Consider the following 45179-nt stretch of genomic DNA (forward strand, 5'->3'; position numbering starts at 1 on the left):
CACCGGCCTTGTCCGGGCCGGCCCCCGCGCGGCCGGCCCGGCTGGAGGCCGCCGGGCTGGACGTGGCGCCCGGCACCGGGGCGGGCCGCCCCGGCCCGCACGCCCGGCTCCCGTCGGGCGACGGCCCGCACCACCGGTTCCTGCGCGCCTGCGCCACCCGCCTCGCCTCCACCGGCCTGGCCGCCCTCGTCGCCGTCCTCGGCCCCGGACTGGTCGTCCTGTGCGGCACCTCCCTCACCGCCGGCGGTGAGACCCTGCGCGGTGCGGGCCGGGGTGGCGGAGCCGGCGGCGGCCCGGCCCCGGCCCGTCCTCGGCGAGGTGCGCGCACACCCCGTCCCGCGCGGCGCGCGGGAGAGCGCCCCCGCCGCCCCGCGCGACGAGGTCGTCGACGCCGCACGCTGAAAAGCCCGCGCGCCCCTCGCTCCGGGAAGCCGCACCGCGCCCGGAAGATCCCGCTTCGCCCCCTCGCCTCACGCCTCGCACCACCCCCTCGCCCCTCCCCCTCGTTTCTCCCACCGGAACGACGGCACGAAGGGTTGACTGGACGGATGAAACTCACCGTGGTCGGCGGCGGTTCGACCTACACCCCCGAACTCGTGGACGGACTCGCCCGGCTGCGGGAGGCCCTGCCCGTCGAGGAACTGGTGCTCGTCGACCCGGCGGCCGACCGCCTGGAGCTGGTGGGCGGCCTGGCCCGGCGGATCCTCGCCCGCCAGGGGCACGGCGGCCGGGTGGTGACCACCTCCGACCTGGCCGCAGGCGCCGAGGGCGCCGACGCGGTCCTGCTCCAGCTGCGCGTCGGCGGGCAGGCGGCCCGGCAGCGGGACGAGACCTGGCCTTTGGAGTGCGGCTGCGTGGGCCAGGAGACGACCGGCGCGGGCGGTCTGGCGAAGGCGCTGCGCACCGTGCCGGTGGTGCTCGACATCGCCGACCGGGTCCGGCGGGTCAGCCCGGACGCCTGGATCATCGACTTCACCAACCCGGTCGGCATCGTCACCCGCGCCCTGCTGCGGGCCGGGTACAAGGCGGTCGGGCTGTGCAACGTGGCGATCGGCCTCCAGCGGAAGGTCGCCGCGCTGCTCGGGGTCGCCCCGGCCGGCGTCCACCTCGACCACGTGGGCCTGAACCACCTCACCTGGGAGACCGGCGTGCGCCTGGGCGGCCCCCGGGGCGAGGACGTCCTGCCCGGACTGCTCGCGGAGCACGGCGACGCCATCGCCGCGGACCTGCGCCTGCCGCCCGACCTGCTGGGCCGCCTGGGCGTGCTGCCGTCGTACTACCTGCGCTACTACTACGCCCACGACGAGGTCGTCCGCGAGTTGCGCACCACACCGTCGCGGGCGGCGGAAGTGGCCGCCATGGAGCGGGAGCTGCTGCGGATGTACGGCGACCCGGCGCTCGACGAGAAGCCGGAGCTGCTGGCCGGGCGGGGCGGCGCCTACTACTCGGAGGCGGCCGTGGACCTGGCGGCGGCGCTGCTGAGCGGCGCGGGCAGCCCGTACCAGGTGGTGAACACCTGCAACCGGGGCACGCTGCCCTTCCTGCCGGACGACGCGGTGATCGAGGTGCAGGCGGCGGTGGGCGCGGGGGGCGGCCCGGTGCCGCTGCCGGTCCCGGCGGTGGATCCGCTGTACGCGGGCCTGATGGCGAGCGTGACGGCGTACGAGGAGCTGGCCCTGGACGCGGCCCTGCGCGGCGGCCGGGAGCGGGTCTTCCGGGCGCTCCTGGCGCACCCTCTCATCGGGCAGCACGCGTACGCCGGCCCCCTCGCCGACCGGCTGATCGCCCACAACCGGGACTACCTCCCATGGGCCTGACCCCCAGTGTGCTCGCCGTCGACGCGGGCAACAGCAAGACCGACGTCGCGGTGGTGGCGGCCGACGGGCGGGTGCTCGCCACCGCGCGGGGCGGCGGGTTCCGGCCGCCGGCCGTGGGGGTGGGGGCGGCGACGGACGTGCTCGCCGAGGCGGCGGAACGGGCCCTCGCCGCGGCCGGCGTCACCTCCGTCACCCATGTCTCGGCCTGCCTCGCCAACGCCGACTTCCCCGAGGAGGAACGGCAGCTGGCCGACGCGCTGCACGCGCGCGCGTGGGGGGCGACCGTCGAGGTCCGCAACGACACCTTCGCGATCCTGCGCGCCGGGGTGGGCGAGCCGCGCGGTGTCGCGGTGGTGTGCGGGGCGGGCATCAACTGCGTCGGCATGCGGCCCGACGGGCGCACCGCGCGGTTCCCGGCGGTCGGGCGGATCTCCGGGGACTGGGGCGGTGGCTGGGGACTGGCCGAGGAGGCGCTGTTCCACGCGGCCCGCGCGGAGGACGGGCGCGGCGATCCGACCGAGCTGGCGCGGACCCTGCCCGCGCGCTTCGGGCTGGGCTCCATGCACGCGCTGATCGAGGCGCTGCACCTGGAGCGGGTGCCGCCGCGCCGGCGGCACGAGCTGACGCCGGTCCTCTTCGCCACGGCCGCCGGCGGCGACCCGGTGGCGGGCGCCCTCGTGGACCGGCTCGCCGAGGAGGTCGTGGCCATGGCGGCGGTCGCCCTGTCCCGGCTGGACCTGCTGGACGAGGCGACGCCGGTGCTGCTGGGGGGCGGTGTGCTGGCGGCGCGCCATCCCCGGCTCGACGACGGCGTCCGCGACCTGCTGGCGGCGCGCGCCCCCAAGGCGGTCCCCCGGGTGGTGACGGCGCCTCCGGTGCTGGGGGCGGCCCTGCTGGGGCTGGACCGGGTGGGGGTGGTGGCCGCGGGGGCGCGCGAGCGGGTGCGCGGCCACTTCGCGCCCTGACCTGACCGCCACGGAACCGAACCGATTCCCCGGGCGTATCCATGGGCAGGGGGTGCTGCGAGAATCGCGAACGACCAAGATCGCGGCAAGGCCGGTGCGGATACCGGTCCCGGCGGTGATACTTGCGGCGACGGATGACCACGGGGGAGGTCAGCAGTGACACAACCGCCGAAGAGCAGCGCGGCACCACCGGCACCGGGCGTGCCCACGCGGCCGGCCGTGCCGCCCCAGCGGGGACCCGTCGCACCCCCCGCGTCGTCCGGACCGGCCGCCGCCGTCCCGCCCCGCCGGACGGCGTTCGCCGAGGGCGTGGACCGGCTGCGCGCCGCCGCGACCACCGAACCGGGCCGGCTGCGCACCATCGGCGCGGTGCTCGCCCTGCTGGTCGTCGCCTTCGGCGCCGTGACCGCCTGGCAGACCACCGCCCGCGCGGCCGCCGCCGACGACGTGCTGCACAACAGCCAGCCGCTCAGCTCCGCCGCGGCCGACGTCTACCGCTCCCTGGCCGACGCCAACACGGCCGCCTCCAGCGGCTTCCTGGCCGGCGGCCAGGAGACGCAGACCTCCCGCGAGCGGTACGAGAAGGACATCCGCACGGCGGCCGAGAAGCTCGTCCTGGCCGCCGGCAGCTCCGAGCCGGACTCCCGTTCCGGCAGGACGATCGCCAGACTCAACCGGCTCCTGCCCGAGTACAAGGGCCTCATCGAGCGCGCCCGCGCCAATAACCGCCAGGGCTACCCGCTGGGCGGCGCCTACCTGCGCTACGCCAACGACACCATGCAGAAGGAGATGCTCCCGGCGGCGGAGGACCTCTACACGTCGGAGAACGAACGGCTGCGCGGCGACTACGCGGACGCCACGCCGTACCCCTGGGCGGCGATCGCCCTCGGCGTCCTCGCCCTGGCCGCCCTGGCCCGGGCGCAGCACCGCACCTACCTGCGCACGAACCGGGTACTGAACCACGGCCTGGTCGCCGCCACGGCCGCCACGACGGTGGCGCTGCTCTGGCTGGTCGTCGGCCACGGCGTGGCCCGCGCCGGGCTCAACGACTCCTACGACCACGGCGTCCGCTCCCTGAACGTCCTGCACGACGCCCGCATCGCCTCCCTGAAGGCACGCGGCAACGAGAACCTCACGCTGGTCAGCCGGGGCGCGGAGACGGTCGAGGTGGGCGGCGAGTTCAAGGACAGGTTCGACGTGGCCTACCAGGCGTCGATGAAGGACCTGGCCGCCGGTCTCGCCGCGGCCCGGGACCTCGCCGACGACCAGGCGGGCGAGCGCCCGGTGCGGGCCGCCGCCGGCAGCATGGACGTGTGGCAGCAGCGGCACCGGCAGGCCCGCGCCGCCGACGACGCGGGTGACTACCAGGCGGCGCTCAGCAAGGTCATCGGGACCGGGGCGGACGCGCCGACCGGTGAGTGCTTCGACCGCGTCGACCGCAGCCTGGAGACCGCGCTGGCGCACGAGAGGCGGGAGTTCGAGCAGGCCGCGGGCGGCGGCCGGGACGCGATGACCGGTCTGCCGGCCGGCGCGGCGGTGCTGGCGGTGCTGGGCGCGCTGGGCGCCGTGCTGGGGATCGGCCGCAGGCTGTCGGAGTACCGGTGAAAGGGGGCGTGACGATGCACGCACGACGTGTGCGGGCCAGTCTGAGGGGCTGGGGCGGCGTGGGCGCGATGGCGGTCGTCTGCGCCCTCGCCGTCGTCTTCGTCCTGCTGCTGCCGCACACCCAGCCGCACGGTGACGGCAGCACCGGCCTCGGCGGCCCGGGCGCGGCGGACGGCCGCCGGACCAGGGCCGAGGCGTGCGACGACCCCCAGGACCAGAGCCTGCCCCCGTCGGACGCCGAGGGCGCCACGATCGCCACCATCAGGCAGCGCGGCTACGTCTCCGTCGGCGTCGACCAGAACAGCTTCCGCTGGGGCTACCGCGACCCCAACAGCACCGAGCGCGAGGTCGAGCTGGAGGGCTTCGACATCGACCTGGCCCGCCGGATCGCCCAGGAACTGCTCGGCGACCGGGACCGGATCCGGTTCAAGGCCATCCCCACCAACCAGCGGGTCCCGGCGATCCGGAGCGGCCAGGTCGACATGGTGGTGCGCACCATGACGATCACCTGCGCCCGGCTGGAGGACGTCGCCTTCTCCGCGCCGTACTTCCTGACCGGCCAGCAGGTCCTCGCGCCCAACTCCTCCACGGTCACCGGCTACGACGGCAGCCTCGCGGGCAAGCGCATCTGCTCGGCGGCGGGTTCGACGGCGTACGACAACCTCGTGGCGGACCGCAGGTCCGGCAGGCTGCCCGCCTCCGCCGACATCTCCACCACCGTCCCCAACCAGCTCGACTGCCTGGTGCGGCTCCAACTCGGCGAGGTGGACGCGGTGGTGACGGACGGCGCGCTCGCCGCCAGCCAGGCCGCGCAGGACCCGGCGGTGGAACTGAAGGGCGACCGCTTCACCACCGAGTACTACGGCGTGGCGATGAAGAAGGACGCCGACGATCTGGTACGCCGGGTCAACCGCATCCTCGCGGACTACCGCGCGGACGGCGGATGGAAGGACTCCTACGACACGTGGCTGTCACCGACGCTGGGTAGGGACTCGGAGTCGGCGACCCCGCCGACGCCGCGCTACCGGTGACGGGGCCGGCAGTGGACCGACAGCACGGACCAGCAGACGAGAGGTGATCGATGGGCGTCACGGGAGCCCCCGGTCCGGTGATGGACCGGGACGAGGTGGACCGTGCGCTGGCGCGGCTCGGCGCGGAGCACGAGGCGATCGAGACCTCCCTCCTCGCCTTGCAGGACCACGCGGGCCGCCGACTCCTCGAGGGCGCCGAACTCACCGGCACGACCGAGGAGCGCTGGGCGGCCACCGAGGCGGCGGTCTCCCTGCTGTGGGCGTACTTCGACGCGTACACCGGCGCGCTGCGCACCGCCCGCGGCATCCGCGCCCGGCGCCGCTGGTCCAGCCGCGAGGACCTGGTGGAGCTGACCGAGCTGCTGCGCGGCGAGTCGGTGACGGTCGCCGGCGCCGCCGCGACGGCGCACGGCACGGGCAGGCTCAGCGAGCGGTTCACCCTGGCCGCGCTGGTGGACCGGATGAACGAGCTGTACGCCAGGTCGCTGGACATGGTCGTGGCCGCCGACGCGGTCTGGTCGGCGCTGCCCGCCCGGATAGATTTACTGGCCGCCGAGCTCCAGCGCACCCGCAGGCTCGCGCACTCCGTCGGCGTCCGCCCCGGCGAGCACCCGGCCGGGGACGACCTGGAGCGCATCACGCGCACCCTGACCCGGCTGCGCGAGCAGGTGGTGTCCGACCCGCTGGCGTTCTGGCACCGCGCCGAGGGCAGCTCGGCGCCGGGCGGCGGCAAGCCGGACACCACGGTCTACGACCGGGAGGCGCGCGCCCTGGAGGAGGTGCGCCGGGAGATCGACGCCGTGCTCGCCGTGCGCAAGGACGCCGAACAGCGGCTGGTGAAACTGCGGGACGTGCTCTCCCGCGCGGACCGCACCCTCGCCGAGGCGCGCACCGCACGCGGGGAGGTCCTCGCCAAGATCGCCGCCACGGAGGTGCCGGTGGTCAGCGGCCCGCCGACCGCGCTGCAGGAGCAACTGGCGACGGCCGCCGCGTACCGCAGGCAGGCCCAGTGGCACCGCCTGTCGCCGCTGCTGGAGTCCCTGGAGCAGAAGGCGGAGGACGAACTGCTGCGCGCCCGTGAGTCGCTGACCGCGGTCACCGCCCCGCTGGCGGTCCGCGCCGAGCTGCGCGGCCGGCTCGACGCGTACCGGGCGAAGGTCGCCCGGCACGGCCTGGCCGAGGACCCGCTGCTGGTGGAGCGGTACGACGCGGCCCGCCGCATGCTGTGGAGCGCGCCCTGCGACCTGCGGGTCGCCGAGCAGGCCGTGCTGCGCTACCAGCGGGCGGCGGCCGACCTGCTGGGCACCGCGTCACGGGTGCCGCCGCAGGGCGGCCCGCCCGAGGTGCAGGACCGTCGGGGGGAGTCGCCGTCATGAGCCAGGCACAGCGGTCCTGTCAACGGCCCGGTTGCGAGGGCGCGTACGAGGACGTCGGGGGCGGCGAGCTCTACTGCGACACCTGCGGCCTGGCGCCGGTGGTGTCCGCGACCGGCATGGTCGTCTCCCCGCCCACCGGGGTCACCGGCGGCCGGGGCTCGGCGGGCAGCGGCAGTTCCCGCTCCGGCTCCCGCGGCAGTTCCGGTACGTCGTCGCAGTCGTCGAAGTCCCGGCGCTCGGTGTCGGGACGGCTCTCCCGCTCGCTGTCGGGCCGCTCCGCCAACCGCTCGGTGTCGGTGCGCAGCTCCGGCTCCGCGGCCGGCTCCTCGGCCCGGGGGCGGCTGGGGGCGGGCCTGGTGCACGTGCCGCAGGTGCCGCGGCCCGACCCGCGCGCGATGGTGCTGGACAACCCCCAGGTGCCGGAGCGGAAGCGGTTCTGCTCGCGTTCGGACTGCGGCGCGCCGGTGGGCCGCGCCCGAAGCGACCGCCCCGGGCGCACGGAGGGCTTCTGCACGAAGTGCGGGCACCCCTACTCGTTCGTGCCGAAGCTGGGGGCCGGCGACATCGTGCACGGCCAGTACGAGGTGGTGGGCTGCCTCGCGCACGGCGGGCTGGGCTGGATCTACCTCGCCGTCGACCGTGCCGTCTCCGACCGGTGGGTGGTGCTCAAGGGCCTGCTGGACACCGGCGACCAGGACGCGATGGCCGCCGCGATCTCCGAGCGGCGGTTCCTGGCGGAGATCGAGCACGCGAACATCGTGCGGATCTACAACTTCGTCGAACACCTCGACCAGCGCACGGGCTCCCTCGACGGGTACATCGTCATGGAGTACGTCGGCGGCAAGTCCCTCAAGGAGATCGCCAACGCGCGCCGCACCCCCGAGGGACGGCGCGACCCGCTGCCGGTGGAACAGGCGTGCGCGTACGGCATCGAGGCGCTGGAGGCCCTCGGCCATCTGCACAGCCGCAACCTCCTCTACTGCGACTTCAAGGTCGACAACGCCCTCCAGACCGAGGACCAGCTCAAGCTGATCGACATGGGCGCGGTGCGCCGGATGGACGACGACGAGTCGGCGATCTACGGCACGGTGGGCTACCAGGCGCCGGAGGTCGCCGAGGCCGGCCCGTCGGTGGCGTCGGACCTCTACACGGTGGGCCGCACGCTCGCCGTGCTGACCTTCGACTTCCAGGGCTGCACCAACGTCTACGCCGACTCCCTGCCCGACCCGGACACCGTCGAGGTCTTCCGGCAGTACGAGTCCTTCTACCGGCTGCTGGTGCGGGCCACCGACCCCGACCCGGCCCGGCGGTTCGCCTCCGCGCAGGAGATGGCGGAGCAGCTGACGGGCGTGCTGCGGGAGGTGGTCTCCCTGCAGACGGGGCGGGCGCGGCCCGCGCTGTCGACCCTGTTCGGGCCGGAGCTGCGGGTGACGGACACGGAGCTGTTCGCCCGACTGGAGGGCGAGGTGTCGCGGCTGGGGGCGCGGGGGGCGCCCGCACGCCGCGGTGCGCCCGCCACCGGCACCGCACGGCTCCCGGACGGTGCCGCCCCGCACGCCCTCACCGGCGCAACCGGCCTGGTCAGACCCGTCAGCACCGGTGCCGCCGCCCTCGCCCTGCCCGTGCCCCGGGTCGACCCCGGCGATCCGAACGCCGGTTTCCTGGCCGGGCTCATGGCGACCGCCCCGGCCGAACTGCTCGGCGCGCTCGCCGCCGCGCCCGCGCCCTCGGTGGAGAGCCGGCTGCGGCAGGTCCGGGCCCTGCTGGAGCACGGCGACCGGACGGCCGCCCTGGACGCCCTGCGCGCGCTTGAGGGCGAGCAGCCCGACGACTGGCGGATCGTCTGGTACCGCGGGGTGGCCGCGCTGGTCACCGGCGACCACGAGGGCGCCGCCCTCGCCTTCGACGCGGTCTACGACGCCTTCCCCGGCGAAACGGCACCCAAGGTGGCCCTCGGCCTGTGCGCGGAGGTGCTGGGCCAGCTGGACAACGCCGCCGAGTACTACGGCCTGGTGTGGGCGACCGACCCCGGCCACGTCAGTGCCGCCTTCGCGCTGGCCCGCGTCCAGCTCGCCACCGGCGACCGGCGCGGCGCCGTACGCACCCTGGAGTCGGTGCCGGAGTCGTCCATCCACTACACGGCCGCCCGCGTGGCCGCCGTGCGGGCCCGGCTGAGGCACCGCACGGCCACCGCCGGCGACGTACCCTTCCTGGAGGATCTGACCGCCGCCGCCGGGCAGGTCGAGGCGCTGGACGCGTACGGTCTGGACCCGACCCGGCGGGAGCAGTTGGCGACGGAAGTACTCGGCAGCGCCCTGGACTGGATACTCTCCGGTGGTCAGGGTTCCGTCCCTGCCCCGCTCCCGGCCTCGTCCGGGCGGGGGGACCCCCCTGCCGCCGGGGGACGGACGCTGCTCGGCAGCGGCCTGGACGAACGGGGCCTGCGCTTCGGCCTGGAGCGTTCGTACCGCACGCTGGCCCGCCTGGCGCGGGGCGGCGAGGAGAGGATCGACCTGGTGGAACGAGCCAACCGTTACCGCCCCCGGACATGGGTGTAGTTGATGTCGCAGATGCCCCAGCTGTCCGCCTGCCCGAGCTGCGAGGAACCGCTCGAGTCGGGTGACCGTTATTGCGGTGCGTGCGGATACGACCTGTCCGCCGTACCGCCACGGCCGGACGACAGCCCGGCCCGGACCGTGCCGCAGCCCGCCCCGGCCGCCGACGTGCGCTTCGACCGGCGGCCGGAGCCGGAGGAGTACCCCTTGCAGGCCCCGGACCCGCGCGTCGCCGCCGACCTCGCCGCGTCCGCCGGCCTCGCCGCGTCCGCCGGCCCGGCCACGGTGTGCGTGGCCTGCCGCGCGGGCCGCGTCGACCGCGACGGCTACTGCGAGAACTGCGGCCACGCCCAGCCGCGCGAGCGCGACCACATGGAACAGGAGTGCGGCCCGCTGGCCGTCGTCAGCGACCGGGGCCTGCGCCACCACCGCAACGAGGACGCCTTCGGCGTCGGCCGCACCGCCCTGCCGGACGGCTCCGAGGCCCTGGTCGCGATCGTCTGCGACGGGGTGTCCTCGGCGACCCGGCCCGACGACGCCTCGCTGGCCGCCTCCCGCGCGGCCAGCGAGGCGCTGCTGGCGGCCCTGCCGCTCGGCACGCACCCGCAGCAGGCGATGCACGACGCGATCGTCGCCGCCTCGCACGCGGTGAACGCCCTGGTGGAGGAGCCCGCCACCGCCCGGGAGCACCAGCCGCACCAGAACGCCCCCGCCTGCACCCTGGTCGGCGCCGTGGTCACCGCGGGCCTGCTGGTGGTCGGCTGGGTCGGCGACAGCCGCGCCTACTGGGTCCCGGTGGACCGCGGCGCGCCCGCCGCCCGGCTCACCGAGGACGACTCCTGGGCCGCGCAGATGGTCGCCGCGGGACTGATGAGCGAGGCCGAGGCGTACGCCGACGAGCGCGCCCACGCGATCACCGGCTGGCTCGGCGCGGACGCCTACGAACTGGAGCCGCACACGGCCGCCTTCAAGCCGGACCGGCCGGGCGTGGTCGTGGTGTGCACGGACGGTCTGTGGAACTACGCGGAGGCGGCCGGGGAGATGGCCGGCGTCCTCCCGCCGGACGCCGCGGTGCGTCCGCTGCACGCCGCCCGCGTCCTGGTCGGTCACGCTCTGGACGGCGGTGGCCACGACAACGTAACAGTGGCCGTCCTGCCGTTCCCGGCCCCGCCGCGGGGGGCAGGATCGGCCTGAGGCCCGCGCACGGGGAGGCCTGGGAAGGCCGGCGGACCGGAGGGGACCGGTCCGTATTCCGTCATCGCCCCACGCCCCGTGGGGCGTCCGAGGGGGATTTGAGAGCGTATGGCCAATTTCTCGAAGTCGAACGTGCCGCAGTTCTCGGTGGACGTGTACCAGAACGAGTACCTCCCGGAGGGCGGCAGGGAGGTCAACGCGATCGTCACGGTGACCGCGACCGGCGGCGGCACGGTCGGGAGCGCGGTCGCGGCGCCCCACCTCTACTCGCCGGGGCAGGGCCCGTCCGCCGCCGTGGCGATCATGGTCGACTGCTCGGGTTCGATGGACTACCCGCCGGCCAAGATGCGCAACGCCCGGGACGCCACGGCCGCCGCCGTCGACACCCTGCGCGACGGCGTGCACTTCGCGGTGATCGGCGGCACGCACGTCGCCAAGGAGGTCTACCCGGGCGGCGGCCGGCTCGCCGTCGCCGACGCGACCACCCGCGACCAGGCCAAGCACGCGCTGCGCAAGCTCAGCGCCGGCGGCGGTACGGCGATCGGGACCTGGCTGCGGCTCGCCGACCGCCTGCTGTCCTCGGCGGACGTCGTCATCCGGCACGGCATCCTGCTCACCGACGGCCGCAACGAGCACGAGTCACCGCAGGACCTCAGGGCCTCGCTGGACGCCTGCGCGGGACGTTTCACCTGTGACGCCCGAGGCGTGGGCACCGACTGGGAAGTGAAAGAAGTCACAGGCATCGCCTCCGCCCTGCTCGGCACCGCCGACATCGTCGCCGACCCGGCGGGCCTGGCCGCCGACTTCACGGGGATGATGGAGACGGCGATGGGCAAGGAGGTCGCGGACGTCGCCCTGCGGCTGTGGACCCCGGTCGGCACGGCCATCCGGTTCGTCAAGCAAGTCGCCCCCACCGTGGAGGACTTGACCGGCCGCCGCACCGAGGCGGGCCCCCGCGCCGGGGACTACCCCACCGGGTCGTGGGGGGACGAGTCCCGTGACTACCACCTCTGCGTCGAGGTGCCCGCCGCGCACCTCGGCCAGGAGATGCTCGCCGCCCGCGTCTCCCTGGTGATCCCGCAGCCCGGGGGCACCGCCCAGAACCTCGGCGCCCAGGGCCTGGTACGGGCCGTGTGGACCGACGACATGGTCGCCTCGACGTCGATCAACCCCCAGGTGGCCCACTACACCGGCCAGGCCGAACTGGCACAGGTCATCCAGCAGGGGCTGGATCTGCGCAAATCGGGAGACATCGACGGAGCAACGGCCAAACTGGGCCGGGCGGTTCAGCTCGCCGGCGCCTCCGGGAACGCGGATACTGCGAAACTGCTTGCGAAGGTGGTGGACGTGGTCGATGCCGCGACAGGTACTGTGCGACTGAAGGCGAAGGTCGCGGAGGCCGACGAGATGACACTCGAAACCCGGTCGACAAAGACTGTTCGTGTAAAGAAGTGACCTGAGACGAAGCGAGCCCGACCCCCCGGGGTTGGAGAAATCCGGCCGGAACGGCCGGAAAAGGAGAGGGGGAAGCGCCGACATGCCGACCTGCCCGAACGGACACCAGTCGGGTTCCGACGACTGGTGCGAGGTCTGCGGTCACCGCATGGCGGGTGCCGTACCTCCGCCCCCTCCGCCGCCGCCCACCGGTGGCGGTTACGGCTTCCCGCCACCGCCCGGCGGCCCCGGCACGTCCGGCGGTCCGAACGCCGGCCAGCCCGGTGCACACCCCCACGTGTCCGGCGCCCCGGACGCGGCCCCCGAGCTGTGCCCGCAGTGCCGCACGCCCCGGGAGGGCGGTGCGCCCTTCTGCGAGGAGTGCCGGTGGAACTTCCTGACCAACACCGCGACCTCGTACACACCGGCGGCGCCGCGCCCGTCGGCCCCGCAGTTCCAGCGGCCGTCCGGCCCGCCGCCCTCCTTCGGGGGCGGTGACTCGTACGAGTACCAGGGCTCTCGGCCGTCGCAGATGAACCGGCCGGCCGAGCCGATCCCGCCGGGGCCGTCCGGGCCGTCGTTCGGCGGCGAGCCCGGCGGAGGTTTCGGCGGCGAGCGGCCGGGGGCGGGCGGGCCTCCCGGGGCTCCCGCGTTCGGCGGTGAGCGGCCCGGGCCCGGCGGCCCCGGGGGATTCGGAGAGCGGCCGGGCGCTCCCGGTCCCTTCGGCGAGCGGCCCGGTCCGTCCGGGCCTCCCGGATTCGGTGAGCGGTCCGGCCCCTCCGGCGCTCCCGGTCCCTTCGGCGAGCAGCCCCAGGCTCCCGGGTCCGCCGGCCCGGCCGCCCTTCGGCGAGCGGCCCGGTCCGTCCGGTCCGCCTCCCTTCGGCGGTGAGCGCTCCCAGGCTCCTGGCCCGTCCGGCCCGCCGGCGTTCGGTGAGCGCCCGGGTCCGTCCGGTCCTCCCCCCTTCGGCGGCGACCCGTCGCGACCGGTGCCGCCGCCGCCCGGTCCGACGCCCAACGCCGGTCCGGGTGGTCCTGGCGGGCACGGTGGGCCGGGCGGCCCCGGTGGGTACGGTGGTCCGGGCGGGCACGGCATGCCCGGCGGCCCTGGCGCCGCCGGCGGCCCTCCCGGCCCTGGCGGCGGCCCCGGCGGCCCCGGTACGCACCCGGGAGCAGCGCAGGCCTTCCATCAGTCCGGTCCGCCCGCCCCGCCCGCGTTCCCGCAGGAGACGGGCCGGCCGCAGCCGGGGGGCCCGTCCTTCGGCGGCGGTGACGACGACTGGGTGCTCTCCCCGCCGTCGTCCCCCGGCCCGGGCGGTCCCCACGGTCCGGGGGTCCCGGGGCAGCCCGGTGGTCCCGGTGGCTACGGCTATCCGCACCCCGGTGGCCAGTCCGCGCCCCCGCCCGGTCCCGCCGCCCCGCAGCGGCCGGCGACCTGGACGGCGACCATCGGTCCGGACCGCGAGTACTTCATGGCGATGATGCACCGCTCCGGCCCCGAGGCGGCGGGCCTCAACCTGCCCGCGTACTCCCCGGAGCAGCAGCGCGCGCTCACCGGCAACCAGGTCTCGATCGGCCGCCGCCGGCACTCCACCGGCGACACCCCCGACATCGACCTGTCGGTGCCGCCGGAGGACCCGGGCGTCTCCCACCAGCACGCGGTGCTGGTGCAGCAGCCGGACGGCAGCTGGGCGATCGTCGACCAGAACTCGACGAACGGCACCACCGTCAACGGCTCGGAGGACCCCATCCAGCCCTTCGTGCCGGTGCAGCTCCAGGACGGCGACCGGGTGCACGTGGGCGCCTGGACGACGATCACGATCCGCCGCGGCTGAACCGCACGCGACCGCGGCCGACACACTGGGGCGGAACCGGGCGAATCAGGTCGGATCCGGGGCGTCAGACGGGGAGGGGCCAGGCGTAGGGCCCTTCCGGATCGTCCAGCCACGCCCACTGACGTCCGCCGCCGACGGTGATCCCGTACCGCTCCCGCCCGGGCCGCCCCTCGCACTCCCACAGCGCGTACGCCTCCTCCGGGTCCAGGCTGCCGCGGGTGAGGGTGTACAGGAACCGGAACAGGTCGTGCTCGCGGCCCCGGCGCGGCACCCCGCCCAGTCCCGCCGGCTCCGGCTCGGGCCGCCCGGCGCCGCGCAACCGTACGAAGTACGCGGGCGTGTGCAGGAAGTGCCCCTCCGCGTGTCCGGCGTCCCGCACGGTCAGGGCGACCAGCCCGGTGGCGAGCGGCGTCAGGACGCGGCCGCCGGGACGGCACTGGGCGATCCAGGCGGGCGGGACCGCCGCCAGGGTGCAGGTCGCGATGATCCGGTCGAACGGGGCGCGCTCCGGCACCCCGCGCGCCCCGTCACCGGTGACCACGACCGGGTGGTACCCGGCGGCGTCCAGATGCCGGCGCGCCGACTCGGTGATCTCCGGCTCCAGATCGACGGTGGTGACCAGAGCGTCGTCGCCGAGCCGGTGCGCGAGCAGCGCCGCGTTGTACCCGGTGCCCGCGCCGATCTCCAGCACCCGGTCGCCGTCCTCCACCCCCAGCGCGGCCAGCATCATCGCCATCAGCGACGGCTGGCTGCTGGACGACAGCAGTTCCCCGTCCCGCAGCCGTGTCGCCAGCGGGGTGTCGGCGTAGGCGCCGCGCACCCACCGCTCGCGCGCGTCCGGGTCCGGGCTCTCGCCCCAGCGCCGCTCGTAGCCGCCGACGACGCCCACGTGGTAGTACGGCACGAAGAGGTGCCGGGGCACCGCCGCGAACGCCTCCCGCCACACCGGGTCCGCGGCCCACGCCCCGCTCGCCTCGATCTGCCGCACCAGCGCGGCCCGCGCCGCGGCGGCGACGGCCTCCAGCTCCTTGTCGAGTGCATGGGCGCCCATAGGTCCACTGTGCTGCGCCGCACCGCGCGAGGCGAGTACCCGGGCCCTCCGGGCCTGCCCGAGCCCTCCGGCTCCCGTGGTCCTAAGCCTTCAGTCCTCGTCCGTCGCGTCTGAGACCATGGACGGGTGAATGAGATTCGGCGCGGCACGCTTCAGGAGCAGACCTTCTACGAGCAGGTCGGCGGGGAGGAGACCTTCCGCCGCCTGGTCCACCGTTTCTACGAGGGAGTCGCCCAGGACCCGGTCCTGCGGCCGATGTACCCCGAGGAGGACCTGGGCCCCGCCGAGGAGCGCCTCGTACTGTTCCTGATCCAGTACTGGGGCGGACCGACGACGTACAGCGAGAACCGCGGCCACCCCCGGCTGCGCATGCGCCACGCCCCGTTCACCGTCGACCGGGCCGCCCACGACGCCTGGCTGAAGCACATGCGGGACGCCGTCGACGAACTGGGCCTGTCCGAGGAGCACGAGCGCATCCTGTGGAACTACCTGACGTACGCGGCCGCCTCGATGGTGAACGCGCCGGGCTGAGCCCCGCACACCGGTGACGGGCGTCAGCGCACGCTGACGCCCAGGGTCCCGAGCCCTCCGCGCCGCACGGCGACCGACCCGTACGGCGTGCGCAGCCGCAGCCAGGCGCCCGACGACACGAGCGCCGGCTCCTCCGCCCCCACGGCCGGCCGCAGGAAGCCCAGGGACTGCGCCGCGTGCACGGCCCGCACCGGGAGGTCGGTACCGCCGACCGTCCGGGACCAGATCTCGCGTCCGATCCGGTCGAGTCCGGCCCGTGTACGGTCCTCGGGCGGCAGTTCCTCCGTTCGGGACCGGAACTCCGCGACCGCGGCCGCGACCATCGCCCGCAGGGTGTCCGTGTCCGGCAGTCCCCGCTCCGGCCGCCAGCCCCCGCGCGGCGGCAGCACCCCCGCCCACGGCGGCCCGGTCACCGCTGTCGGCACGGCCGCCGTGGCCGCCCTGTCGTCCACGGACTCCAGCAGCTCCCCGGCGGACACCGTCACGTCGAGGGTGACCTCCAGCCCGTCCTCATAGGGCTTGGCCAGCCGTACCGCCCGGATCGCCAGCACCTCGAAGGAGGGCGGCCGGCCGAAGACGGCGAGTGCGGTGCCCGCCGCCTGCAGGCGCACCGCGGCTCCACGGTCGTAGTGGAGCAGCCGGGAGAGGAAGGCCGCGAGATCCGCCGCCTCCCCCTCGTCGGCGAGGTGGAGCACCGTCATGCGGCGACGGCCTCCTCCTCGTCGTCCATGTAGCCCTCCAGGAACTCGCGTTCCTCGGCGGTGATCCGGCGCGGCCGCTCCGCCTCGAAGTCGAACGGGACGATCACCGTGGAGGCCCGGACGTAGACCTGGTCGCCGTCCTTCACCTCGTAGGCGAGGGTGAAGGAGGCGGCCCTGATCTGCGTGACCCACAGCTCGATGTCCACGGGCGCGTGCCGGTGGACGAGCTGCCGCTTGTAGTCGATCTCATGGCGCGCCACCACGGACCCCTGCTGGAAATCCTTGTCCGGGCGGAACAGGAAGTCGATACGGGCCTCCTCCAGGTACCGGAGGAACACCACGTTGTTGACATGGCCGTACGCGTCCATGTCCGCCCAGCGCAGCGGGCAGCGGTAGATGTGCCGCAAGAGATCAGCCCCGGGTCAGCTTCTTGTAGGTGGCGCGGTGCGGACGGGCGGCGTCCGGACCCAGCCGCTCGATCTTGTTCTTCTCGTACGACTCGAAGTTGCCCTCGAACCAGAACCACTTCGAGTCGCCCTCGTAGGCGAGGATGTGGGTGGCGACCCGGTCCAGGAACCACCGGTCGTGGGAGACGACCACGGCGCAGCCGGGGAACTCCAGCAGCGCGTTCTCCAGGCTGGAGAGGGTCTCGACGTCCAGGTCGTTGGTCGGCTCGTCGAGGAGCAGCAGGTTGCCGCCCTGCTTGAGGGTGAGCGCGAGGTTGAGGCGGTTGCGCTCACCGCCGGAGAGCACACCGGCCGGCTTCTGCTGGTCCGGGCCCTTGAAGCCGAACGCCGACACGTACGCGCGCGAGGGCATCTCGACCTGGCCGACGTTGATGTAGTCGAGGCCGTCGGAGACGACCTCCCACAGCGTCTTCTTGGGGTCGATGTTCTCGCGGCTCTGGTCGACGTACGAGATCTTGACGGTCTCGCCGACCTTGATGCTGCCGGAGTCCGGCTCCTCCAGGCCCTGGATCATCTTGAACAGGGTGGTCTTGCCGGCGCCGTTCGGGCCGATGATGCCCACGATGCCGTTGCGCGGCAGGGTGAAGCTGAGGCCGTCGACGAGGACCTTCTCGCCGAAGGCCTTGTTCAGCTGGTCGACCTCGACGACCACGCTGCCCAGGCGCGGGCCCGGCGGGATCTGGATCTCCTCGAAGTCCAGCTTCCGCATCTTGTCGGCCTCGGCGGCCATCTCCTCGTAGCGGGCCAGACGCGCCTTGGACTTGGCCTGCCGCCCCTTGGCGTTGGAGCGCACCCACTCGAGCTCGTCCTTGAGGCGCTTCTGCCGCTTGGCGTCCTTCTGGCCCTCGACCTTGAGGCGGGCGGCCTTGGTCTCCAGGTACTTGGAGTAGTTGCCCTCGTAGCCGTGCAGGCGGCCGCGGTCGACCTCGCAGATCCAGCCCGCGACGTTGTCCAGGAAGTACCGGTCGTGGGTGACGGCCACGACGGTGCCCGGGTACTTGGCGAGGTGCTGCTCCAGCCAGTTCACCGACTCGGCGTCGAGGTGGTTGGTGGGCTCGTCGAGGAGCAGCAGGTCGGGCTGCTCCAGCAGCAGCTTGCAGAGCGCGACGCGGCGCTTCTCACCACCGGAGAGGTTGGTGACGGGCCAGTCGCCGGGCGGGCAGCCCAGGGCGTCCATGGCCTGCTCGAGCTGGGCGTCGAGGTCCCACGCGTTGGCGTGGTCCAGCTCCTCCTGGAGCTTGCCCATCTCCTCGAGGAGCGCGTCCGAGTAGTCGGTCGCCATCTGCTCGGCGATCTCGTTGAAGCGGTCGAGCTTGCCCTTGATCTCGGCGACGCCCTCCTGGACGTTCTCCAGGACCGTCTTCTCCTCGTTCAGCGGCGGCTCCTGCAGGAGGATGCCGACGCTGTACCCGGGCGACAGGAACGCGTCGCCGTTCGACGGCTGCTCAAGACCGGCCATGATCTTGAGGACGGTGGACTTACCGGCGCCGTTCGGACCGACGACGCCGATCTTGGCACCCGGAAGGAAGTTCAGGGTGACGTCGTCGAGAATCACCTTGTCGCCGTGCGCCTTGCGCGCCTTGCGCATGGTGTAAATGAACTCAGCCAAGAGAAACCGTCCGGCAGCTTGAATCTGGCAGTGGGCAGATACACCCCATCTTGCCTGACGGCCACCCCTGGATGGAAACCAGTCCGAGCGACGGCGGGTGCGCGAGGCCGACGAGGGCAGCGGGTGACGGGGCGGGCACTCTCTGTCGAGATGTCAAGGTGCGGAGACGCGGCGGTCGCGCGGATGGCCGACGCGGCGGGTGACCGGCACCGGGGGTGACCGGCGCACCGGACCCTCCGGGGCCCGGACGGCGGTACTCGCCGCGCCGGGGCGTTCTGCGGGCGTTACGACTTCCGCTTGCGGACCAGGACCAGCGCCGCCCCGCCGATCACCACCAGGCCGATGGCCACGCCCGCGATCGCCGCGGTCGTGCCGGAGCTGCCGGTGGCGGCGAGGTTGACGTCCGCGGTGGTGCTGCCGACCGTGGCCGGGCTCGGCTGGGTGAGGATCTGGGTGGACTCCCCGCCCTCGGCGGCCTCACCGGCCCGGGTGCGGCAGTCGAGGACGCCGGTGAAGCGCTCCTCGTAACCGCCGGGGCCGGTGATCGTGAAGTCGTAGGCCTGGTCCTCCTGGAGCGGGATGGTCACCGTGCGGGTCTCGCCGGCCGCGACGGTGTGCTCGGCGCCCATCAGCTCGAAGGTGAACGCCGCGTCGCCCTCGTTGACCGCGGTGATGTCCACACCGCCCTCGGCGCAGTTCTCCGCCGCGGACAGCGCGGGTATCGCGCCCGTCTCCGCCCAGGTCGCGCTCGCCGTCGCGGTGACCGTGGACTCGCTGGAGCCGGCCAGGATCTGCGTCTGGCTCCTGGTCTCCGAGGCGAAGGCCCGGCCGACCGGCACCGTGGTCGAGGCCTGCACGGTCAGCTCGGCGGAGCCGTCCGCGGTGTCCGCGGGCACCTGGAAGTACAGCCGGCTGCCGTCCCGCGCGGTCGTGACCTCCTCGCCGTCCGCGCCGACGACCCGCACCCCGCGCGTCAGGGTATCGGCGGGCGGGACCACCGTGACGCTGTCCGCGTCGGTGCGCACGGTGACCGGGCCGAGCAGCCCGCCGGGGTGGCCGGAGATCGCGGGCGGGTCGAGGGTCAGCGACGCCTTGGGCTCCGCCGCGTCACGGGCGTTCTTCTCCAGGTAGTCCGCGAGCTTCTCGGCCTCCGGGTCGACGGCGTCGACGTCCACCCCGTCCGAGTAGCGCCAGATGGCCACCTGCGTGCCGGCCGCCGCGTCCTGCTCGCTGAGGCCGCCGCGCACACCCGCCTTCTTCGCGAGTGAGGCCAGGTCGTTCACCTGCGGGTACGAGTGCTGCAGAATCCAGCGGATGCGGCCGGCGTCCTGGTTGGCACCCAAGGAGGTGCCGCTCCAGGACGTCTCGTGGTACTTGGCGTCCTTCTGCGTGGGGTTGTGGATGTCCACGCAGTACGTCTGCAGCATGCCGCCACCCTCGACGGACAGCTCGAACAGACCCGCGGAGATCTCCAGGTCTCCCTCGGCGGAGTGCACCACGGCCGCGCCGTACGTCTTCAGGCCGCCTATCGTGGCGGTCGCTCCGCCCTGGGCGTGCGCCGGAGCGGTGCCGGCGGCGGCGGGACCGGCCGTCGCCGCGGCGGTGCCCACGGCGAGCCCGGACGCCAGCGTCACGGCGGCGAGGCGGGCCGCCCCTCGTCCGCACACGGACGGTGCGGAGAACGAAGCAAACACAGAATTCCCCTTCGAGCAGGACCCGTTGACGTGGGGCGTACGGTCCCACCAGCAGAATCTCAAGCCGCGAGAACCACGTTCGGCATCCTAAGGACGCGGGCGCACCAGGCTTCCCAGTGATCCCGTGAGACCGAAGATCCGACTCGTAATCGTTATCGCCGCGACCCCGGTGAGCTGGGCTTATCGACAAATCCACCGGGACGAGGCGGGCACGTACACCCTGATAAGCCGCAGTTCGGTCAATCGCTCGCAGGCGCCGGGCGGACGCCCCGGTGTGTGCCGCCCGACGTCATGTCACCATGGCCACGAGCGCGTCCTGTCGGCGTTCCGGATCCGCCGGCTCGGCCGCGGAGGCGGCGACGGGCGTCTCCCACGCCGGCTCGGGTTGCGTCGGCGAACCAGCCGCCCCGGCCTCGCCCTTGACGGCCGCGCGCCGGAACGCCGAGGTGCCCCGCGCCAGATCGTGACCGATCGCCACGGCGTCGATGTCGGCCGAGGTCCGGCTCTGCCCCTCGCGGACATCGGTGCGCACCTTCAACCGGCCCTGCACGACGACCGGATCGCCCACCCCCAGGGAAGCCGCCGCGTTGGTGGCGAGCTGCCGGTTGGCCCAGACCGTGAAGAAGTTGGTGTGGCCGTCCGTCCACGCGTTCTTCTCCCGGTCCCAGTACCGGGAGGTCACCGCCAGCCGGAACCGCGCCGACGGACCCGCCGCCAACTCGCGGTAGACCGGCTGCGTCGCCACGTTGCCCACCGCGCACACCATCGTCTCGTTCATCCTCGTCGTCACCCTCCCCCGCCCGGCCGCTCGCGCCGGGCGGACACGCGCACGGGCCCGTCCCGTACGGCTGCGTCTGCCGCGGCGGCCGCGCTGCCGCGCGTACCGCCACCGCCGTGACGACCGCGTCCGTCGCGATCGCCGCGCCACCAGACTGCCTCCGCCGAGCCGAGCCCGCCGAGCGCTGTGGACGGCCCCGCACCTGTGGAAAACCCCGCCACCCCTTCGAGGGACGCCGGACCGGGAACCCCGCAGTATCCGCAGGTCAGCGACGCGCGCCCCTCACCTCACCCCCACACCCGTCCCCAGCACCCGGCCGTACTGCTCCCGCACCTCCCGGTACCGCAGCAGCTCGGCCGCCACCGGATCGAGCACCCGCGCCCGCCCGCACCCGGCCGCCGCCTCCCGCAGCCGCCGCTCGGCCTCCAGCCCGTACCTCCGGGCCGGGCCCCGCGCCGCCAGCTTGCAGGTCCACTCCACGAGCGGCCCGCCGATGATCCCGGACACCATCAGCAGCACCGGCACACCGAGGTTCGGCGCCATGACCCCGGCGATCTGCCCGACCAGCCACAGCCCGCCCACGACCTGGAGGAGCGTCATCGCGGCCTGCACCAGGACGGCCACCGGCCACCAGCCCGGCCGGGGCGGCCGCCCCGGCGGCAATCCGGCCCGCGCCGCCAGTTCGTCGAGCGCCTCGGGCAGCCCGTGGGCCCCCCGGGTGGCCGCCTCACGGACCGCCTGCGCCCATGGAGCGGGCAGCCCGGCCGAGGCCCGGTCGGCGACCGTGCGCACCGCCTGCTCGACCTTCTGCCGCGCGGTCGCCTGCTCCTCGCCCTGCCCGCGCAAGGTCAGCCGCCCCGTAGGGAGGTCGCTGCGGTCCAGGTACCACCGCCACAGCCGCAGCCAGGGCGTCCCGCAGGCGCGGTTGGCGTTGCGCAGCCAGGCCCGCTCGGCCGCCTCACCGGCCGCGGTGGCGCCCACGGCGTCCGCGAGCCGCGCGGAGAACTCGTCCCGCGCCTGCTCACTGAGCCCCGTGCGCCGCCGGGTCGCGTACACCGGCCGCAGCCGCGCCGCGGCGGCGTCGATGTCGGCGGCGACGCGGCGGGCCGCGGCACCCCGCTCCGCCACGAACTCGCCGAGCGCCTCGCGCAGGTCGCCCATGCCCTCCCCGGTGAGCGCGGACAGCGCGAGCACGGTCGCGCCCGGTTCGCCGTGCTCCCCCAGGGCGATCCCGTCCTCGTCGAGCAGCCGCCGCAGATCGTCCAGCACCTGGTCGGCCGCCTCCCCGGGGAGCCGGTCGACCTGGTTGAGGACGACGAACATGACCTCCGCGTGCCCGGCCAGCGGCCGCAGGTAGCGCTCATGCAGAACGGCGTCGGCGTACTTCTCCGGATCCACCACCCAGATGACCGCGTCCACCAGCTCCAGCAGCCGCTCGGCCTGCTCCCGGTGCTGCACGGCGGCGGAGTCGAGGTCGGGCAGGTCCACCAGGACCAGTCCGCGCAGCTGCGCCTCGGCCTCCGGGGACTGCAGCGGGCGCCGGCGCAGACGACCCGGGATGCCGAGCCGGTCGATCAGACTGGCCGCGCCGTCGCTCCAGCTGCACGCGATGGGCGCGGCGGTGGTGGGCCGGCGTACGCCCGTCTCGGAGATGGCCACTCCGGCCAGCGCGTTGAACAGCTGCGACTTGCCGCTGCCGGTCGCGCCCGCGATGGCGACGACGGTGTGCTGCCCGGAGAGCTTGCGCCGTGCCGCCGCCTCGTCGAGCACCCGGCCCGCCTCGGCGAGCGTCTTGCTGTCGAGCCGGGTGCGCGACAGCCCCACCAGCTCGCGCATCGCGTCCAGCCGGGACCGCAGCGGGCCGTCGTACACCAGCGGCCGTACGGTCTGCGGCCGGCTCTTCCTGGTCTCGGCCACGGCGGCCTGCCCACCGTTCGCCCCCTCGGTCACCCGGCGCGCGATCAGCCCGTCGTCCCAGGCGTCCTCGGACTCCTTGCGGCGGGCCGGCCCGTCGTGCCGGGAGGTGCCGGCGCGCCGCGGGGCACCGTCCTCGCCCGAGACGTCTCCGTCACGGGACGAGCCGTCTCCTCCGCGCGCGTGCCCCTCGCTCTCCCCCGGCCCGGCTCCCCGCCGCTCCCCCGGCCCGGAACCACCCGATTTGCGCAACGCCTTCCAGGGCCGCCGGAAGGCGCCACTCGCCCATTCCCCTCTCCTGGGGCCTTTCCCGGTGGCGGAGGCGTCCTTTCCCGGGTCTCCGTCGCTGCCGGAAGTCTGTGCTCCGCTTCCGGGGTCGACGCCCTGCCCAGAGGTGCCCTTCTCGACATCGCCCGCCGCAGGGGTTTCCTTCCCGGAATGCACCCCATTGGCGCCCACTTCGGGATCGCCCTCCCCAGGGGCACCCGCCACGGTGTCGCCCGCCGCAGCGGCACCGCCCTCAGGGGCGCCACCCTCACGGACCTCGGCATCACCTCCGTCGGGACCTCCGTCGGGACCGCCGCCCTCATGACGTTCCGTGCGTTCGCCCTCGCGCGCGGGGACGGCGACGGCGTCGTCCGGCCGTCTCCCCGGCTCCAGCGGCTCTCCCGCCTGTCCGGGCCGCTCCGGCCCCGCGAAGGACCCTCCTGGCCCTTCCGCCCCTTCTGTCTCTTCTGCCCCCTCCCGCCGGCCCAGCCCCTCGCCCGACCCGGACCCTTCCGGCCCTGCCTGTACGCCCAGCCTGCTCAGTCCCTCCGGCACTTGCGACCTCTTCAGCCCCTTTGGCCCCTCCGGCCCCTCCGGCCCCTCCGGCCCCTCCGGCTTCTCCGGCCTCTCCGATTGCTCGGGATCGGCGTGTCCCGTGTGGTCCTGGTCAGTGACGGCAGTCACCGGTCACCTCTCCTTCTGCAGTACGGACAACGCGGCGATGAGCTCGGCCTGCGGTTCGGGATGGACGTCGAGGGCGTCGAGGGGCGCCAGGCGGCGCTCGCGCTCGTGGTGCAGGACCCGGTCCACGCACTCGGTGAGCAGCCGCCCGCCCCGGTCGCGCAGCCGCAGCGCCCCGTGCGCGCCGATCCGCTCGGCGAGCCCCTCGCCCGCCGTGCGGGCCCGGCGGCCGCCCAGCAGCGCGGTGACGACCAGGGCGGCGACCACCTCGGGATCCGGCGAGGCGCTGCGGTCGAGGGCGCGGACCTCGTCCTCGGCGTACTCCTCGACCTCGCGCCGCCAGCGCCGTACCGCCATCCCGATCCGGTGTTCGGCGTTCTCCTGGGAGGTGTCGCGGTCGGCGAGTTCCGGGGCGCTCGCCGCCGGTTCGCGGCGCCAGGCCTCGTCGACGCGCTCGTCGGCGGCGGTGACGGCGCACAGCAGCAACGTACCGAGGCTCTCCACGAGGGCGTCGAGGAGCTCACCGGCGGTGCAGTCGAGCGGGAAGGCCCGCCAGCGCTTCAGGGCGTCCCCGGCGAGCACGGCGCCGGACTGCAGACGCCCCCGCACGCGCGTGTGCTCGCTGTCGTAGGCCGTGTCGACGGCGGAGGTGAGCCGGAGGGCGGCGGCGTACTGCGCGGCGGCGGCGCCGGCCAGCTCGGGCATCCGGGACTTGAGCGAGGCGAGGACGCCGTACGCCGTACGGGCCATGGTGTGCCGGCGGGTCACCGGGTCCTGGACCCGCTGCACGAGCCAGGTGCGCAGCGGTGCCACGGCGGTGGCCGGGAGCAGGCCGCCGCCCCAGGCGGACTCGGGCAGCTCGGGCACCGTGAAGCGGGGCACATCGCCGAGGCCGGCCTTGGTGAGCAGGGCGGCGTACTGCCGGGAGACCTCGGAGACCACCTGGTGGGGGACGCGGTCGAGGACGGTGATCAGGGTGACGTCGTACTCCTTGGCGGTGCGCAGCAGGTGCCAGGGGACGGCGTCGGCGTACCGGGCGGCCGTGGTGACCATGACCCAGATGTCGGCGGCGCAGATCAGCTCGGCGGCGAGGGTGCGGTTGTCGGCGACCAGGGAGTCGATGTCGGGCGCGTCGAGGAGGGCCAGGCCGGGTTGCAGGGTCTCGGCGGTCTCGATGCGCAGCACGCGCGCGGGGTTCGCGCCGTGCAGGAGCGGATCGTCTTCGGGCTCGTTGTGGGGCACCCACACGCGGGGAAGTTCGGGCAGGACGCGCATGCCGCTGAACCAGTGATGGTCCTCCGGGTGGCAGACGAGCACGGGCGTGCGGGTGGTGGGCCGCAGCACGCCCGCCTCGCTCACTCTGCGCCCGACGAGCGAGTTGACGAGGGTCGACTTGCCGGCGCCCGTGGAGCCCCCCACGACGGCCAGCAAGGGTGCGTCGGGCTCTTTCAGCCGGGGCACCAAGTAGTCGTCGAGCTGGGCGAGCAGTTCGTCGCGGTTCGCACGCGCTCGCGGGGCGCCCGCCAGGGGGAGCGGGAAGCGTGCGGCGGCGACGCGGTCGCGCAGCGCGGAAAGTGCGTCGAGCAGCTGAGGCCGTACGTCCAAGGTCACCACATGCGAAGAATGCCCAATTTTATGGGATATCTGAAGCATATGAGCATGTCTGCGTGCCGATAGAACACAAGGGACGGAAGGGGCGACTGGGACGCGGCCCCAGTCGAGGCATAACGAGTGCACAACACCCGGCGCGCGAGGCGCCAAAAGCGATGCACGATTCGCACCTGCCTGCGATTATCAGGACCGCTTCACCGAACCTCCACATCGAGCCACGGAGGCGAAGCAACAGGGTCAAGGATCCGGGAGCCCTATCCTTGTCCCCGGCGACGTCACGGATCAGCCCACAACCCGGGCACCCACGACAGAGGCCACACACCGGCCCCCGTAGCTCAGTGGATAGAGCAGGCGCCTTCTAAGCGCTTGGCCGCAGGTTCGAGTCCTGCCGGGGGCGCCAGTCTCCGCCCTCCCTCCGGGAGGGCTTTTTTGCGGGCCGGGCCCGGCGGTCGGGGGCCGAGCGCGGACAGGGCTCGCGACCATGAACGTTCCTGCTGGTCAGCCCCGCGGATCTCCTGATCACCGGCCGCAGTGAATCCGCGGAGAAACAGCAACCTGCGTCCGCCGAGCGCGTTGCTCCGGGTACTCATCGGGAGATCATCAGAAGGGGCCACCCGGGTCATGCACAACGTCAGGCACCTGCTCACAGCTCTGGCCACCGCAGGAGCCGTCATCCTCGGCACACCGGCCCCCGCGCACGCCGGGGCGATCGGCTCGACTCCGGTGCGCACCTTCGAGTACAGCGTGGGCGGCATGAACGTGAAGGTTCCGACCGGCTGCATGTTCACGCATGTCATCCGGGGGAGCGGCAGGAAGATCACCTACCAGAACGCCGGTGTCGACTGTGCCTTCGCGGCCGCACTGAGCAGCGGTTTCTGCAACTGGCGGATCGACTTCACGTACGCCGACACCAACAATCGCACCTATCGCACCGCACGTGGCAAGACTCACAGCGAGTGCAGGATCGACCCCATGCGGACCAACCCTCCGCAGACCCTGCCTCGTTATGGCAAGGCGTGCGCCCGCCTCCATGTCAACGGCGTGCGTCGCGTGAGTCAGTGCCATCACATCACGAAGTGAGCCGTTCATGATCGATCAGGGTCAGGGGCAGAAGCCGGAGCAGGGCTCTGGGAAGGCGGGGGACGCACGGCGTCGGCAGGTCGGGGGTGCGGGGTTTCTGGTGGGCGCGGTGGGGGCTCTCGTCTTCTTCGCCTTCTTCCCGGGGTTGCCGCACGTGATCGACTGGGGAGCGGTCCTGGTCGCCCTCGCCGTGGGCGCGGTCGCCCGGTGGGGATGTCTGGCGTGGATGTCGCGGAGGGCGGCCAGAAGGCCCGAGCGGAGGTAGACACGCCGGCCGCTGCCCGCACCCGCCCCCGCCACCAGGTGCGCGGCCCAGCCCGCAGGGCGCTCCGTCGTCCGTCACCCACCCCTCCGGCCCGCGCGTAACCCCTGTTCGGAAAGGGTGATCCGCAGATGATCACCGTGACCCGGTCCCGGTGGGCGCGTTGAACGGGGAGTCGGCGGCATGTCCTGCTGCCGCGCTTACCGAGTCAGTAAGGAGAACGTGATGTCACGCATCGCGAAGGCGGCCGGTGTCGCCCTCGGCACGGGTGCCATGGTCCTCGGCGGGGCCGGTCTCGCCCTGGCGGACGCGGATGCCCAGGGGGCTGCCGTCGGCTCGCCCGGCGTGGTGTCGGGCAACGTCGTCCAGATCCCGGTCCACGTGCCGGTCAACGTGTGCGGGAACACCATCGACGTCGTCGGGGTGCTGAACCCGGCCTTCGGCAACACCTGCCAGAACCTCAGCGACCACAAGGACGGCGGGAACAAGGCCGTCGGATACGGCAGCTGAGACGCGGTACACCACGGGGTACTGACCACGACCCGGCGAGGTACCGACCAGTACCCCGAGGTACCCACGTACCTCACGAGCCCCGGCACCCCCGAGCGCCGGGGCTCTTCCGCGCCCGCGCGGCCCCCGGACGGCCGGGGCCCGGACACCGACGCCCGGGGCCGGCCGGCTCAGCCGTACCGGTAGAACCGCCCGTGGTCCTCCAGCTGATCGGGCGTCACGTCCCACGGCGGCAGCGCCTCGTGCCGCGCCACCACCCGCCCGCGCTGCCGGTCGCCCCGTCCCGGCGGCCTCGCCGGCAGGTACCGGTGCTCACGGTGCCGCCGCTGCCAGCGCGACCACAGCAGGTCGACGAACGCGTGGTGCAGCCAGAAGACCGGGTCGTTGGCCGAGGCCCCGCCGACCATGGCCCCGCCGACCCACCGGTGCACCCGGTTGTGGTTCCGCCAGGACACGCTGCCCCGCCCGGCACCCCACCCCTCCAGCTTGTTGCGGAACCCCTTGCCCACAGTCGAGTCCCAGGGAGCGACGTCGTACACCGGGTCCTTGAGCGCCCACTCCACATCCCCCCTGGTGGGCAGTTCGATCGGGTCCCGGGACCGGCCGAGGTCCCGGGTCAGGAACTTCACGTCCGACACGTTCTCGTTGATCGTCCAGTTGCCCTCGGCGTACGCGAAGGGCCCGGTCGTCACCTGCCGGTCGGACCGCCGCCCGGTGCCGCCCAGCAGGTCCTTGGTCCAGGGCACCGAGCGCGCCGTGCGGTCACGGGTCCAGTCCCAGTACGGCACCGTCACCGACGGGTCCACCCGCTGCAACGCCCGCTCCAGCTCCAGCAGGAACTGCCGGTGCCAGGGCAGGAAGGACGGCGCCATGTGGGCCGTCCGCAGACCGTCCTCGCCGTCGGCGACGTAGTACTCGATGTGCGTCCGCACGAACTCGTCGTACTCGCCCCGCCGTTTCAGCCGCAGCAGCGCGTCGACGAACCGCCGCCTCTCGCTGCCGGTCAGCGTGCTGACGTCCTTACGCGTGTACGCCATGGTGCTCCCCTCCCGGCAGCGGCAGCCGCCCCGCCGGCCCCAGCTCGTCGACGGCCGCGCGGGCCGCCTCCAGGGGGGTGGGGTACGAGCAGTAGTGGTCGACCATGCTCAGCCAGGTGCCGTCCGCGCGGCGCATCAGGTGCAGCGGGCGCCCGTCCACGGTGACCCGGCTCCCGGCGCCGCGGATCCGGCGGCCGCGGTACGTCTCCTCGAACACCGCCCCGGCGGGTCGGCAGCCCGGCAGCGCCAGCACGGCGGCGACCGACGCGAGCAGCCCCCGTACGGCGTCCCGCCGCGAGCCCCATCCGAGGTCCCGCCCGGGGTCCCGCCCCGGGTCCCGCCCCGGGTCCCGCCCCGGGTCCCGCACCGCACCGCGCGCACCACCCGCCGCGTTCGCCGTTCCCGGTCGCGCGGCTCCGCCGCCTTCCCCGTCCACGGGCACCGCCCCCGTCACCGCCCCCGTCATCGCCCCCGTCATGGCCCCCGTCATCGTTCCCGCCGTCGCGCCGCTGACGACCATCCTGTGCTCCTCCTCCGGTTCGGTTGTCGTACCGGAGTAACCGCGCGGCACCCCGGCCGGTCACCGTCGCGGCCCGGACAGAACGCGGGCCCGGACCCCGCCGCCCGGGCCCGGTGCGTTCCTACAGCCCGGGGCCCGTCGCCAGGTTCGCGGCCGGCACCGTCCGCAGGGCCGGGGCCGGCACGCCGACCTCGGGCAGCTTCGGGTCGGGCAGGCCGAAGCGGTCGGGGGCGGTGAGCGGGGCGTCCACGTCCAGGCCGGGGGCCAGTGCGCGCAGGTCGGAGGCGGGCGCGGAGACGTCCAGGTGGTCGAAGCCGTCGGCGAGGAGCCGCGGCAGCGGGGCTCGCAGGTCCGCGCCGGGCAGCCCGCCGGAGACCGGCAGCTGCGGCAGCGCCCGCTCCGGGAGGAGGCGGCCCTCGACGTACCGCGGCCCCTCCGGCGAGCCCGGCTTCGGCGCCGGGATCTCCGCGCCGATGCGGGGCAGTTCCACGCCGAGGGCGGTCTCGGCGCCCTCCAGCGGCACGGGAACGGGGACCGCGGCGGCGGGGGACGCGGCGGCGGCACCGGTCGCGGCGGCCGCCATACACGTGAGCACTGCGGCGAGGGTTCCTCGGGTGGTCGGCTTCATCTCGGATGCGGTCCCTTCCGGCACTTCGGCGAGCTGTGCGTGCGTATCGGGTAACGAGCCGGGAAACAGCACCAGCGCACAATTCGCCCGACTGCCGGAGTAGTACGAGGGTCAGCTCGTCCAGAAGTCCCACCAGCGCGTCAGGATCAGCATGCCGACGACCGCGAGGTGCACCAGCGTCAGCAGCCACGTGAACTCGTCGAAGAACGTCCGTACCGGACGCGGGACGGGCAGGAACTCCCGCCGCACGGTGTACGACGTCACGTACCAGAACAGCGGGATGGTGGCCGCCCAGGCCAGCGCGCACCACAGGCACAGCGCGTTGATCCGGTACAGCGACTCGAACTGGAGCCAGGAGACGAACGCCACGCCGAACAGGCAGCCCGCGTCGAAGGCCAGCCAGTACCAGCGGGGGAAGGCCGCGCCGGCCAGCAGGCTGACGCCGACGCAGATCACCACGGCGTAGGCGGCCAGGCCGAGCATCGGGTTGGGGAACCCGAAGGCCGCGGCCTGGTCGCTCTCCATCACGCTGCCGCAGGACACCACCGGGTTCAGGCTGCATCCCGGCGTGAAGCCGGGGTCCTCCAGCAGCTTGAACTTGTCCAGGGTGATGACCCAGGAGGCCAGCAGCCCCGCCGCTCCGGTGAGCACCAGCAGCAGGGCGAACCCGCGCCCGGCGCCGGCGGTCCCGGTCCGGCGCGCGTGCTGGGCGGCGGCCTTCGCCATCACTGCCGCAGGCTGCGCGCGGGCAGGAGCAGATGCACGGAGGCCCGCACGGTCTCCTCGTCGCTGACGAACTCGCGCAGCGCGTCGGGGGTGACGGCCTCGCCGACCCGGGCCTCGGGCCAGGGGCGGGCGGTGAACAGCAGGTAGGCGTAGCCGCGTTCGGCGACGGCCGCGAGCCAGGCCGGCTGCACCGGGCACTGGGTGTTCAGGCGCGGCATGGTGACGACGGCCTGGCCGGCCACGACGAGCAGGTTGACCGGGAGGCTCGGCCGGGCGCCGCCGTCGATCACCTCTTCGCCGAGGGTCAGACCGGCCTCGTTCAGCAGTCCCGCGACGGCCGCGCTCGCGGCCTCGGGACCGTTCGGGGCGTCCCCGCGGGAGCAGGCGAGGAGGTAGGGCATGTCGTTGCCGTCCTCGACCTTCCCGGTCCACGGCATGATGACGAGCGTGCCCAGGTCGGCGGGGTGGAACGGGCGGGCTTCGCCGGGGGTTGTGGTCACCGCGCGACCTTATCCACGCGCCGGAGCCGGGCCGGCCGCGCTCTCACCCGAGCGGACCAGCGCCCCCGGGGGGTCCACCCGTACGAGGGACGCGCCCCGGAGACGGGCGAAGGGCCGATTCCGGAGGGGAGACGGAACCGGCCCTTCGGGCGCACGGCTGATGGACCTGGGCGGCCTCAGCGCCGCAGCGGCAGACCGCCTCGCAGCCCGCTCCTGTTCAGCGTGGTGGTGGCGTCCTTGACGTCGCTGAGCACGGAGTTCTTGTTCTCGGTGTCGAGCGCCTCCGACCGGTGCTTCAGCGGCATGACGTCGATGGGGCCCTTGGTGAGCGTGTTCACGGCGCCGTTGAGGCTGGTGGGCGTGAGGTCGGCGGGGTTGTGGGCGGCGAACGCGGGCGCGGAGGCACCCGCGACGACCAGGGACCCGGCAACGACAGCGGCGGCCTTCAGGGCCTTCATCGACTTCATCGACTTCATCGTGTTCCTTTCTTCGGCGGCCCGCGTTGCCGCGGGGAAGTCTGACGCCGTGCCCAACGATTTCCGCAAGGAGCGGAAACGGCGTTCCGCCTCCTCATCTGGCCGTCCCGGCGCAGCGGTCGGTGACCGCCGTGCCGGGACGGCTCAGGCCGCGGGCGTCTGCGCCGGCAGGCCGGGCAGCGCCGCCGGGCTCGACTCGGCGGACTGCTCGCCGCCCAGCAGATCGGTGACGAGGTCGATCAGGCCGTTCACCACGTCGGTGGCCGCCGGGATCACCTGGTCGACCAGGCCGGACGTGGCCGCGTCGAGCAGGTCGGCGATCACCTCCTGCAACGCGTCGCCCAGGCCTTCCTCCTCGGCGGACGACACCTCCACGTCCTCGGCGGCCTCGGAGTCCTCGTCGACGGCCGCGGGCAGGGTCGTCACCGCGGCGGCGGGAGCCGAGGGAGCGGCCGGAGCCGAAGGCACGGCGGGAGCGGCGGGGACCGAAGGGGCGGCCGGCGCCGACGGAGCGGCCGGCGTGGAGGGCGCCGCGGGAGCGGAGGGCGCCGCAGGGGTCGCGGCAGCGGCCGGAGCCGAGGGCAGCGCGGTGGACGGCGAGGGGGTGGCGGCGGGCGTCGACGGCGTCCCGGCCGCGATCTCCGCGATCGCCTCGCGCACCTCCTCCCCCAGCTCGGTCGCCTGCTGCTCGGAGAGCTGGCCGTTCTCCGCCGTGAGGACGGTGTCCAGCAGGCCGGTCACCGGGGTGAGGGGGGTGCCGAGACCGGCCAGGTACTCGACCTGCGGGAGCAGCGCGTCCGCGCCCGGGAGGGGGGTGGACGTGTGCGACCGGGCCGAGTCGTGGTCGGCTGCGACGGCAGCGGGGGCGGCGACGCCCAGGACGAGGGCGGCGCTGAGGGCGGAGGACGCGATACGCCGTACGGGCAGACCACGCATGGGCGTTCCTTTCGGTGGGGCGTCTGGTTACGCGTCCACCGTGCGAACGATCATCACACTCCGCAACCGGTCGGGCGTCACGGGTGATCGCCACGCCGCCCGCATCGCCGCTGATGAGAGGCGGCGTCGGGCACCGCGGTCCGGTCCGGTCCCCTTCCCCCATCGGGGGCGCTCCGCCACCGCGCACCCCGGTGCGCGAACCGGCCGCCCTCCCGCCGGGGAGAACGGCCGGCCACGGAGAGCGCGTCGGCGTCAGTCGTTGGCGCACTCGTTGCCGAACGCCGGGTTCAGCAGCCCGATGATGTCGACCGTGTTGCCGCACACGTTGACCGGGACGTGCAGGGGGGCCTGGACAACGTTGCCCGACAGCACGCCCGGGGAGTGGGCGGCGGCGGCCTGGGCGCCGCTGTCGGCGGCGGCCACGCCGGCGGTACCCGCCACCGTGGCGGCGGCGACGGAGGTCAGGACCAGGCCCTTCGCGATACGCGACATGGAGAGGTGCTCCTTGGGGTTGACACAAACATGCGGGCGGATGCCCGGCGCTGTGTCAACGCGCGGCGCGCACGGGAGTTGTGCCGCCAAGAGGGTGATCCCATCCCATCATCGAGCGGTTTTCACTTTTCCGACACACTTGTCCAATATCTGATGTTTGCCCTAAATGTCGCTAGAGTTGCCGGTCGTCCGCACATTTTTCGTACGCCCCCGCGTACGCACCCCTGGAGCACGCCTCGGAAAGGGCACGCCGGCCATGCGCAACATCCCGGGTCCGCCACCGCGCCGTGCGGCGGCGGGCGCTCTCGCGCCGACCGCGCACCTGCCGGGCCGGTCACCCGCAACGGTGAGCGCGGTCGCACGGGCGGCCGCCCCGCCGGGGCCGGTGACGCACTCCTCGATATCGCCGAGTCCGCCGACGACGTCCTGAATCCCCCCGCTCAGCGGGTGGGAGCGAGAACCCCGTCACAGACGGGCACGCCCGGCCCCGGCTCGTACGCGTGCATCCCCTCGGCGGGTTTCCCGATCAAACGATAACCAGTTGGCCATCCGGCTCGTTCCCCACCGGAACGCGGCCTGGCCCGTGTGCTGTTCGTCGCCGCCGGCATCCGGCCGTGAGGCGTATTCCCGCCCGTCCAGCGTCATCCGTGAGCGAGGAAGCCGCGCCATGCACCAGTCAGCCACCGACCCCCGGCCACGGGTCCTCCACGTCACGCAGCCCGTCGAGGGCGGGGTCGCGCGGGTGGTCGCGGACCTGACGCGGGCCCAGCTCGCCGACGGCCTGCGGGTCACCGTCGCCTGCCCGGACGGGGAGCTGGGCGGGATTCTCCGGCGGTCGGGGGCCGACGTACGGCACTGGCCCGCCACGCGTGCGCCGGGACCGTCGCTCACCGGTGAGGTACGGCGGCTGCGGCGGCTGGTCGCCGACGTGCGGCCCGACCTGGTGCACGCGCACAGCGCGAAGGCCGGGCTGGCCGGGCGGATCGCCGTACGGGGCCGGATCCCCACGGTGTTCCAGCCGCACGCCTGGTCGTTCGCGGCGGTCGGCGGGCCGGCCGCCGCGCTGGCGACGCGCTGGGAGCGGTTCGGGACGCGGTGGGCGCACCGGACGGTGTGCGTGAGCGAGGCGGAACGGCGGACCGGGCTGCGGGCCGGGATCGACGCCCGGTGGGCGGTCGTACCGAACGGGATCGACACCCGGCGCTTCCGTCCCGCCGCCGGTGCGGCCGCCCGCGCCTCGCTCGGACCCGGCGTCGATCCGCACGCCCCGCTGGTGGTCTGCGTGGGGCGGCTGTGCCGGCAGAAGGGACAGGACGTGCTGCTGGCCGCGTGGCCCTCCGTGCTCCGGCGGGTGCCGGGGGCGCGGCTGGTGCTGGTCGGCGACGGGCCCGGCCGGGACCGCCTGCGCGCCCCGGCGCCGGTGCGGTTCGCGGGGGCGGTCGCCGATCCCGCGCCCTGGTACCAGGCGGCCGACCTGGTCGTGCTGCCGTCGCGCTGGGAGGGCATGGCGCTGGCCCCGCTGGAGGCGATGGCCTGCGGCCGGCCCGTGGTGACGACGGACGTGGACGGCGCCCGCGAGAGCCTGCCGGCCGGGCTGGCACCGCACTGCCTGGTGCCGCCGGAGGATCCGGCCGCGCTGGCCGACGCGGTCGCCGCGCTGCTGCTCGACCCGCCGCTGCGCGACTCCCTCGGCCACCGGGCCCGCCGGCACGTGCTGGCCGCGCACGACGTACGGCATACCGCCGGGGCGGTGGCGGAGGTGTACCGCGCGCTCCTCGGCACCGGGACCGCGGGACCCGCCGCGTCCACCGAGTACAGGGAGTCCATCCACTCGTGACTGCGGAACGCACTGCGCACGGCACGGTCCCCTCCCCCGGCGCCCAGCCACGGGACCATCCACGTCCGACCGTCCCCGTCGTGCCCGCGCCCGCCCGCGGCGCCGCCGGGGGCCGCTTCCCGGCGAGACGGCCCGCGGATTGGCCGGCCTCGCCGGTGCCGCTGCTCGTCGCCGACCTCGGCGCGGCGGTGCTGGGCGCGCTGACGCTGGGCCGGTCCGGCCCGGCGGTCCTGCTGGTCCTCGCCGCGGCACTGCTGCGGCCGCACCGGCCGCCCCGGCTCGGACAGGGCGCGCTGGACGAGCTGCCCGCCGTGTGCGGCCGGGTCGCGGTGGCCGGGCTGGCGCTCGCCGCGCTCCTCGCCGCGGACCCCCCGGAGCGCGAGCTGCCGGCCGCCGTGCTCGCGCTCGGCTTCACCGTGCACGCCGCGGCGGACTGCGCCGGGCGTGCGCTGGTGCACTGGCGGCGCCGGGTCGCGCTGCTGCGGCAGCCGCGGGCCGCGCTGGTCGTCGGGCCCGCGGCGGCCGCGCAGCGGGTGGCGGGCGCCGTCCTGCGCCACCCGCGGTGCGGGGTGCGCCCGGTGGGGATCGTCGCCGACCAGGCGGACGGCGCCGCGGGGCTGCCGGTGCTGACCTGCGCCGAGGAGGTCCACCGGGCGCTCATCCAGAACGGCGTGCGGGACGTGCTGGTGGTCCACCCCGCCGTCCGCGCCCAGCACGGGCCGCTGCTGCGGGCGCTCGCCGAGTCCGGGTGCGCGGTGTGGGAGCTGGACGCGGACGCGCCGTGGTACCCGGCCCCGGAGCAGCTGGCCGGCTTCGCGTGCCGGCGGCTCCGGCCCGGCTCCGGGCGGCGCGCGGGCCTGCGCAAGCGGGTGCTGGACGTGGTGCTGTCCGGGTCGCTGCTGCTGGCGGCCGGCCCGCTGCTGCTGTTCTGCGCGCTCGTGCTGCGGATCAGCGAGGGGCCGGGCGTGGTCTTCCGGCAGGAGCGGATCGGCCGGGACGGCCGGCCCTTCACCCTGCTGAAGCTGCGCACCCACCGCCCGGCCGACGAGCACGAGTCGGCGACCCGGTGGAGCGTGGCGAACGAGCAGGCCATGCCGTGGTTCTGCCGCTTCCTGCGCCGCACCTCGCTGGACGAGCTGCTCCAGCTGTGGAACGTCCTGCGCGGCGACATGAGCATGGTCGGCCCGCGCCCGGAGCGCCCCTACTTCGTCGCCCAGTTCAGCCAGGCCCACCCCGGCTACGCGGCCCGTCACCGCATGCCGGCCGGGATCACCGGGCTCGCCCAGGTCAACGGGTTGCGCGGGGACACCTCGATCGAGGACCGGGCCCGGTTCGACAACGCGTACATCGACACCTGGTCGCTGTGGCAGGACGTGTGCATCCTGCTGCGCACGGCGGTCGCGCTCGTCCGTCCGACGGGGAGCTGAGCGCCGATGAGCCTCGCCGCGACCCCCGTGACGCCCCGGACGGCCTCCCCCGTGCTGCCCGTCGTGGCCGTGGTCGCCCTGCTGGGACTGCCGTCCGAGCCGGGCGGCGACGGCGGGGCGACCCCGGCCGACGCGCTCTGCGCGCTGGTGGTCGGGTTCTGCGCCGTACGGCTGCTGCGGCAGCGGCGGCGCCCCCTGTCCCGCACCGCCGCCGTGGTCCTCGGGCTGCCCGTCGTCGGGATCGCGGTGGCCGCGGCGGGCGCGGCGTCGCCGGAGGCCGGGCTGAGCGGGACGGTCCGCTACCTCCAGGTGTTCGTGCTGGTGCCGGCGGCCGTGCTGCTGCTGATCCGCGACCGGGGGGACTTCCGCCTGCTCGCCTGGTCGCTGGTGGCGCTCGCCGGGTGGCAGGGCGCGGTCGGCGTGCACCAGTACGTGACGGGGACCGGCGCCTCGTACCAGGGGCAGCCGATCCGGGCCGTGGGCACCTTCGGGCCGCAGGACGTCATGGGCATGGCGACCGTGGTGGCGTTCGGGGTGGTGTGCGCGGTCGGGCTGGCGCTCGGCCGCGCGCCCGTACGGCAGCGGGTGGTCGCCGTGGGATGCGCGCTGGCGCTGCTGGTGCCGCTCGCGCTCTCCTTCAGCCGGGGCGCGTGGATCGCCACCGCGGTGACCTGCGCGGTGCAGTCGGCGCTGGCCGGGGCGCGGCACGCGCTGCGGGCGGGCGCGGTGACGGTCGCGGCCGGGGTGGTGCTGGTCGGCGGCCTCGGAGTGGGTACGGCGCTGCTGCAGGAGCGGATCGCGAGCATCACGCAGGTCACCGACGCGCCCGACCAGTCGGTCACCGACCGGTACACCCTGTGGGCGGCGGCGACCGGCATGTGGCGGGACCGGCCGCTGACCGGGGTGGGGCTGAAGGCCTTCCCCGAGTACCGCGACGCCCACGCCTCGCTCGCGCTGTCCGCGGCCGGCGACACCGAGGGCGCGGGCGCGGCCTTCCGCAGGCAGCCGCTGCTCTCCCCGCACAACATGTACCTGCTGGTACTCAGCGAGCAGGGGCTGATCGGGCTGCTGACGCTCGCCGGGAGCTGGCTGGCGCTGCTGGTGTGCGCGGTGCGGGGCCTGGCGCGGGCGCGCGCCCGGGCCCGGACGCACGGCGGCCCCGGCGGACTCGACTGCGCACTGGTCTCCTGCGGTCTGCTGGTCTGGCAGCTGACCGACTTCCTGTACGCCGACATCGGCGGGCCCTCGACCGTGCTGACCGCCGTCTGCCTGGGCCTGGCGGCCTGGTGGGCGCTGGCCGGCGGGTGCGCCGAGGAGCCGCCCGGGCGCGCCCCGGGGCGGGCGCGGGCCGGCCGGCACCCGCGAGAGGCACCGGCACGATGAACGTGACGCCGCCCCGTACCCCGCGGTCCGCCCGCCCCACCGTGCCCCGCGCACGGCGCGTGCCGCCTCTCGGGGACGGCGCCGAACCGCCCGCGGACTCCCGCACCTTCCTGGCCAGGGCCGCCCTGCTCACCGCGGCGCTCTCCGTGGCGGGCGCGCTGCTGGGGCTCGCGCGCGACCAGGCGCTGGCCCGGCTGTTCGGGGCGGGCGGTGAGACGGACGCGTTCCTGGTCGCCTGGACGGTGCCGGAGTTCGCGGCCACGCTGCTGATCGAGGACGGGCTGGCCCTCGTGCTGATCCCGGCGTTCAGCCTGGCGCTGTCCCGCCGGGCGCGGGGCGCGTCCGGCGACCCGGTGCGGGCCCTGGTCGCCGAAACCCTGCCCCGGCTGTCGCTCGCCCTGGTCACCGCCGGCGGGCTGGTCGTGGCCGGTGCCCCCGCCCTGGTCGGCGCCCTGGCGCCCGGCCTGCCCGACCCGGCGCTCGCCGTCGACTGCACCCGGCTCACGGCGACCTGCGTGCTGAGCTTCGGACTCGCCGGGTACTGCAGCGCGGCGCTGCGGGCGCACCGCCGCTTCCTGGCGCCGGCCGCGATCTACGTCGCCTACAACACCGGCGTCATCGCGGTGATGGCGGTGCTCGGCGGGCGCTGGGGGGTGCGCTCGGCCGCGGCCGGGGTCGCGGCCGGCGGCTGCCTGATGGTGGCGGTGCAACTTCCGGTGCTGCTGAGGCAGTTGCGCGGGAAAGGTGCCGGCGGGCCGGAGGAGGACGGTGCGCCGCAGCGCCGGACGGGGCTCGCGCTGGTCTGCGCGGTGCTGCTGTTCGCGCTGTGCCGCCAGTCCCAGGTCCTCGTCGAGCGGTTCCTCGCCTCGCACCTGGACCCCGGGGCCATCTCGCACCTGAACTACGCCCAGAAGGTGGCGCAGATCCCGATGACCCTGTCGCTGATGCTCTGCACGGTCACCTTCCCGGTGGTCGCGCGGGCCCTGGCCGACGGGGACACCGGGCGGGCCCGCGAGCGGGTCGAACGGGACCTGGCGCTGGCCGCGTCCGTCGTGCTGCTGGGTGCCGCCACGGTCGTCGCGTGCGCTCCGCAGATCATCCAGGTGCTCTTCCAGCGGGGCGCGTTCACCGCCCAGGACACGGCCGCGACGGCGGCCGTCATGCGGGTCTACGCCCTCGGCCTGCTCGCCCAGACCCTGGTCGGCGCGCTGGTGCGCAGCTACTTCTCGGACGGCCGCCCCAGCTGGTACCCGCCGGCCGCGATGACGGCGGGCGTCGCCGCGACGGCCGGCGCCGGGGCGTGGGCGGTGGGGCCGTGGGGGGTGAGCGGCATCGCCGCGGCGAACGCGGCGGGGATCACGCTGACGGCGGTGCTGCTGCTCGGCGGGGCGCGGGCGGGCGGCGGTCGCGGCGGGGCACGGGACGCCTCCGGGCGCGCGGCCCGCACCGTCGTCCCGCTCCGCCTGCGCCATGTGCTCATGGACCTCGGCCGGCCGCTCGCCGCCGCCGTCGCCGCGGCCGCCGCGGGCCTCCTCGCCGCGAGCCGGTTCGCCGCGCCCCTGCCCGGGCTGCTCCTCGGCGGCCTCACCGTGGCCGTGGTCTTCGTCCTGCTCGGCCGGGTGCTGGGCGAGCAGGGTGTCGCGGCCGCGCTCCGTTCCGTTCGTTCCGTGACCGGAAGGCTCCCGTATGTCCGTTCCCGTTGACAGCCGCACCCGCGCCGTCCGCTCCCCGGCCCCGGTCCCCTGGGTGGTGATGTACCACTCCGTGGGCGACTGTTCGGACGACCCCTACCGCATCACCGTCACCCCGGACCGGCTGGACCGGCAGCTCGGCTGGCTGCGCCGGCGCGGGCTGCGGGGCGTGTCCGTGGCCGAGCTGCTCGCCGCCCGCGCCCGGGGCGAGGACCAGGGCCTCGTCGGGCTGACGTTCGACGACGGGTACGCCGACTTCGTCGACGCCGCCCTGCCGGTGCTGCGCCGCCACGACTGCGGCGCCACCCTCTTCGTCCTCCCGGGCCGCCTCGGCGGAGAGAACACCTGGGACCCGCTCGGCCCGCGCAAGCCGCTGCTGACCGCCGACGGCGTCCGCCGCGCGGCCGCGCAGGGCGTCGAGATCGGGTCGCACGGGCTGACCCACCTCGACCTGACGCGGGCCGACGACGTCACGCTGAAGACGGAGACCGTGGAGAGCAAGTTGGCGCTCGCGGAGGTGACCGGCGCTCCGGTCGCCGGTTTCTGCTACCCGTACGGCACGGTCGACCGGCGCGCGGCCGACGCCGTGCGGGAGGCCGGGTACGGCTACGCCTGCGCGATCGACCCCGGCCCGCTCACCGGTCCGCACGCCCTGCCCCGGGTGCACCTCGGGCAGCGGGACACCGCCCTGCGGCTGCTGCTGAAGTACAAGCTGCACCGGCTGCGCCGCCGTCCGGTGGAGGGCGTGTGATGAAGGCCCTGCACGTCATCACCGGCCTCGGGGTCGGCGGCGCCGAGCAGCAACTGCGGCTGCTGCTGCGGCACCTCCCGCTCGACTGCGACGTGGTGACCCTCACCAATCCGGGCCCGGTCGCCGACGGCCTGGTCGCCGACGGGGTACGCGTCACCCACCTCGGCATGGCCGGCAACCGGGACCTCGGCGCCCTGCCCCGGCTCACCCGCCTCATCCGCGCCGGCGGCTACGACCTGGTGCACACCCACCTCTACCGGGCCTGCGTCTACGGCCGTCCCGCCGCCCGCCTCGCCGGGGTCCGGGCGGTCGTCGCCACCGAGCACTCCCTGGGCGCCTCCCAGATGGAGGGCCGCCGCCTGACCGCCGGCGTCCGCGCGCTGTACCTGGCCAGTGAGCGGCTGGGCCGGACCACGGTCGCCGTCTCCCCCACGGTCGCGCGGCGGCTGCGGGACTGGGGCGTCCCGGCCGGCCGGATCGAGATGGTGCCGAACGGCGTCGACCTCGCCCGGTTCCGCTTCGACCCGGCCCGGCGGCGGCGCACCCGCCGGCGGTTCGGCCTGCCGGAGACCGCGTACGTGCTCGGCGCGGTCGGGCGCCTCGCCGCCGGCAAGCGCTTCGACGTCGCCGTCCGGGCCCTGGCCCGGCTCCCCGCGGACCACTGGCTGCTGCTGGTCGGCGGCGGCCCCGAGGAGCAGGTGCTGCGCCGCACCGCGCGGGAGGCCGGGGTCGCCGACCGGGTGCTGTTCACCGGCGAACGCCCCTGCCTCCCGGACGGCTCCGCCGGTCCCGACCTGCCGTCCCTCACCGCGGCGATGGACCTGCTGGTCTCCCCGTCCGCCGAGGAGGCGTTCGGGCTCGCGGTGGTGGAGGCGCTGGCGGCCGGGCTGCCCGTCGTGCACGCCTCCTGCCCGGCGATCGAGGACCTGCCCGCGCACACCGCCCCGGCCGCCCGCCGGGTGACCGGCGGCGCCGAGGAGTTCGCCCGCGCCGTCGCCGAGGTCCGGGCGGCCGGGCCGCGGCCCCGCACCGCGCCCGAGGCGGCCCGGCACTACTGCGTCACCCGCAGCGCCGCCCGGCTCATGGACGTCTACACGACCGCGCTCGCCGCCCCGCCCGAGGCGGCGCCCTCGTCACCGTCACCCCAGGGAGTCAGTTCGTGATGACCGAGAACCCCACCGGACAGCACCGCCCGGCCGGCCCGCGGGCCCGCGTCCGGGCGCTGCCGCCCTGGACCCTGCTCGCGGCCGGCGTGGTCGCCGGGGGGCTGGCCGGCGGTGCGTACGGCGCGCTGAAGACCCCGGCGTACACGGCCACCAGCTACGTCGTCGCCGTGCCGGCCGAGCACGCCGACCCGGAGGCCGCGCTGGGCTTCGCGCAGGCCTACGGCCGGGTCGCCACGCAGGTCGCGGTGCTCGGGGACGCCCAGGTGTGGGCGGGGGTGCCGGCGCGGACGCTGCGGGACAGCGTGCGGACGGCGACCTCGCCGGACGCGCCGATGGTCGCGGTCAGCGCCACCTCCTCGCGGCCCGGCCTCGCCGCCGACATGGCCAACGCCGTGGCCCGCGCGCTGACCCGGCACGCGGGCGACACCGCGGGCGCCACCCGCGTGGAGCTCCAGCAGTTCGCCCGCGCCACCGAGCCGGCCGAACCGTCCTCCGCCTCCCCCGCGCTGACCGGCCTGGTCGGCGCGAGCGCGGGCGGTCTGCTCGGCGGGCTGGCGCTGCTGGTCCGGCCCCGGCGCGACGCCGACGGCCCGGGCCGCCCCGTCTCGGTGCCGGGCCCGGCCGTCGCCGCCGACGCGCACGGCACACCGTGACGCCGGGGTACCGCGCCGAAGTCGTCACCGAGGAGACCGCCTTCGCCGGCCTCGCCCCCGCCTGGGGCCGCCTGTACGGGCGGTCGCCCACCGCCACGCCGTTCCAGAGCCACGCCTGGCTGCACTCGTGGTGGCTGTCGTACGGCAGGCCCGGGCGGCTGCGGGTGGTGCTGGTGCGCGCGGGCGGCGAACTCGTCGCAGCCGCCCCGCTGATGCGGGTGACGCGTCCCGTCCCGTCGCTGGTGCCGCTGGGCGGGGCGATCTCCGACTACGCGGACGTGCTGCTGGACGCGGCGCACGCGGCGGCGGCGCCGGCCGCGCTCGCCGAGGGGCTCGCGGCGGCCGCGCGCACCGCGCTGATCGACTTCCGCGAGGTCCGGCCGGGGGCCGCGGCGGAGCGGGTGTACGAGCGCTGGCGGGGGCCGCGGCGCCGGGTGAGCGACTCGCTCTGCCTGGAGCTGCCCGCCGTTCCCATGGCGGACCTGGTGGCCCGGCTGCCGTCGGCCAAGGCGCAGCAGCGGGCCCGGGCCAAGCTGCGCAGGCTGCGCGCGCTGGGCGTCGAGCGGAGTGTCGTGCGGCCGGACGAGGTGGAGCGGGCACTGCGGCGGCTGCTGGAGCTGCACCGGTTGCAGTGGCAGGGGCGGAAGGTGACGGCCGAGCATCTGCGGCCGCGGTTCCGGGACCACCTGGTGCGCTCGGTGGCGGAGATGGCGCGCACCGGTGACGCGGTGGTCACCGAGTTCCGGCTGGACGACGACGTGGTGGCGGTCGACCTGACGCTGGTGTCGGGGCGGCTGACGGGCGGATACCTGTACGGCGCCCATCCGCGGCTGCGGGAGCGCAAGGCGGACGTGGCGGTGATGCTGCTGGAGGCCTGCGCCGAGCGGGCCCGCGGCGGCCCGCCGGGCACGCTGAGCCTGCTGCGCGGCAACGAGCCGTACAAGCACCACTGGCGTCCCGTGCCCGTCGTCAACCAGCGGCTGCTGCTGGCCCGGCGGCACACCGCGCCGCTGCTGGCGGCGGTGGTGTACGGGGCCGGTGTGCGGCTGCGCGGCAAGGAGCTGCTGCGCCGGCGGACGGGGCGTACCGGTGGCGGCGGGTCCTGAGGGGGCCCGCCGCCACCGGCGGCGCGCCGGGTCAGCCGATCCGCGACCACCCGTCGAGCCGCACGCAGGGCTTCCCGCCGAGCCAGTGCTCCACCCAGTCGCCCAGCTCCACCGGCGAGCAGGGGTCCGGGGCGGCGGCGGGCGGCGTGACCGGCGCGGGCTGGGCCGGCTGGGTGGGCCGCGGGGTGGGCGTGGGCGACGCGGGCGCGGACCGGGTGGGCCGCGGCTGCTGCGGGGCGGCGGCGTCGGTGCGGCCGGTGAGCAGCGTCCGGTACACGGCGGCGGCCCTGGGGTTGTCGTCGCACTGCCAGACGCCGTGCGGGCAGTAGTCGGTCAGCGTGTTGTAGAGCGGTCTGTGCTTGTCCATCCAGGCGAGCATGCCGCGCACGTACGCGGGGTTGTCGCCGTTGCGGAACAGTCCCCACTCCGGGTAGGAGATCGCCTTGCCGTGGGCCCGGGCGAACTCCACGTGCTCGCGGAGCCCGTAGGGCTCGTCCACCTGTTCGTCGAAGGAGAGTCCGGCCGGCTGGTCGTAGGCGTCCATGCCGATGACGTCGACCGTGTCGTCCCCCGGGTAGCACCGCGTCCAGGGAACGGCGTCGCGGCCGCGGCTCGGGGTGAAGTCGAAGCGGAACCTCTGGCCCGGCACCGCGCGCATGGCGGTGACGATCCTGTTCCAGTACTGCTTCCAGGCCTGCGGGTCGGGTCCGCAGCGATGGCTGTAGGTGATGCCGTTCATCTCCCAGCCGAGGACGATCACCGTGTCCGGCACCCTCAACTCGACCAGCCGCTCGGCGAGCGCCCGGAAGTGGCGGTCGAACTCCCCGGCCGCGCCCTGTCGCAGCAGCGCCCGGACCTCGGCGTCGGAGAGGCCCTCCTCGTTGCGCTCCAGCATGGGCACGTTGAGCACGAAGAGCCGGTCGTCCGCGGCGTTGCGCCAGTCGGCCCACGCCTCCAGGAAGGTGGGGGCGCCCGCGATGTTGCTCCACAGGTCGCCCGGCAGATAGGTGTGCCCGACGCGCAGGTCGGCACCGCCCAGCCAGCGGCTGAGCTCTTCGATCCGGTGCACGCCGGGTTCGCCGTAGTGGAGGTAGGCGCCGAAGGCGGGGAACTGCTTGACGGACCCGACCGCGGGGACCGGTGGGATCGGTGGGAGGGACGGGAGCCCCGGGATCGAGGGGACCGGCGGGACCGAGGGGGCGGCCGGGCCACCCGGCACGTCCGGCTTCGGGGGCGAGGGCCGGGTGCCGGTCCGGCCGGGCGTGGGGGCGGTGGGCGCCGTGGACGAGGCAGCCGGCGGGTCGGGGACCACCGTCACCCCCAGGCCCAGGGCGATTCCGGGGCCGGTGGCCAGGGCGGCCGACGCGACCAGCGTCGCCGCGAGGCACACCGGCCACCGGGGCCGGGCCCGGCGCTGCTGAGCGGCCATGCCTGCTCCTTCCTGCGCTCCCGCACCGGCCGCCGGCCGACGCGCTGCCGGCGGGCGGCGACGGTGCCGTCTCGTCCGATGGCTTCCCCCGTCCGTCCACTGACACTCAGTCATGTCGAGGTGCGACCCGCCAGTGCGGGTGCGGCGTCCGAGTGCCGCGCTCGCCCGCACGGGTGAAACGACCGAAGGAGTTAACACCGTGCCGTTGTTCGACCTCCGCGTGCCCGCGGTCCTGCTGCGGATCGACCGCAACCCCTTCCACCACGGGACCCTCGGCGCCGTCCGCTCACTGGGCCGGGCCGGGGTGGAGGTGCACGTGGTCGCCGACTGCGCGGCGAGTCCGGTCCGCACGTCCCGTTTCGTACGGCGGTTGCATCCGCCGCCCGGGCCGGACGCGTCCCCGGCCGACGTCGCCGCGGTGCTGCGCCGGGTCGCCGCCGAGATCGCCCGGCCCGCCGTGCTGATCGCGCTGGACGACGCGAGCGCCGTCGCGGTGGGCCGCCTGCGCGCGGCGCTCGCCCCCGCCTACCTGCTCCCCGCGATGCCGGCCGGCCTGTCCGAACGCGTCGCCGACAAGGCCGAACTCGCCGCCACCTGCACCGCGTTGGGCCTGCCCCATCCCCGCACGCTGGTCCCCGACAGCGCCGGCCGGGCCGCCGAGGCCACCCGGCGGCTCGGGCCGCCCGTGGTGGCGAAGTGGAGCCGCCCCTGGCTGCTGCCCACCGCCGGTGACCTGCGCAGCACGGTGCTGGTGCACTCCCCGCGGCAGGCGCGGGAGCTGTACGCGCGCTCGGCGGAGGCGGGCAGCCGGCTGCTGCTGCAGGAGTTCCTGCCGCCGGGCCCCGACCGCGACTGGTTCTTCCACGGGTACGCCGACCGCTCCGGCGCCGTCCGGGCCGGCGGCCCCGGCCGCAAACTGCACGCCTGGCCGCGGACCGCGGGCCTGACGGCGGTCGGTGAGTGGACCCCCAACCCCGAGGTGCGCTCCCTCGCCGAACGGCTCACCGGCGCCCTCGGCTACCGCGGCATCCTGGACCTCGACTTCCGCCGCTGCGGCAGGACCGGGCGCTACCACCTGCTCGACTTCAACCCGCGCCCGGGAGCGCAGTTCCGGCTCTTCACCGACACCGCCGGAGTGGACGTGGTCCGCGCGCTGCACCTGGACCTGACCCACCGTCCGGTTCCGGACGGCGCGCCCCGGCCGGGCCGGGCGTTCGTGGTGGAGAACTACGCCCCGCTGACCATCCTGCGCCCGGCCCCCGGCGGCCGCGAGCTGGCCTGGCACGCCCGCGACGACCTCGCCCCCGGCCTGGCGATGAGCGCCCTGTGGACCCGGCACGTGCTGCGCCGGCTGCGCGGGCGGCTGCGGCTGCCCGGCCGGAGCTGACCCGGCGGCCGGGCGGGTGCGGTGGCCAGAACGCCGCGCCCCGGGTGACGATGGGTCGTCACCCGGGGC

Annotated in this window: 40 protein-coding genes and 1 tRNA gene; 24 read left to right on the forward strand and 17 right to left on the reverse strand. The window is 75.1% G+C overall.

What is annotated here, in order from left to right; genetic code table 11:
• Positions 1-246: 246 nt before the first annotated feature.
• The 10 genes from ACFF45_RS26480 (at position 247) to ACFF45_RS26525 (ending at position 13809) form a co-directional block, all read left to right on the forward strand.
• Positions 247-402, forward strand: coding sequence for a hypothetical protein (locus ACFF45_RS26480; RefSeq protein WP_381349011.1), 156 nt, complete (start codon positions 247-249; stop codon positions 400-402).
• A gap of 146 nt (positions 403-548) precedes the next feature.
• Positions 549-1817 carry a 6-phospho-beta-glucosidase gene (locus ACFF45_RS26485; protein ID WP_381349012.1) on the forward strand — a complete coding sequence of 423 codons (1269 nt, stop codon included), beginning with the start codon at positions 549-551 and terminating at the stop codon, positions 1815-1817.
• On the forward strand, positions 1808-2782 hold the full coding sequence (locus ACFF45_RS26490; RefSeq protein WP_381349014.1) for an N-acetylglucosamine kinase: 975 nt from the start codon (positions 1808-1810) through the stop codon (positions 2780-2782). The genes ACFF45_RS26485 and ACFF45_RS26490 overlap by 10 nt, the downstream gene beginning before the upstream one ends.
• Before the next feature lie 156 nt (positions 2783-2938).
• Positions 2939-4387: a GlnX family signal transduction membrane protein gene (locus ACFF45_RS26495; RefSeq protein WP_381349015.1), complete on the forward strand. Its 1449-nt coding sequence runs from the start codon at positions 2939-2941 to the stop codon at positions 4385-4387.
• A gap of 14 nt (positions 4388-4401) precedes the next feature.
• Positions 4402-5418 (forward strand): glutamate ABC transporter substrate-binding protein, encoded by a 1017-nt coding sequence (locus tag ACFF45_RS26500; protein WP_381349016.1) that lies wholly within the window; start codon positions 4402-4404, stop codon positions 5416-5418.
• Between the two features lie 50 nt (positions 5419-5468).
• Entirely contained in the window at positions 5469-6794 is a 1326-nt protein-coding gene (locus ACFF45_RS26505; protein WP_381349017.1) for a hypothetical protein, read from the forward strand.
• Positions 6791-9352 carry a serine/threonine-protein kinase gene (locus ACFF45_RS26510; protein ID WP_381349018.1) on the forward strand — a complete coding sequence of 854 codons (2562 nt, stop codon included), beginning with the start codon at positions 6791-6793 and terminating at the stop codon, positions 9350-9352. The genes ACFF45_RS26505 and ACFF45_RS26510 overlap by 4 nt, the downstream gene beginning before the upstream one ends.
• Before the next feature lie 3 nt (positions 9353-9355).
• Entirely contained in the window at positions 9356-10543 is a 1188-nt protein-coding gene (locus ACFF45_RS26515) for a protein phosphatase 2C domain-containing protein (RefSeq protein ID WP_381349020.1), read from the forward strand.
• A gap of 108 nt (positions 10544-10651) precedes the next feature.
• On the forward strand, positions 10652-11998 hold the full coding sequence (locus ACFF45_RS26520) for a vWA domain-containing protein (protein WP_381349022.1): 1347 nt from the start codon (positions 10652-10654) through the stop codon (positions 11996-11998).
• A gap of 1070 nt (positions 11999-13068) precedes the next feature.
• Positions 13069-13809 (forward strand): FHA domain-containing protein, encoded by a 741-nt coding sequence (locus ACFF45_RS26525; protein ID WP_381349023.1) that lies wholly within the window; start codon positions 13069-13071, stop codon positions 13807-13809.
• Between the two features lie 64 nt (positions 13810-13873).
• On the opposite strand, the gene ACFF45_RS26530 is transcribed toward ACFF45_RS26525, so the two are convergent.
• Positions 13874-14860 carry a methyltransferase domain-containing protein gene (locus ACFF45_RS26530; protein ID WP_381349024.1) on the reverse strand — a complete coding sequence of 329 codons (987 nt, stop codon included), beginning with the start codon at positions 14858-14860 and terminating at the stop codon, positions 13874-13876.
• Positions 14861-14986: 126 nt separating this feature from the next.
• On the opposite strand from ACFF45_RS26530, the gene ACFF45_RS26535 reads away from it, so the two are divergent.
• Positions 14987-15391, forward strand: a complete 405-nt coding sequence (locus tag ACFF45_RS26535; protein WP_381349026.1) for a globin — start codon at positions 14987-14989, stop codon at positions 15389-15391.
• Between the two features lie 23 nt (positions 15392-15414).
• On the opposite strand, the gene ACFF45_RS26540 is transcribed toward ACFF45_RS26535, so the two are convergent.
• From ACFF45_RS26540 to ACFF45_RS26570, 7 genes are all read right to left on the reverse strand, one after another.
• Positions 15415-16092 carry a DUF8185 domain-containing protein gene (locus ACFF45_RS26540; RefSeq protein ID WP_381349028.1) on the reverse strand — a complete coding sequence of 226 codons (678 nt, stop codon included), beginning with the start codon at positions 16090-16092 and terminating at the stop codon, positions 15415-15417.
• On the reverse strand, positions 16089-16499 hold the full coding sequence (locus ACFF45_RS26545; RefSeq protein ID WP_381349029.1) for an acyl-CoA thioesterase: 411 nt from the start codon (positions 16497-16499) through the stop codon (positions 16089-16091). Before ACFF45_RS26545 ends, ACFF45_RS26540 begins: the two co-directional genes overlap by 4 nt.
• Before the next feature lie 4 nt (positions 16500-16503).
• Positions 16504-18168: an energy-dependent translational throttle protein EttA gene (gene ettA / locus ACFF45_RS26550; RefSeq protein WP_381349031.1), complete on the reverse strand. Its 1665-nt coding sequence runs from the start codon at positions 18166-18168 to the stop codon at positions 16504-16506.
• Positions 18169-18452: 284 nt separating this feature from the next.
• A complete protein-coding gene (locus tag ACFF45_RS26555; protein WP_381349032.1) occupies positions 18453-19862 on the reverse strand; it encodes a Cys-Gln thioester bond-forming surface protein in 1410 nt (469 codons plus the stop codon).
• 289 nt (positions 19863-20151) lie between these two features.
• Complete coding sequence (locus ACFF45_RS26560) at positions 20152-20640, reverse strand: single-stranded DNA-binding protein (protein ID WP_381349034.1); 489 nt, start codon at positions 20638-20640, stop codon at positions 20152-20154.
• A gap of 282 nt (positions 20641-20922) precedes the next feature.
• Complete coding sequence (locus ACFF45_RS26565; protein ID WP_417801367.1) at positions 20923-22806, reverse strand: GTPase; 1884 nt, start codon at positions 22804-22806, stop codon at positions 20923-20925.
• A 702-nt stretch (positions 22807-23508) separates the two neighbouring features.
• A complete protein-coding gene (locus tag ACFF45_RS26570; protein WP_381349037.1) occupies positions 23509-25116 on the reverse strand; it encodes a dynamin family protein in 1608 nt (535 codons plus the stop codon).
• 321 nt (positions 25117-25437) lie between these two features.
• Here ACFF45_RS26570 and ACFF45_RS26575 point away from each other — a divergent pair.
• From ACFF45_RS26575 to ACFF45_RS26590, 4 genes are all read left to right on the forward strand, one after another.
• Positions 25438-25513: transfer RNA gene (locus tag ACFF45_RS26575), tRNA-Arg, on the forward strand.
• Between the two features lie 221 nt (positions 25514-25734).
• Complete coding sequence (locus ACFF45_RS26580; RefSeq protein ID WP_381349038.1) at positions 25735-26193, forward strand: hypothetical protein; 459 nt, start codon at positions 25735-25737, stop codon at positions 26191-26193.
• Between the two features lie 7 nt (positions 26194-26200).
• A complete protein-coding gene (locus ACFF45_RS26585; protein ID WP_381349039.1) occupies positions 26201-26458 on the forward strand; it encodes a hypothetical protein in 258 nt (85 codons plus the stop codon).
• Positions 26459-26680: 222 nt separating this feature from the next.
• Positions 26681-26965 (forward strand): chaplin, encoded by a 285-nt coding sequence (locus tag ACFF45_RS26590; protein ID WP_381349040.1) that lies wholly within the window; start codon positions 26681-26683, stop codon positions 26963-26965.
• A gap of 170 nt (positions 26966-27135) precedes the next feature.
• Here ACFF45_RS26590 and ACFF45_RS26595 read toward each other — a convergent pair whose 3' ends face one another.
• The 8 genes from ACFF45_RS26595 to chpG form a co-directional block, all read right to left on the reverse strand.
• Complete coding sequence (locus ACFF45_RS26595) at positions 27136-28002, reverse strand: tyrosinase family protein (protein ID WP_381349041.1); 867 nt, start codon at positions 28000-28002, stop codon at positions 27136-27138.
• Positions 27986-28468 (reverse strand): tyrosinase family oxidase copper chaperone, encoded by a 483-nt coding sequence (locus tag ACFF45_RS26600; RefSeq protein WP_381349064.1) that lies wholly within the window; start codon positions 28466-28468, stop codon positions 27986-27988. The genes ACFF45_RS26595 and ACFF45_RS26600 overlap by 17 nt, the downstream gene beginning before the upstream one ends.
• A 175-nt stretch (positions 28469-28643) precedes the next feature.
• Complete coding sequence (locus ACFF45_RS26605; protein ID WP_381349042.1) at positions 28644-29150, reverse strand: hypothetical protein; 507 nt, start codon at positions 29148-29150, stop codon at positions 28644-28646.
• A 111-nt stretch (positions 29151-29261) separates the two neighbouring features.
• Entirely contained in the window at positions 29262-29876 is a 615-nt protein-coding gene (locus ACFF45_RS26610) for a vitamin K epoxide reductase family protein (protein WP_381349066.1), read from the reverse strand.
• Entirely contained in the window at positions 29876-30376 is a 501-nt protein-coding gene (locus ACFF45_RS26615) for a DUF5949 family protein (RefSeq protein WP_381349044.1), read from the reverse strand. The genes ACFF45_RS26610 and ACFF45_RS26615 overlap by 1 nt, the downstream gene beginning before the upstream one ends.
• Before the next feature lie 176 nt (positions 30377-30552).
• Positions 30553-30834, reverse strand: a complete 282-nt coding sequence (locus ACFF45_RS26620; RefSeq protein ID WP_381349067.1) for a hypothetical protein — start codon at positions 30832-30834, stop codon at positions 30553-30555.
• Positions 30835-30996: 162 nt separating this feature from the next.
• Positions 30997-31788: a hypothetical protein gene (locus tag ACFF45_RS26625; protein ID WP_381349045.1), complete on the reverse strand. Its 792-nt coding sequence runs from the start codon at positions 31786-31788 to the stop codon at positions 30997-30999.
• A gap of 252 nt (positions 31789-32040) precedes the next feature.
• Positions 32041-32280 carry a chaplin ChpG gene (chpG, locus tag ACFF45_RS26630; RefSeq protein WP_381349047.1) on the reverse strand — a complete coding sequence of 80 codons (240 nt, stop codon included), beginning with the start codon at positions 32278-32280 and terminating at the stop codon, positions 32041-32043.
• A gap of 667 nt (positions 32281-32947) precedes the next feature.
• On the opposite strand from chpG, the gene ACFF45_RS26635 reads away from it, so the two are divergent.
• Genes ACFF45_RS26635 through ACFF45_RS26670 form a run of 8 tightly spaced genes read left to right on the forward strand, consistent with a single transcriptional unit; the run spans position 32948 to position 42294 of the window.
• On the forward strand, positions 32948-34117 hold the full coding sequence (locus tag ACFF45_RS26635; protein WP_381349048.1) for a glycosyltransferase family 4 protein: 1170 nt from the start codon (positions 32948-32950) through the stop codon (positions 34115-34117).
• Positions 34114-35544: an exopolysaccharide biosynthesis polyprenyl glycosylphosphotransferase gene (locus ACFF45_RS26640; protein WP_381349049.1), complete on the forward strand. Its 1431-nt coding sequence runs from the start codon at positions 34114-34116 to the stop codon at positions 35542-35544. Before ACFF45_RS26635 ends, ACFF45_RS26640 begins: the two co-directional genes overlap by 4 nt.
• Positions 35545-35550: 6 nt before the next feature.
• The gene (locus ACFF45_RS26645; protein ID WP_381349051.1) at positions 35551-36927 is read left to right on the forward strand and encodes an O-antigen ligase family protein; all 1377 of its coding nucleotides are present in this window, start codon (positions 35551-35553) and stop codon (positions 36925-36927) included.
• Positions 36924-38630, forward strand: coding sequence for a lipid II flippase MurJ (locus ACFF45_RS26650; protein WP_381349053.1), 1707 nt, complete (start codon positions 36924-36926; stop codon positions 38628-38630). The genes ACFF45_RS26645 and ACFF45_RS26650 overlap by 4 nt, the downstream gene beginning before the upstream one ends.
• Complete coding sequence (locus ACFF45_RS26655; protein WP_381349054.1) at positions 38614-39369, forward strand: polysaccharide deacetylase family protein; 756 nt, start codon at positions 38614-38616, stop codon at positions 39367-39369. Before ACFF45_RS26650 ends, ACFF45_RS26655 begins: the two co-directional genes overlap by 17 nt.
• The gene (locus tag ACFF45_RS26660) at positions 39369-40532 is read left to right on the forward strand and encodes a glycosyltransferase (protein ID WP_381349056.1); all 1164 of its coding nucleotides are present in this window, start codon (positions 39369-39371) and stop codon (positions 40530-40532) included. Before ACFF45_RS26655 ends, ACFF45_RS26660 begins: the two co-directional genes overlap by 1 nt.
• Positions 40532-41188, forward strand: a complete 657-nt coding sequence (locus tag ACFF45_RS26665) for a YveK family protein (RefSeq protein WP_381349058.1) — start codon at positions 40532-40534, stop codon at positions 41186-41188. The genes ACFF45_RS26660 and ACFF45_RS26665 overlap by 1 nt, the downstream gene beginning before the upstream one ends.
• Entirely contained in the window at positions 41185-42294 is a 1110-nt protein-coding gene (locus ACFF45_RS26670) for a GNAT family N-acetyltransferase (protein ID WP_381349060.1), read from the forward strand. The genes ACFF45_RS26665 and ACFF45_RS26670 overlap by 4 nt, the downstream gene beginning before the upstream one ends.
• Before the next feature lie 31 nt (positions 42295-42325).
• Here the strand turns inward: ACFF45_RS26670 and ACFF45_RS26675 are convergent, their stop codons facing one another.
• Positions 42326-43723, reverse strand: a complete 1398-nt coding sequence (locus tag ACFF45_RS26675; protein WP_381349061.1) for a glycoside hydrolase family 26 protein — start codon at positions 43721-43723, stop codon at positions 42326-42328.
• Between the two features lie 199 nt (positions 43724-43922).
• On the opposite strand from ACFF45_RS26675, the gene ACFF45_RS26680 reads away from it, so the two are divergent.
• Positions 43923-45110 carry a carboxylate--amine ligase gene (locus ACFF45_RS26680; RefSeq protein ID WP_381349062.1) on the forward strand — a complete coding sequence of 396 codons (1188 nt, stop codon included), beginning with the start codon at positions 43923-43925 and terminating at the stop codon, positions 45108-45110.
• Positions 45111-45179: the final 69 nt, after the last annotated feature.

This window comes from Streptomyces cinereospinus (assembly GCF_042430725.1).
Classification (GTDB): Bacteria; Actinomycetota; Actinomycetes; order Streptomycetales; family Streptomycetaceae; genus Streptomyces; species Streptomyces cinereospinus.

Coding starts and splice junctions, on each gene's coding strand:
- ACFF45_RS26600 (WP_381349064.1), bottom strand. CDS start 28,468: ATGACGGGGGCGGTGACGGGGGCGGTGCCCGTGGACGGGGAAGGCGGC.
- ACFF45_RS26620 (WP_381349067.1), bottom strand. CDS start 30,834: ATGAAGGCCCTGAAGGCCGCCGCTGTCGTTGCCGGGTCCCTGGTCGTC.
- ACFF45_RS26500 (WP_381349016.1), top strand. CDS start 4,402: ATGCACGCACGACGTGTGCGGGCCAGTCTGAGGGGCTGGGGCGGCGTG.
- ACFF45_RS26530 (WP_381349024.1), bottom strand. CDS start 14,860: ATGGGCGCCCATGCACTCGACAAGGAGCTGGAGGCCGTCGCCGCCGCG.
- ACFF45_RS26665 (WP_381349058.1), top strand. CDS start 40,532: ATGACCGAGAACCCCACCGGACAGCACCGCCCGGCCGGCCCGCGGGCC.
- ACFF45_RS26610 (WP_381349066.1), bottom strand. CDS start 29,876: ATGGCGAAGGCCGCCGCCCAGCACGCGCGCCGGACCGGGACCGCCGGC.
- ACFF45_RS26505 (WP_381349017.1), top strand. CDS start 5,469: ATGGGCGTCACGGGAGCCCCCGGTCCGGTGATGGACCGGGACGAGGTG.
- ACFF45_RS26580 (WP_381349038.1), top strand. CDS start 25,735: ATGCACAACGTCAGGCACCTGCTCACAGCTCTGGCCACCGCAGGAGCC.
- ACFF45_RS26650 (WP_381349053.1), top strand. CDS start 36,924: ATGAACGTGACGCCGCCCCGTACCCCGCGGTCCGCCCGCCCCACCGTG.
- ACFF45_RS26635 (WP_381349048.1), top strand. CDS start 32,948: ATGCACCAGTCAGCCACCGACCCCCGGCCACGGGTCCTCCACGTCACG.
- ACFF45_RS26595 (WP_381349041.1), bottom strand. CDS start 28,002: ATGGCGTACACGCGTAAGGACGTCAGCACGCTGACCGGCAGCGAGAGG.
- ACFF45_RS26645 (WP_381349051.1), top strand. CDS start 35,551: ATGAGCCTCGCCGCGACCCCCGTGACGCCCCGGACGGCCTCCCCCGTG.
- ACFF45_RS26560 (WP_381349034.1), bottom strand. CDS start 20,640: ATGAACGAGACGATGGTGTGCGCGGTGGGCAACGTGGCGACGCAGCCG.
- ACFF45_RS26625 (WP_381349045.1), bottom strand. CDS start 31,788: ATGCGTGGTCTGCCCGTACGGCGTATCGCGTCCTCCGCCCTCAGCGCC.
- ACFF45_RS26655 (WP_381349054.1), top strand. CDS start 38,614: ATGTCCGTTCCCGTTGACAGCCGCACCCGCGCCGTCCGCTCCCCGGCC.
- ACFF45_RS26585 (WP_381349039.1), top strand. CDS start 26,201: ATGATCGATCAGGGTCAGGGGCAGAAGCCGGAGCAGGGCTCTGGGAAG.
- chpG (WP_381349047.1), bottom strand. CDS start 32,280: ATGTCGCGTATCGCGAAGGGCCTGGTCCTGACCTCCGTCGCCGCCGCC.
- ACFF45_RS26525 (WP_381349023.1), top strand. CDS start 13,069: ATGCCCGGCGGCCCTGGCGCCGCCGGCGGCCCTCCCGGCCCTGGCGGC.
- ACFF45_RS26490 (WP_381349014.1), top strand. CDS start 1,808: ATGGGCCTGACCCCCAGTGTGCTCGCCGTCGACGCGGGCAACAGCAAG.
- ACFF45_RS26675 (WP_381349061.1), bottom strand. CDS start 43,723: ATGGCCGCTCAGCAGCGCCGGGCCCGGCCCCGGTGGCCGGTGTGCCTC.
- ACFF45_RS26540 (WP_381349028.1), bottom strand. CDS start 16,092: ATGACGGTGCTCCACCTCGCCGACGAGGGGGAGGCGGCGGATCTCGCG.
- ACFF45_RS26485 (WP_381349012.1), top strand. CDS start 549: ATGAAACTCACCGTGGTCGGCGGCGGTTCGACCTACACCCCCGAACTC.
- ACFF45_RS26590 (WP_381349040.1), top strand. CDS start 26,681: ATGTCACGCATCGCGAAGGCGGCCGGTGTCGCCCTCGGCACGGGTGCC.
- ACFF45_RS26520 (WP_381349022.1), top strand. CDS start 10,652: ATGGCCAATTTCTCGAAGTCGAACGTGCCGCAGTTCTCGGTGGACGTG.
- ACFF45_RS26510 (WP_381349018.1), top strand. CDS start 6,791: ATGAGCCAGGCACAGCGGTCCTGTCAACGGCCCGGTTGCGAGGGCGCG.
- ACFF45_RS26660 (WP_381349056.1), top strand. CDS start 39,369: ATGAAGGCCCTGCACGTCATCACCGGCCTCGGGGTCGGCGGCGCCGAG.
- ACFF45_RS26515 (WP_381349020.1), top strand. CDS start 9,356: ATGTCGCAGATGCCCCAGCTGTCCGCCTGCCCGAGCTGCGAGGAACCG.
- ACFF45_RS26605 (WP_381349042.1), bottom strand. CDS start 29,150: ATGAAGCCGACCACCCGAGGAACCCTCGCCGCAGTGCTCACGTGTATG.